Origin of the sequence: Priestia sp. FSL W8-0001 (assembly GCF_038050335.1) — a bacterium.
In the GTDB taxonomy this organism is placed as follows: domain Bacteria; phylum Bacillota; class Bacilli; order Bacillales; family Bacillaceae_H; genus Priestia; species Priestia flexa.
This window is the reverse complement of sequence record NZ_JBBPAL010000001.1, coordinates 42501-95000: the sequence shown is the minus strand read 5'-3', so window position 1 is coordinate 95000 and position 52500 is coordinate 42501. Positions and strand designations below refer to the sequence as shown.

The window sequence follows — 52500 nt, the reverse complement described above, 5'->3', positions numbered from 1 at the left end:
TTTGTAGCTATTATGGTCCCCACCTTTAGTTCTCATAAACTCTTGACCAGCATGTATGAAAGACACTCCTTGTGAAGTTAACACCATAGATGAAGCAAGCTTATGCATTTGCTTACGCTCAAGCTCAGTAGCATTTGGATTCGTTAATAGTAGTTTGTCCCATAAAGTATGATTATCATGGGCTTCTACATAAGTTACTACTTGTTCAGGATCTTGATAAGTAGATGTTGAAGAATCGTATTGAAGGCCACCTGCTATACTCTTTTTCATCGTGTCTTCCATACCTTGTTTGCCATTTACAAAGCCGCTATCTTCATCATAAAATACACTACCTTTTAAACCATCACGAATAACATCATTAAAATGCGCTACGCCTGGCATTTTGTTTGCATTCTTCTGGTTTGCTTTTTGGTCAGCAGGTAAAGGTGTATTTAAATCCCAACCCTCTCCTAAAACAATAATACTCGGATCAATTTTATTTAAAGCGTCTCGTACCTCTTTCATGGTTTCTACATCATGAATTCCCATTAAATCAAAGCGAAAACCGTCTAAATTATATTCTGTTGCCCAATATTTTACAGAGTCTACAATAAACTTCCTCATCATTTTACGCTCTGATGCTGTATCGTTTCCAACACCTGTTCCATTAGCTAACGTTCCATCTTCATTATATCGGAAATAGTAACCTGGTACTAACTCATTAAAGTTTGACTCACTTACAGCATACATATGGTTATACACAACATCCATAATTACGCGTAAATTATTTTTGTGCAGTGATTGAACCATCTGCTTCATTTCTTTAATTCTTACTTTAGGTTCATATGGATTTGTAGAATAAGAACCTTCCGGCACATTATAGTTCTTTGGATCATATCCCCAATTGTACTGCGGCTCGTTTAATTTTGTTTCATCCACTGTGCGGTAATCATAGATAGGAATAAACTGCACGTGCGTCACACCTAAATCTTTAATATGATCTAATCCTGTTTTAACTCCACCAGGTCCTCTTGTTCCTTCTTCAGTAACGCCTAAAAACTTACCTTTATTTTTAATTCCACTATTTGGATCAATCGATAAATCCCGTACGTGCAGCTCGTAGATAATAGCATCTTCGCGGTTTTTCAAGAATGGCTTTTTCGCTGGCCACTTCTCTGGGTTTGTGGTTTTTAAATCTACCACTACACCTTTATCTCCGTTTACAGTTACAGCACGTGCATACGGATCAACAGCCTCATTCCACTTATCTCCAATTTTAACTTTATACGTGTAGATTAATCCATCTTGATTTCCTTTTAATTGTGTAGTCCATGTACCTCGCTCTGCTTTTTTCAGTGGAATTTCTGTTCCGCTAGTTGAGTCCCACTTTTTATATGAGACTAGTTTAGCTTCAGTAGCAGTAGGAGCCCATAAGCGAAAAGACGTTTTATCTTTTTTATACGTATTTCCTAAGTCATTTCCGTCATAATAAAACATGTCATCAAATTCTTTAGAACGCACTGCTGCTCCAATTTCAACCGTCGCGCTTCCAAACAAGGATTTCGATATCTTATATGCCTTTGTTAAATCTAAGTTATTTTTCGTCACAACTCGAACCTTGTTCGTTGTTTTTTCTTCCTTATTTAATGGTATCACTTCCTTAATTTCTACTCCTTCTAATGTAATACCAGAGTTATCTGCCTCTTCTATAGCGAATGGAACGTTTGTTTGAAGCGTAATTTCATTCATTTTATCAATAGTAGCTCCAACAATCTTTGGATTTAAATCAATTTGGCTTGGATCGTAGAATACACGCTCGATTCCTTGAGCAATCCAAATTTCAGCTGATCCATCTTCTTTAAATTTCGTGATATAGCGATTATCTAATTCTTTATTCCCCCATTCGTTTCCATTTATGCTTTGTCGAGCAATAAACCCTACCTTTTGAATACCTTGGGGATCATTCAATTCAAAAGTAGCAACTTTTCCAAAATCATCTTCATCTTTAAACTGAACGGCTTGTCCACTCTTTCCATCTGGCCAGACCCACAAATCCCAGTCTTTATAGTTCTTATCATAACGTGCATAATGAATGGTTACTTTAACGTTCTCATAAGATGGTAAATCACGATACTCTCCATCTGGTGGCTCGTTATATACTGTGTTATCTCCACTTTTTATCCATACTTCCCCTTCACCATTTTGGATATCAACCCAGCGATCTTCCCCATCTTTTTCCCAAGTATCTGTCCGGACAATAAATCCTACCTTTTTAGTGTTTGTAGGAATTTCAATCTCAGCAACTTTTCCAAACGCATCTTCCCCTGTAAAGTCGTACGCTTTCCCTTCCCCGCCTTCAGGCCAAATCCATAGGTTCCAATCTTTTGTGTTATTCGGCGCTTCTTGATAATGAATAATTACTTTCCCTGTATTTGCAAACGTTTGCATAGGGAAGCTCGAAAAAGCGGAGGCAAACATTGCAAAAACGATTAGAACAACAAACCATCGATTAATTTTCATAAAGCCCATCCCCTTTGTTTATAGTCGATAACAAATCTATTATATAAAAACTGAAAACGTTTGCACAATATAAAATTTTGAATTTTTGAAAATTGAATCCAAAAGACCTATTAAAAAATAGATAATAATAAATAAAAAAGACAGCCAATTAGCTGTCTTTTTTATTAACGGTGGCGCATTTGCGGGAATAACAGTACATCACGAATAGAAGGAGCGTTTGTTAATAGCATAACTAATCGATCAATACCAATTCCTAAACCACCAGTTGGCGGCATACCATATTCTAACGCTTCAATGAAGTCATCATCCATCTCATGTGCTTCATCGTTACCTTGTTCTTTTTCTTTTAACTGCGCTTCAAAGCGTTCACGCTGATCAATTGGATCGTTTAACTCCGTGAAGGCATTTGCATGCTCTCTTGCTACAATAAATAACTCAAAGCGATCAGTAAAGCGAGGGTCATCCTCATTCTTTTTCGCTAATGGTGAGATTTCTACAGGATGTCCGTAAATGAATGTTGGTTGAATTAATTGCTCTTCTACTTTTTGTTCAAAGAATTCATTTACAATGTGCCCGTATAACATATGCTCTGTAATTTCAACATTGTGTTCTTTTGCAAGAGCACGTGCCTCTTCAACAGATGTTTCTTTCCAGAAATCAACGCCTGTATATTGCTTAATAGCATCTACCATATGAAGTCTTGTCCATTCTGGAGTTAAGTCTACTTCATACTCCCCATACTGGATTTTAGTCGTTCCTAATACTTCCTGAGCAATATGTGCAATTAAGTTTTCAGTTAATGCCATAATATCTTTGTAATCAGCGTATGCTTCATAAAGCTCAATCATTGTAAATTCTGGGTTGTGACGAGTTGATACCCCTTCATTACGGAAGACGCGACCAATTTCGTACACTTTTTCTAAGCCACCAACAATTAATCGTTTTAGGTGTAGCTCAATTGCAATACGCATATAAAGCTCCATATCTAGAGCATTATGATGAGTAACGAATGGACGAGCCGATGCACCACCAGCAATTGAATGCATCATTGGTGTTTCAACTTCTAAGTAGCCATTATTATCTAAGTAGCGGCGCATTGATTGAATAATACGGCTTCGCAAGATAAATGTTTGTTTACTTTCTGGATTAGTAATTAAATCTAAATAGCGCTGACGATAGCGTTGTTCAATATCTTTTAAGCCGTGATATTTATCCGGTAAAGGACGTAAAGCTTTTGATAATAGCGTGAAGTCTTTTACTTTAATTGATAATTCACCAACTTTTGTTTTAAACAATACGCCTTGTACACCAACATGGTCACCAATATCAACTGTTTTAAAGATTTCGTATTGTTCGTCCCCTACTGAATCTTTACGAACATAAAGTTGAATTTGACCCGTTAAATCTTGAACGTGAGCAAAGCCTGCTTTTCCTTTTCCGCGCTTTGTCATAATACGTCCTGCTAATGAAACTGAAACTTCATTTTCCTCTAAAGCTTCTTTTGTTAGTTCTTCATATGCATCAATTATCTCTTGTGATGTATGTGTACGTTCGAAGCGTTTTCCAAATGGATCCATACCTTGTTCTCGAAGGTTGTTCATTTTTTCACGACGAACGAGAAGTTGATCATTTAATTCTTCATGATTCATTATGTGCTCATCTCCATCGTATTAATAAATTTTCTAAAACAGAAAAAAGGCCAGCTTTTCCACTGGCAATTCCTACGTTTCTTTAAAATTATTATAAATTCAGTCGTTTCTCTATGTCAAATCGCTTTAGACTTACAGTGTGTTCTTGTCTCAAGCTAAAACAACTTGATATAGTAATCCAACTGCCTTAATGCGTAATTATATCGCTTCTTTTCTTTACGCACTTTCGACCTTATCGAATTCTAAATAATGTTTGGTTATCAATTTCTTATTGTAACGAACTAAGAAAAGCAAGTAAACCTCCTGGCTCTTAAAAACAAAAAACGTTTTTATGGAGCCGTTACATCATATAAGTTACCAATTAATTTAATCCCTTGTTCTGCAGCTAGTCTTTCCGCTAAGTATACTGTCGATGTATCCTCAATAGGTATAATGAGGTCACTAGCAATTTCTGCTAGAGGGACCATTACAAATGCTCTTTCTGTCATCCGAGGGTGAGGAACAATAAGTCTAGAACTATGTATAACCTCTTCATTATACAGAAGAATGTCCAAATCTAACGTACGGGGTCCCCATACAACCTCTCTTTTTCGGTTCTGCTGTAGCTCAATCGCCTGCAAAACATCGAGCAACTCTAGAGAAGAAAGTTCTGTTTTAATTTCGGCTACCATATTTAAGAAAGCGCTTTGGTTAGTATAGCCAACCGGATCCGTCTCATATACGGAAGAAAGATTTTCTAATAAAATGCCTTCATGACTGTCTAGTGATTGAACAGCTTGCTTTAAGTAGTTACTGCGGCTTTTAATATTAGACCCCAGGGCTATAAAAGCTCTATTGTTCATTAGCGGCTCCTTGTAATTTCGACGGCAACCGAATCATAATGACCTTGAATCGGAGGGTCGGGTTTATATACTTTTACGGTACAAGCTTGAATTAGATGATAAGAGGATAAAACCGTTGACGCAATGGTCTCAGCAATAGTTTCAACCAGCTTAAACGTTTCTTTCTCCACAATGTTTTTACAGACTTCGTAGAGCTCTGCATAACTTACAGTTGCTTCTAAATCATCCTCTTGTCCAGCTTTTTTTAAATCTAATTCTACTGTTAAATCTACATTAAAACGTTGACCTAACTTATTTTCCTCAGTAAAAACGCCGTGATAACCATAAAAGCGCATATTATTCACATAAATTTTATCCATTCTCGATTACTCCTTTACCTACTAAAACATCCATCATCTTCGTAAAGCGAGCAATCTCTTTCACATCGTGTACTCTTGTCATATGAATACCTTTAGAAATACCCATTCCAATAGTAGCAGCAGTTCCTTCTATTCGTTCCTTTGGAGGCAAATTAAGGACGTGTCCAATTGTTGACTTTCGAGATGTAGCCAACAACACAGGATAGCCTAGTGCTGTAAACTTATCTACATTTTGAATAGCTTCAATATTTTGCTCTACTGTCTTAGCAAATCCAATCCCTGGGTCTAAAATAATATTCTTATCTTTTACACCAGCACTTTTAACGATTTTTATGCTTTCATATAAATCAGCAATCATATCTGGAATGAGGTTTTGATAATTTTTATTGTCTCTATTATGCATGAGGATGATAGGTACATTATAATCAGCAGCTACTTTTGCCATCTCCGGGTCAGCCTTTGCTCCCCACACGTCATTAATAATGTGTGCACCTGCTTCAATTGCTTGCTTTGCTACCTCAGATTTATACGTATCAATAGAGATAGGTACGTCTAGAGTTCGAGATAATTCTTTGATAACAGGAATTGTACGCTCTAATTCTTCTTCCACACTTACTTTATCGCTTCCTGGACGTGTTGATTCACCACCGATGTCAATGAGGTCTGCACCATCTATGACCATTTGTTTAGCATGCTCAATTGCTTTATCGATATGGTTAAATGAACCACCATCTGAAAACGAATCTGGGGTTACGTTCAGGATCCCCATAATCAATGTCTTTGTAGAATAATCTAACTTATGGGAACCACAATCGATAAATTGACTATTTACTACCGTTTTTGTCATCTAAGACTTCCTTTCGTACGCCTTCTTTACTCCATAAATGCGAAGTATATTTCTCATATTGTCGCTGTAATGTATAGGTTAGCGTTTGTTCACCCGTTTTAAACTCTTTCTCTCCAATTTTATGGATAGCAAAAATTTCTTGAATTGAATTTGTCATAAAGATTTCTTCGCTCTCAAGAAGCTCTGATAGTGTAAAGAATCCTTCTTTAATAGAAATCCCCTTCACACTTAAAAGCTTACATATAAATTGGCGAGTAATACCGTTTAATATTCCCGTTTCAACAGCAGGAGTAAAGACGGTGTTATCTTTAACAAAGAAAAGGTTTGAAACAATTCCTTCCGCTAAGAACCTTTCCTTTGTTAAAAAAATCCCTTCCTTACTTATATCGTTTCCAACTTCTCTTTTAGCTAAGATATTATTTAAATAATGATGAGATTTCAACCGTTCATTACTTTCGGGAGTATTTCTTTTTGTTTCAAGAATAACCCCCTCTTTTATAAGAGGGGTTTTCTTATCAGGCATAGACTTCATATAAACAATAAGTGATGGACGAGTATATGCTTCTACCTGTAGTCCAATTTCACCTACACCTGCTGATACGTTTAGTCGAACATACGCATTTTGGAGATTATTCTTTTGCAGCAACTCATTAAGAATTGTAAGTATATCTTCCTTTGAATATGTCCATTCAATATTTAAAAGCGATAAACCACTTTGTAATCGACTCAGATGATCATCTAATAAAAATGGATGACCATTATAGATTCTCATTGTTTCAAATAAACCCAGGCCATACATATAACCATGATCAAAAGGAGAAATAGTTGCTTTGCTTCTTTCTAAAATCTCTCCGTTTACATAAATGTACAAAGGTTACACGCCCTTTTTCTGATACGTATTAATAAAATTTTGCAGCATTTCTCGACCATATGAAGTCATAATGGATTCAGGGTGAAATTGGACGCCCTCAATTGGCATAGTTTTATGGCGAATAGCCATAATCTCATTTTCATCTGTCCATGCTGACACCTCAAAACAATCAGGCAGAGATCCAGCTTCTACAATTAAAGAATGGTAGCGAGTAGCTGTAAACGGATTGTCCAACCCTTCAAAGATTGTTTTTCCATCATGGTGCATTTCTGACGTCTTACCATGCATAAGCTTATCAGCTCTGATAACATTTCCACCAAATGCTTGACCAATGGACTGATGTCCAAGACAAACGCCAAAAATCGGAATTTGACCAGCAAAATATTTAATTGCTTCTAAGCTAATACCAGCTTCATTTGGGCTACATGGCCCTGGAGAAATCATTAAAAAGTCAGGGTTAAGGTTTTCAATCTCTTCAATTGTAATTTCATCATTACGCTTGACGACTAACTCATGGCCTAGCTCACCTAAATACTGTACTAAATTAAATGTAAATGAATCGTAGTTATCAATCATTAAAATCATCTGTTCTCATCCTCCACTCAACTCTTTTTCACTCTGCTCTTTTGCTTTCCATAAAGCCATAGCCTTTTTCAATGACTCTTTGTACTCATACTTAGGGTTGGAGTCAATAACAACACCAGCTCCCGCCTGTACATGTACTTGACCATCTTGAACGACCATTGTACGAATTGCGATGTTAAGTTCCATCTCGCCGTTATAGCCTATCCAACCAATTGATCCTGTATAGACACCTCTTCGAACGGGCTCTAGTTCTTCAATAATTTCCATTGTCCGAACCTTAGGTGCACCTGTGATGGTTCCTCCTGGGAATACTGCATCTACTACATCTACAATGTCTTTATTGTCAGCAATTTCACCTTTGACATTTGATACGATGTGCATAACATGGGAGTATTTTTCAATCACCATAAACTCATCTACACAAACAGTCCCATACTTACTTACTCTACCTAAGTCATTTCGCTCTAAATCAACAAGCATTACGTGCTCCGCACGCTCTTTCTCATTTTCAATTAACTCTTTAGCCAGTGCACTGTCTTCTTCGTTTGTCTTCCCTCTAGACCGTGTTCCTGCAATTGGTCTTGTACTAAGCTCAACTCCTGATTTTTTAACTAATAACTCTGGTGAGCAACTCACTAAATGAAACTCATCGGTTTGCATATACGACATGTATGGAGAAGGATTAATCTTTCGGACTTGTTCGTAAATATGCATTGGATGTGTATTAAGAGGCTGTGACTGTCTTACAGATAAGTTAACTTGAAACACATCACCTTGTCCAATATATTCCTTTATCCTTTCAACAGCCACACCAAACTCTTCTTCTGACATTGACAAAGTTGTGTGTGTATTAACACTCTTCACTTTCTCATAAACAGGAGTATACTTCGTTTCAGACAACCATTGATTTTTATATGAAGTTAAACGAGCTTTAGCATTCTCTTCATCTGTATGGTTAACCATTATCCATAGCTCTTCTTTATGGTGGTCATATACAAAAACATCATCAAAAATTAAGAAATAAATATCAGGCATCTTTAACGGATCATCTGCTATTGTTGGTACATGTTCTACATACCTTACGTAATCATAGCTAATATAACCAATGGCCCCGCCTTGAAACGGAGGTAGCTCTTTACGCTGAGGTGTTTGGTACTTCTTCATCCATTTACGCATTAAATGCATTGGATTACCTTTTTCAACACTTCTTCTTCCTTGCTCTATAATATGAAGCTCGTTAGACTCTCCTCGTAAAATAGCGATAGGATTAAGGCCCATAATATGAAAGTTACCGCCTCGCCCACTTTCCAACAATATATGATGCGGCTCATCTACAGATAATTCTTGATACTTACTAAACCATTTATCCTTAGGAATCGAAATCGATTCACCCCATGTCATTCGTTGCTGCATTTGCTCACTCTCCTAAAATGAATCACCTATCCTTATTTTACATGATTTTAGAAAGTTATTCACTAGATGAAAAAAACTACCCCTTTAAGCCACAAAGTTACTATGACTTAAGGGGGTAGCTAAATAAAAATTATTTATCGTAGCTTATCAAGACTGACCTTGTGTTTGCTCTTCGAATTGGAATAATGGTGTACTTAAATAGCGCTCACCGTTACTTGGAATAATGGCTAACACTTTTTTACCTTTTCCTAATTCTTTTGCTACCTTTAATGCTGCAAAAATTGCTGCACCTGAAGAAATTCCGACTAATACACCTTCAGTTTTAGCTACTTTTCGAGCATAGTCAAATGCTTCTTCATTTTTCACAGGAATAACATGGTCATATAGGTCTGTATTTAACACACCTGGTATGAAGTTAGCACCAATTCCTTGAATTTTATGAGGTCCTGGCTGACCACCACTTAAAATTGGTGAGTCAGCTGGTTCTACAGCATAAAGCTTAATCTCTGGGTAAGCTTCTTTCAATACTTCTCCAGCACCCGTAATTGTTCCACCTGTTCCAATCCCAGCTACAAAAGCATCCAGTTGGTCACCGAATTGTTCAACAATTTCTTTACCTGTTGTTTTACGATGCACTTCAGGGTTTGCCTCATTTTGGAACTGTTGAGGAATGAAGTAACCATGTTCTTTTGCTAATTCAGAAGCTTTATTAACAGCTCCTTTCATTCCTTCAGGTCCTGGTGTTAAGACTAACTCTGCGCCGTATGCACGAAGTAGGTTACGACGTTCAATACTCATTGTTTCAGGCATTGTTAAGATTGCGCGATATCCCTTTGCTGCTGCAACCATAGCTAGACCGATACCTGTATTACCACTTGTAGGTTCAATGATTGTGTCGCCAGGCTTTAAAACGCCTTTGGCTTCCGCATCTTCAATCATTGCCAATGCAATGCGATCTTTCACGCTGCTTCCTGGGTTCATAAACTCCAACTTTAAATATACATCTGCCATATCTTCTTCAACTAAACGATTTAATTTAACAATTGGTGTTTGACCAATTAATTCCGTAATTGAATTTGCTACGCGTGCCATATCTCCACTCCTAATCCCGAGTAATTTTATTGAATTTGTATACAATTTATCAGTTATTTTCTAAATTGTCAATCATTTTGTTTTGTGACAATGACTTTTTTTTCTATTTTTCTAGACCATTATATCCTTACTGTACCATTTTCAGACCAAACTTCAAAAGAAAAAGACACCGGCTGCATGCGATGTCTTTTCAGAGACTTATTTATATAGCTTCTTCTTTCATTTCTTTTAGCTCTTCTGCAGGAAAGTGATACATTTCATTACAGAAGTGACATTGCGCTTCAGCTTTGCCATCTTCATCAATCATTGATTGAATTTCATCTTTTCCTAAGCTAATAATTGCATTACCAATGCGCTCTTTAGAACATTGACATTTAAATTCCACAGGCATGGTTTCAAGAATTTTAAGGTTATCTTTTCCTAGAACTTCTTCAAGAATTTCTTCTGGTGTTAATCCACGTTGAATAAGCTTAGAGATAGGTTCAATGGTTTGCAAGCGCTGTTCAATTGCTGAGATTGTCGCTTCATCTGTTCCTGGTAACAGCTGAATAATGAAGCCTCCTGCAGCCAAGATGGTGTTATCAGGGTTTACTAACACACCAACGCCAACTGATGAAGGAACTTGTTCAGATGTTACAAAATAATACGTGAAATCTTCTCCTAATTCACCTGATACAATCGGTACCTGACCATTAAATTGATCTCTCATTCCAACGTCTTTTACGACACTAAGCGTGCCTCCCGTACCTACTGCACGAGCGACATCTAATTTACCGTATTTGTTTAATTCAAAATGTGTTTGTGGATTTGTAACATAACCACGAACTTCCCCTTTGGCATTGCTATCCACAAGGATTGCGCCAATCGGTCCGCCACCTTCGACTTTTATTGTTAACTTCTGCTCTCCCTTTAACATCGCACCCATCATTACACCGGCACTCATCGCACGTCCTAATGCAGCTGAAGCTGTTGGCCATGTATAATGGCGACGCTGCGCTTCACCTACTGCCTCCGTTGTTTTCACAGCGTAGGCACGAACTTGATTATTATATGCTAAAGCCTTGACTAAGTAGTCACTCATAATAATACTAACTCCTCTTATTCCATATTTTTCGTATAAATAATCTGTAGACCTTTTAGTGTTAAAAACGGATCTACGATGTCAATAATGTCTGACTCTTTTGCGATTAATGTTGCTAAACCACCTGTTGCAATTACTTTAGGATTTACGTTTGATTGCTCTTTCATTCGTGTAACAATACCTTCAACTTGTCCAACATATCCATATAAAATTCCCGCTTGCATCGCAGAAACTGTATTTTTACCTACAATGCTATTCGGCCTAGCAATTTCAATCCTCGGAAGTTTAGATGCCCTAGAATATAGCGCTTCAGTGGAAATATTAATACCAGGTGCGATAGCTCCTCCCATATACTGTTTGTCTTCATCAATGTAACAGTAAGTTGTTGCTGTTCCAAAATCCACAATAATTAATGGGCTGCCATAAAGCTTAATACCTGCTACTGCATTTACGATTCGGTCTGCCCCAACTTCTCTTGGATTTTCATATTTAATATTTAAACCTGTTTTAATACCAGGACCTACTATAAGCGGCTTTAAATGAAAATATTTTTGGCACATACGTTCCAATGCAAACATAATTGGTGGCACTACAGAGGAGATAATAATACCATGAATATCTTTAAAAGATAAACCAACGTGCTCAAGGAGTGCCTTAATTGTCATTCCGTATTCATCTTCTGTTTTATTACGACTCGTTTCAATGCGCCAATGATATTTTAGTTCATCACCATCATATACTCCTAATACAGTATTCGTATTTCCAACGTCTAATACAAAAATCATGTTAATCACCACTTCGCCTTTAATCAATATTTACACTGAAACCATCATACCATAACTAAGAAAAAGGGGTGTACAGTAAAAGAAGCTTTTCCTTTTCCTTACTAATGTTCGTATAAAAAACAAAAAAAGTAAGATGCTCCTAGGAGCATCTTACTTTTTATTCTTTAGGCTCTTCCTCTTGATCTGGCTTCGATTGAATGTTTACTTTTACATCTTCATCGCTGCTTTTTGGAGAACGATCTGGAAGCGTCCCATGATCAACTAAATGCTTGATTTGCTCAGCATCTAACGTTTCAACTTTTAATAACGTTTGAGCAATAAGTTCTAACTTATCACGATTTTCAGTTAGAATTTGTCTTGCACGCTCGTAGCTATCTTTAATAAAGCGTTGAATTTCTAAGTCAATTTGATGAGCAATTGCGTCACTGTAGTTTTGTTCATTTTGGATGTCACGTCCTAAGAACACTTGGCCACCTTGCGATTGACCAAACTGCATTGGACCTAACTTATCGCTCATACCGTATTCAGTAACCATACGTCTTGCGATACTTGTTGCACGTTGGAAGTCATTATGTGCACCCGTACTTACTTCGCCAAAGATTAATTCCTCAGCAACACGTCCACCTAATAAACCAACAATCTTATCTAAAAGCTCTGGTTTTGTCATGAAATAGCGATCTTCTTTCGGAAGCATTACAGCATAACCACCTGCTTGCCCACGTGGAACAATCGTTACTTTATGTACCATGTCCGCTTCATCTAATACAACACCAATAATTGTGTGACCAGCTTCATGGTACGCGACAATATTGCGTTCTTTTTTAGAGATAACGCGACTCTTTTTAGCTGGTCCCGCAATTACACGGTCCGTTGCTTCATCAATATCGCTCATATCAATCTTTTTCTTATCTTGTCGCGCAGCTACTAAGGCAGCTTCGTTTAATAAGTTTTCTAAGTCGGCTCCTGAGAAGCCTGGTGTACGCATCGCAATGGCATTTAGATTTACATTTTCATCTAAAGGTTTGTTGCGAGCATGTACTTTCAACACTGCTTCACGACCATTTACATCTGGACGATCTACAGTAATCTGACGGTCAAAACGTCCTGGACGTAATAAAGCTGGATCTAAAATATCAGGGCGGTTTGTTGCTGCAATGATAATGATTCCTTCATTAGCACCAAAGCCATCCATTTCAACAAGCAATTGGTTTAGAGTTTGTTCACGCTCATCGTGACCTCCACCTAGACCAGCACCACGTTGACGACCTACAGCATCAATTTCATCGATAAAGATAATACAAGGCGCGTTTTTCTTTGCATTTTCAAACAAGTCACGCACACGTGATGCACCGACACCAACAAACATTTCAACAAAGTCTGAACCACTGATTGAGAAGAAAGGCACGCCTGCTTCACCAGCTACAGCTCTCGCTAATAATGTTTTACCCGTTCCTGGAGGACCTACAAGAAGTACACCTTTTGGAATTCGAGCGCCTAAGTCGGCAAATTTACGAGGGTCTTTCAAGAACTCTACAACCTCAACAAGTTCTTGTTTCTCTTCGTCTGCACCTGCAACATCTTTGAACTTAACTTTCTTCTTTTCTTCACTGTAAAGTTTCGCTTTACTTTTACCAAAGTTCATTACACGGCTACCGCCACCTTGAGCTTGGTTTAGTAAGAAGAAGAAGAGGATGAAGATAATGACAAAAGGTATAATTGATGTAAAGAATGTTACCCAACCACTTGTTTCATCTGCTGGGTCAACCTTCACCTGAATGTCCTTACTATTTGCAGCGGCATTAATACGCTCTAACGCTTGATCACCATCTACAATGTAAGTTTGGAATTTCTGATCTTCATTATAAGATTCTAATTTCCCTTGTACGACATAAACCCCACGTTCAGGCTTCAATGTTAATGATTCAATATCTCCACTTTCCAAGTGTCCTACAAATGTGTCATATCGCATTGCTTCAGTCTTCTGGTTGGAACCACTGAAGAAACTGACCACGCCAATAATGACTAAAAATATAAGTAAATAAAAGATGGTATTACGGAAGATCCGATTCATTTCTTACCTCCTCCCACGATAAACAAATACTGTATTCAATAGTACCATAGAACCTATATCCTATCCAACAAATTGCATTTGCAAATATGCTGATTAATTACTATACACTTCTGGTTTTAAAACGCCAATGTAAGGTAGGTTACGATATTTTTCCTGATAATCTAACCCATACCCTACTACGAAAGCATCTGGAACCTCAAATCCAACGTAATCTGCTTTAATATCCGCTTTACGACCCGTTGGTTTGTCTAATAGTGTTACGATTCTAATTGATTTTGCTTTGCGATACTTAAATAACTCTACTAGATAGCTTAGAGTTAATCCGCTATCAATAATATCTTCTAAAATTAAGATGTCTCGACCTTCTACAGAAGTATCTAAATCCTTTAAGATTTTGACTTCACCAGAAGAAACCATTTCTTTACCATAGCTTGATACATCCATAAAATCCATTTCTAAATATGTATCGATGCGTTTAATTAGGTCAGACATAAAAGGCATTGCACCTTTTAATACACCAATTACTAAAGGAAAACGACCTTCATACTCTTCAGTGAGTAGTTGTCCTAAATCCTTTACCTTTGCCTGTATTTGTTCCTCTGAAATTAGAATTTCTTTAATATCATGCTTCATTCCTTGCTTGCCTCCTAGAAGTTTTCCCTACTTATAGTATAAAATAACATATCTTAACTTATGAGTGTGTAATTCATAAGCAGATTTTTTTAATTTTGGCAGCCATAAAATTGTACCATTACTATCTTCTACAACCGGCCACGCATCTCTTTTCTCTAAAGGCACTTTTTCATCAATAAAGATATCCTTTACCTTTTTATGCCCCTTCATGCCTTTTAATTGAATTTTATCTCCTGGCCTTCGCGTCCGAACTCGAATTGGAAACCTAACCTTACTTTCATCTACTAAAAAGATGTCAGTTTCTTTCTTATCATATTTTCCATTATGTATTCTAGCAGTAAGGGAATGACCATTCGGCAGCTGAATGACCCCTGGAATGGGGATATCATATTCATATGCTGGAATAGACTGCGTTAACTCAAAAGTGAACACACAATCGTCATACGAACGAGAAATGGTCAGCTTGTTTGGAAAGTGAAGCACACCAGAAGGTTTATCAGCTTCTAAAAACCTCAATAAATTATTAATATGAACTGAGGAAAGATCTGAAGGGATTTTTTTATAGAGATAGTTTAATATTAGTTGAATCCCACGCCTTTGTAAAGGTTTGCTTATATTAAGGAAAGACCCTCGACTCATTAAAAGATATCCTTGTCTTTGCTGTTTAATTACCTTATTCATCTCTCGAGTTGTTAATTCCTCTAAATAGGCTTGATCTTCATATAAGTTTTCACTAAAAGCTTGAAATTTTTCATGTATATCGTGATACTCATCCTTTAAAAAAGGTAATATATATTGTCTAATGCGATTACGAGTATACGTATCCTTCTCGTTAGTAGGGTCTATTCTAGGATTTAAGTTAAATCTCCTGCAATATAACAAAATTTGTTCTTTTGTAACGGATAAAAAAGGGCGAACGAGAGACCCTGTGGCATAAGGACGCTTTGCCTCCATCCCTCCATACCCTCTCATCGTACTACCACGTGCCAACCTCATGAGTATTGTTTCTACTTGATCATCTCCATGATGAGCTAAAGCTAGTACTTCTGCACGGTACTTATTCATCATCTCTTCAAAGAACGCATACCGACATTCTCTAGCTGCTACCTGAGCAGATACTTTGTGCTTTTTCTGATAAGTTGTTACATCGATACTAACGCCTTCAAATGCAATACCTGCATCTCTACAATAAGCTTGCACATATTCTAAGTCATTTTTAGACTCTGCTCCCCGAAACATATGATCAACGTGTAACGCCACTAAATTTAAACTTCTGTGCACTTGCTCCCTATGTAGAAAATGAAGCAACGCTAAGGAATCTGGACCTCCAGAAACACCGACTAAGACTGTTGCATTAATTGGTAAAAGGTTATGTTTATCAATAAATTCTGTTGTTTCCCTTTCCATTATTCTGTTCATCCTTACGTGATTAAGACTAGTTACCACTATCCCTTTCTCATTTTACGGATATTCCATTAAAAAGTTTCACATTTATAATACTTGAATGAAAAGATATAACAAGTACATAAACATGACGGATGCTCCTAATAAAACGGTTTCTAGGAAATGTGTACGCTTCTTCTTTACTTTAACACGCTTTGGACTATGCTGACGAACCTTTTGATTTCCTGAAGATTTAACAGATTCACCACTCTTGATCCCTTCAATCAAATCTTGCTTCATCTCATGAGCTGTAAGATAGTTGCCATGAATCGATTTATACAAAATCGAACGATGTGCTGACAGAGCATTATGCGTTTTTAATAATCTTTTTAGCTGTTCATTAGGTTTATCAGCTTTGTTTAAACGCTCGCCGATTAATAGCTCGATTATAATCATAGCTACAGCAAACAAATCATATGCTGGTTCTGCTTTTCGAGAGCCAAACCCCCAATATGCTCGGTCATAGTAGTCGGTAAACTCTTTGATAGCTCTCCCTTGCATTGTTGTTCCACCTACATCGATTAAACGAATCTTGACAGGGTGATTGGTAACAACCAAGTTCTCTGGCTTCAAGTCTCCAAAAACCCAACCCGCTTTGTGTAATTCATGTAAATCCCCCAATAGCTGCATGACCAGTACATTTACCCATTCCTTTCCTCTTTTCGCAACGAAAGCTTTTAACGATGTTCCTTTTACATATTCCATTACATAAAAAGAGAGTGCTTGATTACGATAAACCCAGTCATCTACATCGAATAAGAAAGGCCCAAGAGACTTGCCATGGACCTTTGAGAAGTTACGTAATACATTTACTTCAGCCGTTACTGAGTTGTTGTCAAAGCTTAACTTTAGCGCTGCAGTTTCTCCATTTGGTGATTGAACCAAATACACAACTCCAGTTGCACCTGTGCCTAGTTGTTTCATAATGGTGTACTGATTATGATGCCACTTCCCTGTTAATGTTGTACCGGCTGATAAATTACATACCAGATTCTTCATTGTAGTGTTCATCACTTCTTAACATCCCCCTTAAGGAACGTTTCTTCTGAACAAAGTGGTTTGTTGCCGCTTTAATTGCTGGACCAGTAGGTGTAATACCACCAGCTGTTAACTTCGGAAATATAGTAGATAACGATTCTAGCTTTGGATTCCAGTCCATAAGCTTTTCAACATCTTTCTTTTTCCCTGGAAATAAAAATACTGAAAATTGGTTGTACCCAATTCTAGCGTTGAGGCTGAGGGATAAATCTAATAATGCTTCCTTAACAGTTGGAAGCTTCGACTTCATGCTTCCACTCATATCAACTAAAATGAGAATCTCTAAATCAACTGTTTCACCTAACTCGTCAACAACTTCCATAATTTCTCCACGTTTTCCCGGAGGTAAATCTTCCATTTTTGAAGCTGATGCACCCAATATTTGTTGAAGTTCTTTATTTACTACGCCTTGTAACGTTTGAGTCATCGCTTGTCTTGTAACCATTTGAACGGTTTGAGAAAGTTGCTTTACATAAACGATTTGGCTAACTCCTCCACCAGACATAGCAATACCTTCAATTTCGTTTTGACTTTGTTCATCAATCACGTCTTCTTCCATAACTCCTATAACATTCACACTGATGCCTTGTTCCTTTGCTAGTGCTGCCATTGCAATTGGATCTTCTCCTGTATTAGAACCTCCATCTGTAATGACTAACATTTGCTTTAACGTTCCTTTTTTCATAAATAAAATCCCCTCCTCATTATCAGTATTAACATGATAGACGAGGAAGGGATAATTTATACTCTATAATCTACTGTGCTTTTTTACGATACGCATATGTTGGAATGGAAGACCATTTTGGCGTATTATGCTTCAGTTTAGCAACCACCACGGTCATATCATCTTCAATTAAACCGGACCTTGTTCGAATGACTTCTTCCATAATTAAATCTGCAATTTCTTGTGGATCATCGGTTTGTAGCTCTCCAATTTTACGCTTCATCCACATCTCGTAATTCTCAACATGTCTTGGGCCTTCAAACACCCCATCACTCATCATAATGAGCAAGTCCTGTGCTTTCATTTGTTCACTCACAACGTCTACTTCAAACTCTTCAATAATCCCCATTGGTAAATTACTTGCTTGTACCTTGATTACTTTATCACCACGCTTAATAAAGCTGGGTGTCGAGCCAATTTTCAAGAAGTTTACGTTTGCATCTTGTAAATCAATCATTGCCAAGTCAAGCGTCGAAAAGATTTCATCACTCGTTCGCAACGACAGAATAGAATTAATAGATTTTATTGCAATTGTCTCTTCAATCCCGGTTTGTAGGATTTGTTTCAGTAATTGTAGTGTTTCACTACTCTCATAGTGAGCTCTTTCACCGTTCCCCATACCATCACTGATCGCTAATGCATATTTGCCAGCATTTAATTCAATCATTGAATAGCTATCCCCTGACACAAATCCTCCTCCTTTTGCAGCGTGAGCAACCCCTGTATCTACTACATACGCTTTGGTGGAACCAAAGGAAACGTGACAATAACCTTGTGGATATTTTGCACACTCTTCATTTTTTACCACGATACTTTCACCAAGTATATCCGTAAGCATTGGGGCAATAATTTTTTCACACTCACCTCTGCCGTGACAGTAAGGAACCCACATTTCTACATCTACATTACCAGGCTCTAAACTATAAATTTCAATTTGGTTAATTTCCATGCCAAAGCTTCTCAATGCTTCGACAATCTGTTCTTCTTGAACATTTAAGTTTTCTCTTTCTCTTTTTATTTCTTGAGCGAAATTATTCATGACTTGCGAAACTCCATGCAACTGCTCAGCTACAATCCGACGACTTTCATGAATCTGAGATTTCAACTGCTGATTGGCTTTAAAATACGTCAGCTCATGCTCAATAACATCGATTACTTTTTTGGACTTCACACAATGCTTGTCCATCTCTCTGACTAGCTTGGGATTTTGTTCTAATGAATTATTATCAATTTCTAGCATAATTTCTTTCAGATATTCATAGGTTGTATCAAACTGTTGAGCCCAACACTGCTCTTTCTTGAAACAGAATTGACACGTTCTCTCCGTTACGCTACTTAGAAAATAATCTATTTCTTTTTCTTCATTTCGCTTTTCTTCATAAAATCCATTTTGAGTAAAACTATCAGATAAGGCCTGAAATACGTTGGAGAATTGTTCTACTCGATTTGCCGTTACATCTCTTACTTTTCGAATATACTGCTGTTGCTCCATCATATTTTCAGATGTACCTGGAACGAGCTTACTTAAGTTTTTCAAAAGAAATGTTGGTGTTAATAGAAATAAAGCGACAGCGATAAGCGACTCATATAAATTGGTTGAAAGTGCCTGTTCAGCTTGTGAATAGAGCCCAATTAAAAGAGATCCCACAATCAATCCTAGAGATGCACCCATTTTTTTGCCGTCTTTTAGTAATCCTCCTAACAAACCTGAAAAAGCTAGTAAGCTCATTTCATATAAACTCGTTACGTTAGCAAAGCTTAAGATTAATCCCGTGACTACACCAACAGTAGCTCCAATTGTCGGACCTGATACAAAAGCAAAGATTAATACTAAATAACGTGATAGTACGTGTTCTGCCGATAAACCGTACATGACCCAACCAATGGTTCCTGTCATGACCGATGCTAAAAGAATAATAAGAGAAATAACTTCTTCTGTTTTAAGAGATTGCTTTCGCTTTCGATATGAAATAAGAGGTACACTCTGTAGAAAAATCATTGTTAGAATAAAGCTCAAGCCCGCTTCTACAGCTATAAATGCAAAGTCATACATTGTGACTCCTTGTGAAAACAAGTAGAAAATTCCTAATTTCGTTAGAAACATAGAAATAAACACAGTAAACGGTAACTTTTTAAGAGGATCTATGGTTATAAAACCACCAAAGCGATGAAGAAGTAAAAATACGAATAGGGAACAGAAGACAACCCCACCGTTTTGTAAGGATAGACTAAATGCTCCAGCCAAGATGGCCAGGCCTGCAAGAGCTGCCTTATCTTTCTTAATAGCAAGTACAGCCGCAAAAAATGGTAATGCAAACGGCATAATTTCCATTAAAATTAAAGCTCGTCCTAATAAAAATCCTACTGCTAATAAAATTAATCCCCATTGGAACAATACCTTTTCTGTTTTCAGACTCGTTTTCGTAAAAATGCGTGCCATTTCTAATCTAGTACGATTAAAAACAGCTTCAGTTGCTGGACCGGCAAAGTTCCGCTCAGTTTTTTGCATTTTTCCACCACCCGCTAATTATACTTATAAGCTATTATAGCGAGAAAGGGATTAATATTTTGTCAAATCGACTCTCTCTCGTACAAGAATCGTTCGACGACTTTCTAGTTAGAGACCGAAAACCATACAAAAATATGTATAATATTACATTGCAACTTAAAATATTTTAGAAGTTATGCTCTAAACTAGTATTTTCTTGCACTAATTTATTTAAATTTATGAAGTTTATTATTTATATTTTTTGGTTTGCCATTATTTTAAAAAATGTTATTGACAACCAATGAGGATTTTTATATTATTATACATGTCTTTTATAAAGAATTTATGGCGGTGTAGCTCAGCTGGCTAGAGCGTACGGTTCATACCCGTGAGGTCGGGGGTTCGATCCCCTCCGCCGCTACTTATTATAAAGGCCCGTTGGTCAAGTGGTTAAGACACCGCCCTTTCACGGCGGTAACACGGGTTCGAATCCCGTACGGGTCATCCAAAAACATGTACATCATTGTACATGTTTTTTTATATGCAAAAAAAGCACCTTCACTGAAGGTGCTTTTTAGAACTCGCTATCTATAACGTGATAAGCAGCAAGTTAGCCGCGTTTCGCGCCGCGTCCGCCACGTTTTGATTCTGTATGGCGTTTTAGGGAAGATAAACGTTCTTCACTATCTTTTAAGAAACGATTCATTTTTTGCTCAAACGTTTCTTTTGAACGGAAGTCATTACCACCACCGCGATTATTACGCTGTGGGCGATGTGAGTCACGAGGTCTGTCAGAACGTGGTGCACGCGCTGGTCGCTCTGGACGTTCTGGGCGTTCTGCACGCTCTACAGCTTTCTTAATTGAAAGACCAATCTTGCCATCTTTCTCTACGTTAATAACTTTTACTTCAACTTCATCGCCGACTTTTAAATGGTCGTTAATGTCTTTTACATAGTTATCAGCCACTTCACTAATATGAACTAAGCCTGTTGTTCCCCCTGGAAGCTCCACAAAAGCTCCAAAGTTTGTAATACCTGTTACCTTTCCCTGTAACTTGCTGCCTACTTCAATTGACATAAAAAAAATGCTCCTCCTTAAAATGATAAAAGAAATCAATTTACTCTATTATACAAAAAGCGAAAATATGCTGTCAACGCACCGTGGATTTAGTCTTTTTTGATGTTAAAGATAATCTCACCGTCTTCTGATAAGAAGTAATCTCTTCTCGCAATTTTTTTAATATACTCATCATCATTTAATTTAACAATTTCAGATTCAAGTTGCTTTTCCTTGCTTTCAAGCTTTGTTAACTGTTGTTCTAACTTTTCTTTTTCAGCTTTTTTATTTTCGATAGCTGATGCTTGAGTAATCAACGTTGTAACAATACCTATACCAATAAGTAGAGCCAAAACACCAAAGAAAGTTAGACGTCTAATTAAGCCAACGCGCTTTCGATCTGTTTGTTTTTTAAGATTTTGTTGCTGTTGACTATATTCTGTATTTAACTTTGTTACATTTTTCTTGCGTTCAGCACTCATTAACCTAGTCGTCCTCCTTATTTTTAAAAGTGTTTAACCATGATACAGCTCTCATTATGGTATTCTTTACACGTTGAAAAATTCCTTCTAAATACGTAAAACACCTCTGTAGAAATCGTCTTACAGATTTAGGCATGATTCTCCAAGAAATTAAGAATACCCATCTTATTGGTACAAAAATTACCTTTAGTATAAATGAAACAAGGCCGTATCCAAAGCGATAACATAATAAGCCCAAGGCATTTATACACCTTAACAGCATTCGAGCAGGCTTGACCAATATAATAGTAAGAATCGTTAGTAAAGCTCGATAAACGGCTAACACACTTGAAACAATAAATTTTAAAACTTTTAAATAAATGGATTGAATTAAGCTCTGATAAGCTGCGAATCCGCATAATAAAGCAAGAAATGCATAAAATCTTAGCTCACCTTCATTAACTAAAAACAACACATAAAAGATGAGTAGTGCTTGAACTACCCAAAACAGTAAGTCGCTAATAAAGACGAACCACCTTACTGTTTGAGCCCGATTTACAAAGTAGCGATATGTATCCAATGATGCTCCAACACATCCACCCATCGAAATCATCGCAAGCATAGTATAGAATTGTATATTAAGGCTCATCGAAACAACTTACTAAAGAATCCTTTAGCTTTCTCCGACTGGTTCTCATCTAAGTAAACTATATCAAAGATTTTTCCTTTTATCGATACAATTCCTTTTTCAACATCTAAATTTTTCATTTGAAGGTTTTGACCACGTACAGATAAAAACCCCATCACAGTTTCAAGCAAAAATTCCTCATTGTCAAAACTCTCTACTTGCTTGACTCCGGTAATATCTAAGAGGCGTCTCCCCTTCATTACTAAATCATGATTTGGAGTTTGATCTTTATTTGCACTGCCCATTTCGTAAAATTGACTCATCTTCATCCCCACCTCATTATTAAGCTCTTCATTACGTTTGGTTTAAACATATGAAGTGAGAATGAAGTTTAGAACAAGCTCACAGATGTCCTAACTGTTTTATGAGTTTGATACTTTTTCTTCTCTTACTAAAGAGTATAAGTTAGCAGCTTCTTCTTTCTTAGCGTTTTCTTGAAGGGCTTCTATCTTTACTGTCACAATCTTTGTCCCAAATTGAATAGCTAACTCATCACCTACTTTTACGTTTGAGCTTGCCTTTGCAACAATTCCGTTAATGGAAATTCTTCCTTTGTCTGAAATCTCTTTTGCTAACGTACGACGTTTAATTAGACGAGATACCTTTAAAAACTTATCTAATCTCATAGTTCCCTCACCTTTCTTTATTACAAACCTATTTTTTTTGCTTCATTCCAAAATTGGTCTAACTCTTCTAATGTAAAGTTTGCAAATGATTGACCAGATTTCTTTACCTGCTCTTCAATATAGCGAAAACGCGCACCAAATTTCTCATTCGTTTTAGCTAATGCGGTTTCCGGATCAATTTTGTAGTAGCGAGATACGTTTACTAACGCAAATAAAAGATCGCCAAACTCATTGCTCATCTCTTCCAGATTCTCCGCCTGCACTTCTTCTTCAAATTCCTGAAGCTCTTCTTTTACTTTATCCCACATCGGCTCAATCGTTTCCCAATCAAACCCGACTTTGGCAGCTGCCTTTTGATATTTATATGCTCTCATCAAGCTAGGCATGGTAGACGGTACATCATCTAATAATGAAGAAGGTTCTTCCCCTTTTTCTTGCTTTTTAATTTCATCCCAGTTTTGAAGAACCTCTTCCTCATTATCGGCTTTTACGTTGCTAAACACGTGTGGATGACGCCTAACCATTTTTTCTGCTACGGTAGAAATGACGTCCTCAATGGTAAACATTCCTTCATCTTCACCAATTTGAGCATGTAGCATTACTTGTAGCAGAACATCTCCTAGCTCTTCAACAATATGGTCGTCATCTTGTTGATCGATAGCATCTAGTAGCTCATAAGCTTCTTCAATTAAATAACGCTTTAACGATTCATGCGTTTGCTTTTTATCCCATGGGCACCCATTTGGCCCTCTCAGTATCGCAATAATACGGCGAAATTCTTCAAATTGGTGATATAACAATGCAGAGTCTTTTACAGGTGGAACATAAACCGTTGTTAGATTATTGAGCTCCATTCCATGATCAAGCTCATACAGTTTGACTTTTTTAATATGCTCATCTGAGCTACCTGCCGCTGTTACAATGTATACTTCATATTCATCTGGCAGCTGCTCCATTAGTGTAAGCTTTACATCAGAAGCTACAAACTGGTCATACACCTGCCCTATTAAAATATGCTGTTGCAACCTTAGCTCATCACGATGTAGTGCAGTGCCATCTAAAAGCTGAAAGCCTTCAATTGGGTCAATTTTCAATGACGTAAAAATAGGATCTAGAAAGCTTTGTCCACCTTTCACATCAATTTCAATACCTTCTTCGTTTTGCAGTAACAGCTGAACTGTTCTTTCAGCAACTAGAGGATGACCTGGAACAGCGTAAAGAACATTGCCATTCTTAGCTTGTTCTAACAGTTGCTTTGTAATACTTTCGTATACATCATCGAATGAATCAAATGATTCATAGACACCATCAAAAGATTGATAAGAAAAACCTTCTTCTTCTAATGCTCTCACAGCTGGGTGCTCTTTCGTTCTTAAAAACACGCTCTGATTTTGTTTTAATAAACGATAAATTCCTACTGGAAGCTGGTCAAGATCTCCTGCACCTAAACCAACAATGGTTATTTTATTAGTCATGGAATCCTCCTTCATGTTCTAGTTAAACTATAAGATGTATTTTATGAGCCACTTTCCTAGGGGAACGTCTCTTAATTCGTTTTTGGTAAAAATGCTGCTTTTGATAATTAAAGCTAAATAAAAAAGGCCACCAAACATAACACCTGATAGTGCAATACCCACATTTAATCCTCTACTGACTGAATGTGCATCTAGTATACCATTCATTGTCCACAAATACCCTCTTAATACCATTACCATTAAGAGACCGACTGCTATAATTTTTACCGCATGACGAATGAGCTTGTTTTTTGGGCCAAGTACTTTATACAAAAATATGCTGTTCATAACGGTAATAACTAAGAAGCTAATAGCAGACGAAATCGCGGCCCCTTCTGTGTACATAATAGGAACAAGCCACAAATTAAGCAGGATTTTGATAACCACACCGATACAAATGGCGTATGCAGGTGCTTTCATTCGACCAATCCCTTGCAGTACAGCGGCTATAGTAGCAGATATCGTTGTAAAAATAACGAGCATACTTAACATTTTAAGCACTTGCGAACCTTCAATGTTCCCGTATAACATGTGGTTAATTGGTTCCATTAAGCCCGCTAGTCCACAAGATGCACCGACACCAACAACCAACGAAAGCTTGATTGAAACGTTAACCTTACTTTTTACAAATGCCCAATCATTTTGAACGATAGCTGAAGATATAACCGGAACAAGTGAAAGTGAGAATGCTGTTCCAACAACCGTTCCAAGCTGAATTAAAGGCACGCCTCGGTCATAAATACCTTTCATTCCCTTAGCTTTTTCAGCGTCAATTCCGCTTGTCAGAAGAGAAGGATATAAGGTAAAGGAATCAATCAGTTGAATTAATAGTAACCCCATCCCACTAATACAGATGATTATGCCTTGAATGGCTACCTTTTTTAAAATAGGAACTGCCCCTGTAAACGTTTGTTTCGAGAAACTCCATGTAGTAACTACACGACTTCGAAATAAAAAGAAAATGAGTACCATTAATGAAAAAGTAATACCTACAACTGAACCAAATATTGCGCCTGCGCCTACTATATAAGGACTGTAGTTATTTTTAACGAGCAGAAAAGATAACAGTAAAATTGTTGCTACGCGAAGCGTTTGTTCTGATACTTGAGACACAGCTGTTGGGAGCATTTCATTTAACCCCTGATAGTATCCTCGAATGCTTGCGACAAATGGAACAAATAAAAATGAAAATGAAATAATTTGAATTAATAGCGTTAACTCTTTATCTCCCATTAAGGTCGCAATATTCTCTGCAAACCCATACTGAATACCGAACAGCATGAGGCTTAACATGCTCAAAAACACAAAACTGACTTGAATAACCTGGATAGCTTGTTTTTTTTCATTATTCGCCACATGTTCTGAGACCAGTTTTGAAATAATGACGGGAAATCCATACGTGCTAATTTGTAAGATAATCCCGTATAAAGGATATACTTGTTGATAAATATAAAACCCAACATCACCTGCAATATGATGATATGGAATTCGGTAACTAGCGCTTAATATCTTTGTAAAAAGACCAGCTAAGGTTAAGATAACAGCGCCATTTAGTAACATTAAAACATTTGATTTCTTCTGCATTATGACACCTTTCGTATTATACCAATTCTTTATGATGACCTTGCAATATCAACCTCTAAAGGCATATGCAGTTAACCTGGTATTGTAAGACTTTTATATTATAGCACGTTCTCATTGCGTGCTCTTTATGTGTTTTACAGAAAAAACCACATAGAAAAAAGACAGCAGTTCTGCTGTCTTTTCATAGATAAATTAAAATAACATTGATTAGATCTGTCGCTTATTGCTCCATTTGACGAGATAAGAAACCTGCAGCAGTTTCAGCCGCTTTATGCTCTACTTCACCAAGGGATTTCTCTTTTGAGAAGAGAATTACCGCTCCAATCGGGTCTCCATTCGCAATAATTGGACCAATTGTATAAGATGAAATTTCTTCTTCATGCCCATCAACAAACTCTAAGCTTTTGCCTTCTTTCACTAAAGTTGAGCTTCTACTTTCCATTGTAGATTCAACTAGAGAACTAATGTTTTTATTTAAATACTCTTTTTTTGAAATACCTGCAATAGCAATAAATGTATCGCGATCACAAATTAATACAGGATGACCTAGGCTATCGTAAAGAGCCTCACCATATTCTTTAGCAAAATCACTTAACTCGCTGATTGGTGAATACTTTTTCAAAATGACTTCTCCATCACGATCAACAAAAATCTCTAATGGATCGCCTTCACGAATACGGAGCGTTCTTCGAATTTCTTTTGGAATTACGACACGCCCTAAATCATCAATACGACGAACAATACCTGTTGCTTTCATTGATTAAAGCCTCTCTTTCATCTGATGATTAAAAATAGTAGGTGAATGAGTGAAATAATTCATTAATCATTCACCGGTGTTGAGGTTAGTATTCGTTACTATGCAACTTCTATTCACCAACCATCTCTTTTTTGTTAAAAAGTTCCCTTTTTCTCAAAAAAACAAAACCATTTGTCAGCGACAAATGGTTTTGTTTTTTAATTTGGAACTTGTTCCTTCTTAACTTTTGCTAAATCACGCGTTAAATGGTGAACAATTTTCAGCCATTCTTTTTGTGCAAGTTCTTTTGTATTAATAACAACCTTCACTTTTTTACCTTCCATACCTAGGCTGACCATTCTGCCAAACTCATTACCTAACATAAATAATTTTTGACCGTCTACAGTAGAGCTAGCTTCTTCAGATAATAAAATCGTAACGTCTTGCTTTGATTGAGTAATGGATTCCACTAGGTTCGTATTGGCATATACTTTTATTTCAGCTACCGTAAATAAATGCATCACTTCAACTGGATATTCACCAAAACGATCAATCATCTCATCTTGTAAGTCTTGAATATCATCAAATGTTTCAATAGCACGGAAACGCTTGTACATTTCAATTTTTAAACGCCCGTCTGTAATGTATTGATCCGGTATATATGCGTCTAGGTCTAGATTAATTTCAACCTGTATTTTCTTTTTCTGCTCATCTGTGCCGCGTCGTTCTTCAATGGCGTCTTTAAGCATTTGAGAATATAAATCAAAACCAACTGAGTCAATAAATCCATGTTGTTGTGCACCTAGAAGGTTTCCAGCCCCACGAATAGATAAGTCGCGCATCGCAATCTTAAACCCTGAACCAAGCTCGGTAAACTCTTTAATTGCTTGTAGCCTTTTCTCAGCGACTTCTGTCAATACTTTATCTTTGTGGTATGTGAAATATGCATACGCAACGCGGTTAGAACGACCTACACGCCCTCTGAGCTGATACAGCTGCGATAATCCCATTTTATCTGCATAATTAACAATAAGCGTATTAACATTTGGAATGTCAACACCTGTTTCAATAATTGTCGTACTAACTAACACATCATATTCGCCTTCTAAGAAGCTTAAAATAACAGCTTCTAATTCCGTTTCATTCATCTTACCATGAGCATACGTTACGCGAGCATCGGGTACTAACATCGAAATCTCTTCAGCTTTCCTCTCAATATCTTCAACCCTATTATATAAAAAGTATACCTGGCCATCTCGCGCTAGTTCACGCTCAATTGCTTCACGTACTAATACAGGATTGTACTCTACTACATACGTTTGAACTGGAAAACGATTTTCAGGCGGCGTTTCGATGACTGATAAATCCCTTACACCTAGCATTGACATGTGCAGTGTACGTGGAATTGGCGTAGCAGTCAGCGTTAGCACGTCTACATTTGCTTTCATTTGCTTAATTTTCTCTTTATGAGTTACACCAAAACGTTGCTCTTCATCAATAATTAGTAGTCCTAAGTCTTTATATATCACATCTTTTGATAATAAACGATGGGTTCCAATTACGACGTCAACCGTACCGTCCTTTAAACCTTTAATTGTTTCTTGCTGTTGCTTTCGAGTTCTAAAGCGACTTAAGAGCCCAATATTAATCGGATAGTCTTGAAACCTTTCTCGAATCGTTTCAAAGTGCTGTTGAGCTAAAATCGTTGTTGGCACGAGTATTGCGACTTGCTTACCATCTGTGACCGCTTTAAAAGCAGAACGAATAGCGACTTCCGTCTTCCCATACCCAACGTCACCGCATAGTAAGCGATCCATTGGACGCTCTTTTTCCATATCCTTTTTGATTTCTTGGATAGAGCGCAGTTGATCTTCAGTTTCTTGGTACGGGAATGAAAGTTCAAATTCACGCTGTAGGTCTCCATCTGGAGAAAAAGCGTATCCTTTGCTGGCTTCACGCTCTGCATACAGTTTAATTAAATCGTCAGCAATATCTTGGACAGAAGATTCTACTTTACGCTTCACTTTCTTCCAATCATTACCGCCTAGTTTGTATACTTTTGGCTCTTTGCCTTCGGAGCCAACGTATTTTTGCACTTGGTCGATTTGTTCAACAGGAACATATAATTTATCAGAGCCTTCATATTTAATATGGATATAGTCTTTATGATTTCCATTTATCTCAAGAGTTTCCATACCTAAATAGCGACCAATTCCGTGATTCACGTGTACGACATAGTCGCCAACATTTAATTCAGAGTAACTCTTAATACGCTCTGCATTAGATAGTTTTTGGCGTCTCTTTGTCTTTTTTACACGCTTTTTAAATAGTTCCTCTTCTGTTAATACCGCTAGCTTTTGCATTGGAAGTTCAAACCCAGCCTGAAGATCCCCTTCAATGACTTGAACAATCCCTGGCATTAACTGGCCATCGCCGTCTAAAATAGCTGCTTCAATATCATAATCAGCTAATACACTCTCTAGTTTGGTAACTCTCTCACGATCTGCTCCAAGCATAACAATTGTGTAGTTTGCTTTTTTCCATCGTTCAATTTCGCCTTTTAATAAATTCATCTGCCCATAGAACTGCTGCATTTGCTTATATGAAATAGTCACGATATTTTGTGGATTTGTATATGAAACATGTTTTAGAAATAACGATGTGTAAATTAGCTGATGTGGCGTTGATTGAATTAATCCTGCAAGCGGATGCGAAAGCTGTACATCTCGTACAACCTGACCTTGTCCCAGTAGCTCCGTTACCCATTCGCCTTCTTCACTATCAAGTTGTTCAGACGTCTCTTGGATACGAGTTGTCTCATCAAAAAAAACAACTCCACCTTCTGGAAGATAATCTAGCAAACTAGCGGGCTGTTTATAGAACAGAGACAAATACTTAAACATATTGTCTAATGTTTGTCCTTGTTTTAGCTGTTCAATTTCCCCTTGAATGTTTTCAATCAGCTTTTCCTTTATTGCTTTATCTTTTACTTTGGCTAAACTATCACTTAAACGCTTTTCAAGTTCCACTGTTCCATCTTTTAACTCATCCTCTGAGAAAATAAACTCTGTAGCAGGTCCAATACTAATTTTATCTAACTGCTTTTGAGAACGTTGATCTTCAAGCGTAAAAGTACGAATAGAATCAATTTCCGTATCAAAAAGCTCAATTCGAACAGGAAGTTCCTCTGTCAGTGGGTAAACATCAATAATTCCCCCACGTACGCTAAAATCTCCTGGAGCTGAAACCATTGACACTCGTTCATATCCCAACTGAATTAACTTTTGCAAATAGTGGTCAACATCAATATCATGACCATTTTGAAATATTAACTGAGTTTGTTCCCACCTAGCTTTAGGTGGAAGAATTTTTCTTACTCCTGATACAGTGGTTACAACAATACCAGATTGTTTATGGCTCCAATGGTTTAATGCTTCAATCCTTTGTGCTTTTAACTCTGGGCTAGCAATTCCTACTTCTGTTGCTACAAGATCATTAACTGGATAGAGAAACACATCTTTGTTCGGTAAAAGATGTACTAAATCTTCATACACCTTTTGAGCCTGAAATAAGTTATGAGTAACCACTAACAACGGATAACCTTCATTTTCATTCAGTAGCCCCATTAAAACTGAACGTGCTGAACCAGAAATTCCCGTTATTAATTGTTCTTTTAGACCTTCTTTTAAGCTATTAACAATTGTATTTATTTCACCATTTTCAACGAAACGTTGTATAATCCCTCTCAAGGAATTCCCTCCTCCCATGTTGCTATGTAAGTAAATAGAAAAACGCTTTGGTATATAACCAAAGCTTTTTATTGTATAAATGTTTCATACTGATGATAGTCTGGGTTTCGATCTAAAGCCTCCTGGCAATCTTCACAAATTGTTTTGACAATTAAATCGCCATTCTCTTGGTATTGAACTAGCTCTTGCCTTTCATCAGCTGTCAAATGATGAAAGCCTAGTTTTTCTGTGCTATATTCTTTCCCTTCTATCATACCGACTTTTGCATGACAATGTCTACAGAAATAATGAATAGACAGAATAAAGCCCTCCTAAATGTTTTATTGTTAGTATTAGCATTTAGAGAGAGCTTTATTCCTGTTAATTATATCGATTCATTACTTCTAAGAACGGTTTAGATAGCCACTCTTCACTAGCTTTAACCGATTTCTCCATGGCTCCATTCATTTCAATCATCTCTTCAGATGTAAACCTTCCAAGTACATAGTCTACAACTTTCATGCCATTTTTAGGACGATCAATGCCAATGCGAACACGGTTGAATTCTTGTGTTTTTAAGTGCTGAATAATTGATTTAATTCCATTATGACCACCTGCACTGCCTTTTGTTCGCAAGCGTATTTTTCCACAAGGCAAATCCAAGTCATCATAAATAACAAGCAAATCTTCCACACCGATGTCATAATATTCCATCAGCGGACGAATGCTTTCTCCCGAGAGGTTCATATATGTTAATGGCTTTAATAAAAGAACTTTTTCTCCTCGCACCATTCCCATGCCATAAAGTCCATTAAATTTTGTGCGATCCAACTTAATATCAAAGTAATCTGCAAGTTCGTCAATTGTCATAAAACCGATGTTATGACGTGTTTGATCATATTCTTTTCCAGGGTTACCCAATCCAACAATTAATTTCAACGAAATGCTCCTTTCTCTTTAAACACTCTACCCTTCTTATTATAATCAATTCATCATAAAAGGCGTAACCTTTTGGTTACGCCTTTGTATTATTCTTTGTCTTTTTGTTCTGTTGCTTCTACTTCTTGATTTTCTTCATCACCTTGTTGTTCTCCACTATCAGGTAATTCTTCTTGTTGTGGAGGTAGTACTGAAGCAACTGGCTCTTCAAGACTTTGTGTAATTTCAATTTTACCATCTACTTTTACATCTTGTAGGGTTAATACATCGTTAACCCCCAACTCAGTTACGTCTACATCAATTGATGATGGAATATCCTGCGGTAAACCTTGCACTGTTACTTCGTATAGGGACTGCTGTAACACGCCGCCTTCTTTTGTACCTTTAGCTTCCCCAACTAACGATAAAGTAACCGTAGACTCAATTTCTACAGACATATCAACAACTTGGAAATCCGCGTGTACAATTTCGTTTTTTAATGGATCAGTTTGAATTTCATGCAAGATAACTGAATGTTTGTTCTTGCCTACATGTAACGTTAATACGCCATTTCGACCTGCTTCGCGAATTGTTTTAATAAACTCAGCGCTATTTAAGTAAATTGACGTAGGTTCTACTTTATTACCATAAACAACTGCTGGAAAATTACCCTCTTCACGAATTTTTCTATTTACAGAGTTTTGAAAGCTCGTTCTTTCTTTTGCCTGAATTGAAATACTCATATTCTTCACCTTCCAGTATGTTTTCTATATTAAAATGTACCCTAATTAGAAAATGATTAAACCTCAAAATCAAATTAATTTGTATTAGTGCTATGATTACAATAAAAAAGAAGCTTCTCTCACAAGGAGAGAAGCTTCTTTTCAACAAATTAATCGAATAGTGTGCTCACTGATTCCTCTTCATGAACACGAATGATTGCTTCAGCCATTAAAGGAGCAACTGAAAGCTCTGTTACTTTGTCAATTTTCTTTTCTTCTGTTAGTGCAATCGAGTTTGTAACTGCTAATTCTTTAATTTTAGAATTTTGGATGCGCTCAATTGCAGGTCCTGATAGGACTGGATGTGTACAACATGCATATACTTCTTTTGCACCTGACTCAATAAGTGCATTTGCTGCCAATGTAATGGTACCAGCTGTATCGATCATATCGTCAATTAAAATTGCCGTTTTGCCTTCTACTTGACCAACAATGTTCATTACTTCCGCAACGTTTGGACGTGGACGACGCTTATCAATAATAGCAATTGGTGCTTTTAAACGTTCTGCTAAACGACGTGCGCGTGTTACACCACCGTGGTCTGGAGACACGATGACAACGTCATCAAGGTTTTTACTCTTAAAGTATTCACCTAAGATTGGAACACCTACTAAATGATCAATTGGAATGTCAAAGAAACCTTGAATTTGTGGAGCATGCAGATCTAATGTGATGATACGAGTCGCACCAGCTTTTTCAATAAGGTTTGCTGTTAATTTAGCTGTGATTGGCTCACGAGCACGTGCTTTACGGTCTTGGCGAGCGTAACCGTAGTAAGGAATTACGATGTTAATTGTTTTAGCAGATGCACGTTTTAAAGCATCAATCATAATAAGTAACTCCATTAAATGTTCGTTAACAGGGGCACTTGTTGATTGAATAATAAATACATCGCAACCACGAATACTTTCTTCAATATTAATTTGAACTTCTCCGTCGCTAAAGCGATCTACAGAACACTTTCCTAATTCAACACCAATCACCTTAGCAATTTGTTCAGCTAAAGCCTTATTAGAATTTAACGTAAACAATTTCAAATTTTCATCAGCATATACATTTGGCATTTTGTTGTAAAACCTCCGTTAGGATTTTTTATTAATATCAAGCTTTTCAGCGTAGTTCTCTTTATTAACTTGTTTTGCACGAGCAATTGATAAAGCTTTACCCGGCACATCGTCTGTAACGGTAGATCCAGCGGCTACATAAGCGCCTTCTCCAATCGTTACTGGTGCAATTAAATTTGAATTGCAACCAACAAATGCACCATCTTGAATCTTAGTTAAGAATTTGTTTTTCCCATCGTAATTAACGGTAATTGATCCGCACCCCAAGTTTACATTCTGACCTACTTCTGCATCCCCAATATAACTTAAATGTGAAGCTTTACTTCCTTTACCAAATGATGCTTTCTTAATCTCGACAAAATTTCCTATTCTTACTTCATCATCAATCATAGATTGTGGACGAATATGCGCGAATGGTCCAATCGTTACGGATTGACCAATTTCACTATTATGAGCGACTGAATGGCGAATAGATGTATTATGTCCGATTTGGCAATCTTTGATTTCGCTGTTAGGTCCGATTTCACAGTTTTCACCGATGGATACAGCACCTTGAATTACTGTTCCTGGATAAATAACCGTATCGCGTCCAATGACTGTATCTGCTGAAATATATGTGTTAGATGGGTCAATGATTGTTACCCCATTTAACATATGTTTCTTATTAATACGTTTCTTCATTGTTTCTTCTGCTTGTGAAAGCGCAAAGCGATCATTTACACCTAATGTTTCAGCAAAGTCACTTGTTTGATAAGCTGAAATGATTTCCCCTTCATTTTTCAAAATCTCAATCACATCCGGCAAGTAATACTCACCTTGAACATTGTTATTTGATACTTTTGAAAGCGTCTCAAATAGCTTTTCATTATCAAAGCAATACGTACCTGTATTAATTTCTTTTACTGCTCTCTCTTGTTCAGTTGCATCCTTGTGCTCAACTATCTTTTCAACTGAGGCAGAGCTATTGCGAATAATTCGCCCATATCCAGTTGGATCTTGAGCATGAGCTGTTAAAATTGTTGCTTTTGCATTTGTCTCTTCGTGATGCTTGAGCAACGCTTCGATTGTTTCCGTTGTAATAAGTGGCGTATCACCACAAACAACAATTGTCGTACCCTTTTCATGTGCAAGTAAAGATTCTGCTTGCATGACTGCATGAGCTGTTCCTAATTGCTCTTCTTGCAAAGCAAATAAGCTTTTATCTCCAACATGTGATTTCACTTTTTCGGCACCATGGCCTACAACAGTAATTAATTTACTTAATGAAACATTTGACACTTGGTCGATTACATGTTGTACCATTGGTTTTCCACACACAGGGTGTAACACTTTATATAAAGATGACTTCATACGTGTACCCTGACCAGCTGCCAATATGACTGCATATCTTTTTGACATAACAGGCCTCCAATTTTACCTTTTTATCCATTAAGAATATTATATCAAAAATGACCTCATTTCAAGAAATCATTCGAAAGTCATTCATTTTATTTTAAAATTTTGTTAAATTTTTATAATGAAGAAAGTTTATGGATAGAAGAGACGGACAAAATAAAAAGCCTACCGTCAAGTAGGCTTTTAATCTATCATATGTTATGAAGCACCCGCTTCTTCAAATTCAATTTCTAGTTCACCTAATCGATGATACTCTGCTAAAACAGCATCTTGAATTTTTCCGCGAGTATTAGAATTAATTGGATGTGCAATATCGCGGAACTCACCATCAGGTGTACGTTTACTTGGCATTGCTACAAACAAGCCGTTATTACCATCAATCACTCGAATATCATGAACAACAAATTCACCATCTAATGTGATTGAAGCAATCGCTCTCATACGTCCTTCAGTGTTTACGCGGCGTAATCTAACGTCAGTTACTTCCATTTTGTTCACCACCTTTTCCTATGCGAAGCTTTACTACATAGATTCCACGGAATTTTTGTTTTTCCTGCTTCTACAGAAAAGTTTTTAGAAAATTTTCGCAAAAAAAGTGAACAATTGGAAATAATTTGGTTTTAGTTAGTTAATTTATCCTTTTACTAGCGCAACTACTTCAATTTCAACCAAAACATCTTTTGGTAACCTTGCTACTTCTACACATGAACGCGCAGGTTTATGATCACCAAAGTATTGTGCATATACTTCATTAAGGTCAGCAAAATTATCCATATCCTTAATAAATACAGTTGCTTTTACTACCGTATTCAGTGAAGCACCAGCTTCTTCTAAAACTGCTTTAAGGTTTTGAAATACTTGTTCAGTTTGTGTTTTAATATCCCCTTCAACTAGCGTTCCATCTGGACGTAAAGGAATTTGCCCTGAACTGTAAAATAAATTATTAACAACAATTCCCTGAGAATAAGGTCCAATAGCCTGTGGCGCTTGCTTTGTTTGAACTTGTAACATGATTACTTCCTCCCCCAACCTTAAATATATTTTAAATAGTTCCCTTCCTGTACGCTGATATGTTTCTCTTTTATGTTAACATCTTTCAGTTGTACAAGAGAGATGTATTCATCTACTAGACGCTCTTCAATGTCTTCTGATTCAACTAAAACTCCAATTCCCGCAACTGTTGCATCAAACTCTTCAAGCAAGCTAATCATCCCATTAACTGTTCCGCCTGCTTTCATAAAATCATCAATAATTAAAACGTTCGACCCTACAGCTAGGCTTCTCTTGGCTAACAGCATGGTTTGAATACGCTTTGAAGAACCGGATACGTAATTAATACTTACCGTTGAACCTTCAGTTACTTTACTATCTCTTCTTACTACCACAACCGGTACATCTAAGTATTGTGCTACTGCATAAGCAACTGGAATTCCTTTTGTTGCCACAGTCATAACTACATCGATTTTGCGATTAGCAAATAAAGATGCGTATAGGCGACCAATCTTATTTACAACACGAGGGTCTCCTAAAATATCTGTGAGATATAAATATCCACCGGGTAATAGTCGCTCTGGTTTTTCAATCATCCCACATAACTCTTCAACAAGTTGACTTGCTTCTTCATTTGACATCTTTGGCATAAATTTCACGCCACCAGCTGCCCCTGGTAAAGTAACAAGCGTACCAATACCTTGTTGTTCAAAAGTTTGCTTTATAATCGCCATATCTTCACTTATAGATGATTTTGCAGAGTTATATTTATCTGCAAAATATGTCAGAGGAATAAGGCGCTGAGGGTTTTGAATGAAATAATTCGTCATATCAATTAAACGTCCACTACGTCGAAACTTCATAACTTCCTCCCTAAAATCCGAATATTTTATTATAAATATAACACTAATATACGTATTTATTCAAGCGTTATTCGTTCTCCAATAAGCCGGACAGCGTATACCTTATCACAGAAACCTCGTAAGCCGTTATAAATACGGTGCATACGAGAATCATGCTGTACAAGTCCAAAAACCGTTGGTCCGCTACCGCTCATGAGAACTGCATCTGCTCCAAATCGCTTCATTTGTTCTTTAATTAATAAAACTTCCGGATGCATCTTTAACGTTACTTCTTCTAATACATTCCCTACACATTTACACATTTCCCTATAATTTCCTGATTCAATTGCTTCAATCATCCCTTCTACATTAGGATGACTCACATTTTGCACCTTTAAATTGCGATATACATCTGCTGTTGATACACCTATTTCTGGCTTTGCTAAAATCACCCAGCAGTTTGGAGGTGCTTCAATATGTTCAATTACTTCTCCTCTTCCTGTTGCAAGGGCTGTGCCACCATACACACAAAACGATACGTCAGACCCAATTTCTGCTCCAAGCTCTGCAAGCATATCTAGAGACAAACCTAAGTCCCACAATTGGTTCAGCCCTCTAAGGGTAGCTGCTGCATCACTGCTTCCTCCTGCTAAACCAGCCGCTACAGGGATTTGCTTATCAATTAAGATATTGACACCCTTGTCCACTTTGCAACGCTTTTTAAGCAGCTGTGCAGCTTGATATGCTAAATTCCGCTGATCATCAGGAACAAAACGATTATGTGAATAAATAACGATTCGACCATCTTCACGCTCCGAAAGCTCAATACGGTCTGCTAAATCAATTGTTGTCATGACCATCTTAACTTCATGATAACCATCCGTACGCTTATGTAACACATCAAGGGACAAGTTTATTTTAGCTGGTGCCTTAACCATTAACTTCATAAATCTTTCACCTACTTCATCTAATCAATTGTAAAGTTATTTTATCACAAAATGGGAAGGTTTATATATCTTTACATAAACAGTGTATAAAAGTATAAAAACCACTAAAAAGCCGAAGTGATTTCCACTTCGGATCCTCATTCCTTTATTCTAAAAAAGCAAGTAGAACATGTTTACTACCTAAGACTTAGCCAGCTGTTCTTTCGCTATCTCTACGGCACGCTTTACCATGTTACCTGCATCCTTGGAATGAATAGCACCCCATCCATGGCTTTTTACAACATCATAAAAATCAAGTTCTTTAGCCAATTCCTCTTTACATTTCATTGACATAACGCCTCGACGTCTGCTCATTTAGTAAAGCCTCCTTTAAAACACCTCAAACCGTACTTATAGTATAAATCACCAAAGAGAGAGTATGTTTTGAAAAAAAGCCCAATAAAAAAAGCAGTAAACCAAAAACGTCCACTGCTCACCGCTACGTACTATATTACTTTTGGTTTAAAAAAACTTTAGCTCAACCGTTTCAGTTAACACGTCGGCATAGCTATAAGAAACTCGCTCTAAAGAGTTTTCTTCTTGATCTAGCTCCACAATAAAAACAGAAGGATACGTTTCAGTTAAGACTCCTGAACGCTCTACCGTTTTTCTTCGTCCACCGTTTGCTTTTAAAGTCAATCGTTGACCTAGGTGCAAATCCAGCGCTTGCTTAATATCAGATAAAGTTTTCGCCATATTGGTCCACCTCACTATACGTAGTGTAACACAAAAAGATAAAAAAGTCAAAAACATAAAATTATAACAATGTATGTCTAATGATGTCAACAAATAATTTTCTACATAAATCTACATTTCCTTTATATTTTGTGCAAACAAACTTACAATATGTATAAGTTTTACATTTATTTAAAATAATTCTTATAAAAGAAATGTATAGCACATAAATTCACCTATGATATAGATATAGATAAAAAAACTGCTATACAAAAGGTTAAAATCCTCTTTTGCATAACAGACTTATACTCATTATTCCGCTTCATAAGGCATACCTGTTCGTAAAAGTCCTCTGGTTTCTATTCCACCTAACCCCTTTGCACCTGTTAATGTATTACGCAATACATCCCACACGTTAATACGATCATTAAAAGGCGTAAAACTTAACTTTGCTACAACATACACAGGATCTAGAGCATGAATGTTCACTCTGGATGGTGAACTTGCAAAATTTGCACCTGCTTGTATTAGCTGTTCGAAGTGAGATTGACAAGCGCCAGCAAAAATCACAAGCTGATCTAGATTTGCAATTTTACGTCTTGCCTCGTATACCGTTTTTACATAATATTTAGAGTGGCGATAGGCTAATAAATCATTTTTATTACCTTTTGACTTTGAATAGGCATCATGTCCAGTTAATACTAAAATATCAGGCCTCACTTCTTCTAATAAGGCGCTTATTTTATTTGGCATTTCTGATTCTGTACAATGTACACCATATACAGGAACGCCTATCTTTTCATACACTGCTAAACATTTCTGTAAATAGTTAGGGTCTCCATCTACATGTAGCACCTTGCCTGGCATCTGAAAAAGGCGGTGTGAATGATTATACCCATTTGTCATACCATATTCGGCTTTTTCTCGAATGAGGTCGTAATCTTGACGTAACAGCTTTAGAGACCTCTCTAACAGTTGCTCTTCTTGTTCTTTCCGTCGCTGTTGCTCTTGAACATCTACAACTTCTAAATCGGATAAAGGAGCATCAGCAATAAGGCGGATATCTTCTCCAATTAATGTTGCATATTGTTCCTCTCCTTCATTAACCGCGATTACGCGAAATAACAAATCGCGATCATAAGAAGGACGTGTTACAATATCACCAATTTTGATATTCATAAACTTCACTCCGTCTTTACTACTTAAAAGCTAAATATTCAACTCTCTTCATAGCCTATGAACACGAAGCAAAAAGGTGATTATTCTATGCGAACGATTTTCCTAGCTCATCGCTTAACTTACCAAACTCTTCAATTGATAATGTTTCTCCTCTTCTTTTTGGATCAACTGAAGCTTCTGAAAGAGCTTGTTCAATCGCAGCTTTATTTGCTTTTCCATTAGGTAAATTATTCACTAGATTATTTAAGATGGTTTTACGTCTTTGACCAAAACTTGCTCTGACAACTTTGAAGAAGAATGCTTCATTTTCAACCTTTACGGCTGGTTCATTACGTCGAATTAAGCGAATAACAGCTGAATCAACATTTGGTTGAGGGTTAAATACCGTTTTGGGGACGACCATAACTGTTTCAGCTTCCGTATAGTATTGAATAGCAATAGAAAGAGAACCATAATCTTTTGTCCCTGGCTTTGCTGCGATACGGTCAGCTACTTCTTTTTGTAGCATAACAACAATTCCTCGAACAGGAATCTGCTCCTCTAGCAACTTCATTAGAATTGGAGTTGTAACATAATAAGGTAAGTTTGCTACTACCATTAAGTCTTCAATACCTTCAAACTCTTGTGCTAAAGTCTCTTTCAAGTTGGCTTTAAGTACGTCTTGGTGAATGACTTTAGCGTGCGGATAAGGTGAAAGCGTGTCAGCTAAAATGGGTAACAGGCGTTGGTCGATTTCAAAAGCCAATACTTTTTTTGCGCGCTTTGCCAATTGCTCAGTTAGAGCCCCAATCCCAGGACCAATCTCAATAGCTCCTGTCTCATCTGTCAACTCAGCATGGTCAACAATACGATTTAAAATATTAGTATCAATTAAAAAGTTTTGTCCTAAGCTCTTTTTAAACGTAAATCCGTATTTCTTTAAAATTTCTTTCGTACGAGTTGGGGTTGCAATATCTTTTGTCACGATTTTTGTTCCTCCTGATTAATTTTCTGAACGGCTTTGATAAACTCATCTTTTGAAATTTGAAACATTTTTAGTCTTTTGTGTAGCTGTTTTCCGTTTGCATAACCAATTTTCAAAGATTTACCTATTCTCTCACGCCTACTTTTTGCTTCACTATCACCTATTAAGCGAGCAACAATTAAATCCTCTTGTGTAATTTGTTCATCGATTCCTTGCCATTCTTGTTTCACGTCTTGTAAAGCTTGTCTAATATCTTCAATAGACGCATGCTCAACGCCTATACCTTTTCCATTTTTACCTTTTGCTTGTTCTTTTGACAAAAATGCATGCTTACATCCCGGAACTTTTTCTGAAACAATATTACGAATACGCTGACCCGGATAATCAGGATCTGTAAAGATAATAACGCCTCTCGTTTGTTGTGCTAGCTTTATCTTTTCAATGGTTTCATCGTTTACGGCTGAACCGTTCGTCTCAATTGTATCAGCTTGTACTGCTCGACGAATTGTAACAGTGTCATCCCTACCTTCAACCACAATTATTTCTTTAATCTTCATTATGAACCTCCTCAAAAATGAAGTCTTTCTCTCTTCATTTTGCTTCTAACCTATCAGTATGAAATCAACTGAAAAAAGGCAGAGGATTGCAAGGCCCTCTGCAAGTGTTATTCCATTTAATACTTTTTATTTTAACATTGTTTTAAACCAATAGATATGTTAAACATTTAGTCATTAATTCGGAATAATTTTAGCGCATTTTCAGTAGTATGCTTTGCTAATTCATCGTAGCTAATACCTTTTAATTCCGCAATCTGTTCTGCTACGTATGAGACATATGCTGGTTCATTTCTCTTTCCTCGATAAGGGTGAGGTGTCAAATATGGACAATCTGTTTCTATTAATAATTTATCAAGTGGAATTTCAGCTGCTACCTCTTTTGGCTTCTTCGCATTCTTAAACGTGACAGGTCCACCAAATGAGATGTACATATTCATATCCATACACTGTTTAGCAACTTCAATGCTCCCAGTAAAGCAGTGCATGATACCACCAACTTCTTCCACTGACTCTTCCTTTAAAATGGTTATGACGTCTTCTGTTGCATCACGATTATGAATAATGATTGGAAGATTTACTTTTCTCGCTAAACGAATTTGTCTACGAAATACTTCTTTTTGTATATCTTTAGGTGACTTGTCCCAATGATAATCTAATCCCATCTCTCCAATAGCCACCACTTTAGGATGTGCTGCTAGTTCTTCAATCCAAGTTAAATGTTCATCTTTCATATCAATAGCATCTACGGGATGCCAACCAACGCTAGCATACATAAAATCATACTTTTCAATAAGTTCCATCGCTCGATTAATGGTTGGTTCATCAAACCCAACCACGACCATCTTTTCTACATTGCGCTCTTTTGCTCTTTCAATAACATCCTCTAAATCATCATTAAATTGGTCTGCATTTAAATGTACATGTGTATCAAATAACATATTAGTGCTCCTTTCATTTACGAAATAAAAGAGGGCTTTCCCGTGTTCCACGTGAAACGCCCCCTTATCTTATTATTTTACTTTAGTTCCGTTGCTTAAAGATTGGTCAACCTCTGCAAGTGATAAGCCATTAGCATCCTCACCCGCTAAAATCATTCCTTGTGAAAGTTCTCCACGTAATTTTACTGGCTTTAAATTCACAATACAGATGACTTTACGGCCAATGAGTTCCTCTGGCTTATAAAATTTAGCAATGCCTGATACAACTTGACGTTTTTCATAGCCTAAGTCTAGCTGGATTTTCAATAGCTTATCTGCTTTCTTTACAGGCTCAGCATGAATAATTTCTGCTACGCGTAAATCAACCTTTAAGAAGTCATCTAAACTAATTTCTTCACTTTGTTCTGGCTGAACCTCTTCTTTTTTCTCTTCCTGTGCTGGCAATGAACTTAACATTTTTTCTTTAATAAATGTAATTTCTTCATCACGATCTAGACGTGGGAACATTGGTTCACCTTTTTCTACTTTCGTACCTTCACGAAGCATGTTAAACGTTTCAATACTTTCCCAACTCTTTAACACATCTTCTTTCACACCAATCTGTGAAAAGATTTTTTCTGGTGTTCTCGTTAAGAATGGTTGTAGGAGAACAGCTGTATGACGGATAGCTTCTGCTAAGTGTACCATTACTGAAGCTAATTCATTACGCTTCTCTTCATCCTTAGCCAGGGTCCAAGGCTTTGTTTCATCAATGTATTTATTTGTACGACTTACATACTGCCAAACCGCTGATAATGCCACTGAGAACTCCATATTTTCCATGGATTCTTCGTATTTTTTCACCATATCTTTTTGAGCTTGCACAAGCTGAGCATCAAACTCTGTTACATTCCCCTCATACATAGGAATGACACCATCAAAGTACTTATTAATCATTGCTACTGTACGGTTAACTAAATTACCAAGATCGTTTGCTAAATCAAAATTAATACGCTCTACAAATGCTTCAGGTGTGAACACTCCGTCCGAACCGAAAGGGACTTCTCTTAATAAATAATAGCGTAAAGCATCTAAGCCGTAGCGATCAATTAATGTTACTGGATCAACGACGTTCCCTTTTGACTTAGACATTTTACCATCTTTCATTAATAACCATCCGTGTGCAAAGACTTTCTTTGGAAGAGGTAAATCTAATGCCATTAAAATAATTGGCCAATAAATTGTATGGAAACGAACAATTTCCTTTCCTACAAGATGAACGTTAGCAGGCCAGTACTTTTTGTATAATTCGTCATTTTCAGTGCCGTATCCTAATGCTGTAATATAGTTTGATAATGCATCAACCCATACATAAATAACGTGCTTGGGATTCCCTGGAACTTTAATACCCCAATCAAAGGTTGTGCGTGAAACAGCCAAGTCTTCTAATCCTGGCTTAATGAAATTATTAATCATCTCATTTTTACGAGATTCCGGTTGAATAAAGGTTGGATTTTCTTCATAAAAAGCTAATAAACGATCTGCATATTTACCCATTTTAAAGAAATAAGATTCTTCTCTTACTAATTCCACTGGATGCCCACTGTCTGGACTTTTTCCTCCCACTACTTTTCCATCTTCAATAATTGGATCTACTAATTGAAGTTCCGTATAGTAAGTTTCGTCAGGAACTGAATACCAGCCTTCGTATTCATCTAGATAAATATCACCTTGCTCCAGTAAACGATTGAAGATTTTATCAACAACCTCTTTATGTCTAGATTCTGTGGTGCGAATAAAGTCATCATAGGAGATGTCCATTTTCCCCCATAAGTCTTTAATCCCTGCTACAATATTATCTACATACTGCTGAGGAGTCACATTTTCTTCTTCTGCTTTGCGCTGAATTTTTTGCCCATGCTCATCCGTACCCGTTAAATAACGAACATCGAATCCTCTTAATCGCTTATAACGAGCCATTGCATCCCCTGCAACTGTTGTATACGCATGTCCTATATGTAATTTACCACTTGGATAATAAATTGGCGTGGTAATGTAAAACGTATTATTTCCCATCTGTATAACCTCCAAAATCCGTTTAAACACTTCCCAAATACAGTATTTTGTATTTCGAACAAAAATAAAATCAACTATTTATTCTATCTTCTATAATACTATTTTCTAGGACGTTTTGAAAACCATCTAGCTAAAGACATTAGAAATTTAAATAAATGCTGTTTACTTCTACCATTTTTGCCTCTTTTATAGATAAAATACCTTATTACTTTTTGGATGAACTCTAAAGAAAGTAGTTTTTGTCTTATTTTGTCGAAAAATGAATTTTTGATTAAAAAAGCTTGAATTCAATCATCTTTATATCAAATTTATTATGTTATTTTTTTCAATATACTACCTAAAGATATTATTGGTATTCTTCACAAACCCTTTTTATATAAGTGTTTTTATATTTTTTTATTTCCATCTACATTTTTTTACATACAAAATGATTGACTAGTTTTGGAAACGTTGGTATTATAAAAGTACGTTGAATTTGTCGAATAATGACGAAAGTAATAACATAGAAAACTAAAAGGTGAGAGGGGAAAATAAGATGAAATCTACAGGTATTGTTCGTAAAGTTGATGAGTTAGGACGTGTAGTAATTCCAATTGAATTACGTCGTACATTAGGGATCGCTGAAAAAGATGCGTTAGAAATTTATGTTGATGAAGAGCGTATCATTTTAAAGAAATATAAACCAAACATGACTTGCCAAGTAACTGGTGAAGTTTCAGATGAAAATATTCAATTAGCTGGTGGTAAGCTAATTTTAAGCCGTGAAGGTGCAGAACAAATTATGAAAGAACTTGAAAATAATCTACAATCTTCAAACTAAAAAAGCTGTCTAACGACAGCTTTTTTAGTTCACATGATATTCACTATATATCTCTCTTTTTGATTGATTACGATCTTTTGCTACTTGTTTGATAGCATCCTTATTACTAAATTGCTGATCATTTATATAATAGTTCACGTGTTCAATAATTGTTAACTCTGTCCACCAAGCTTCTTTATCTTCTATAATGTCTTCAGTTGTTCCTGAAACAATGAAACAAAATTCTCCTCTAAGTTCTGTTTCGTTAGCCCAAATTATTGCTTCTTCAATAGTTCCTCTTAAAAACTCTTCATAACGCTTTGTTAACTCTCTACATAGTACAATCTCTCGGTTTCCAAAGGCTTCAAACATCAATTTTAACGTCTCTTTTAAACGATGAGGTGCTTCATAGAAAACCATCGTTTCTTTTTTTATAGATAAAAGTTGAAGTTCCTCCTTTTTACTTTTTTTATTTCGATTTAAAAAACCGTAAAAATAGAATTCATAAGTAGGTAGTCCAGAAGCAATCAAAGCTGTCAACGCAGCATTCGCACCTGGTAAAGGAATAACAGTATAACCTTTGTTGGTCGCTTCTCTTACTAATTCATATCCTGGATCAGAGATACATGGCATACCAGCATCACTCACAAGACCAATTTTAAGACCTTTTTCTAAATCTTGAATAAGCCTCTCGGTTTTCGTTTCTTTATTATGATCATGATAGCTAACGATTGGTGTCCCAATCTCAAAATGGTTACACAGCTTCTTTGTATGCCTTGTATCTTCTGCAGCAATATAATCTACTTCTTTTAATAATCGAATTGCGCGAAATGTCATATCTTCTAGATTACCAATAGGTGTTGGGATTAGATATAATACTCCTTTGTCTTCAATTCCTTCATAACTTTTTTGTGAGTTCATTACTTTTCTTCTGCTCCTTTAGGATATATTGTTCTTTCTGTCTACGGCTTAACTGTTTAAACCAGTATTCTTTTTTCATGGCTTCAATTTTAGTTTCGTACTCTTCATGCCATAAAAGTACAACTGGTAAACGACTTTTAGTATATTTAGCACCTTTGCCACTATTATGAACGGCTAAACGCTTATTCAAATTATTTGTGTATCCTGCATAATAGCTTTGGTCTTTACATTCTAATACGTAAAAATAATGCTTAGTTTGTTCCATACAAAATTTCCTTTAGCTCGTTTGTATATTCATTGTCTTCCTTATAAACAACGAGTGGTGGAAGGATTTTTAAGTCTGCATTACCATCTTTAATTCCTTCAATTAAAATGGTGTTAGCTTCTTTATTTTTCTTCGGATAGATAAACTGTAAGCGTTTTGGCTCTAAACGGTATGCCCTCATTAACGTAATGATATCAACAAGTCGACCTGGTCGATGTACAATTGAGACCTTTCCCCCTTGCTTTACTAGTTGACTACTTACACGAATCACATCTTCTAGATTACAATGAATTTCATGCCTAGCAATTGCATAATGCTCATTTTTATTTTGCTCATCAACTTTAGGAGTAGGAAAATAAGGAGGGTTACATGTTACTACATCATACTTTCCATGCCCTAATTTCTGTGGCATGTCCTTCAAATCGCCTAGAACAATGTTAATTTGATCATTTAAGTTATTGTAATCAACACTTCTAGTGGCCATGCTAGCTAAACGCTCTTGAATTTCTACACCCGTAATCTTAGCATTTGTTCGCTTTGATAAAAATAAAGGTATAACTCCGTTCCCTGTACATAAATCAATGATATTCCCTTTTTTTATAGGTACATACGCAAAGTTTGATAGCAAAACAGCATCTAATGAAAATGAAAAGACAGAATGACTTTGAATAATGCGCATACTTTCGTCCGCTAATAGATAATCAAGTCGTTCATCTTCATATAATTGAACCATGTTCCATTTCTCCTTATACAAAAGCAGCCTCTCCTTGTGGAGAGGCTTTGTTATTTTTTATTTAAAAATGATAAGCAAAACAAACAATCTCCATCTTGACGGACGCTACCATAATGAATGTTACAAATATGGAAGCCTTCTTGATACAGTCTAGCTAGATTATCGTATCCTTCTCCGATATCTATCTGCTTTTGTACTTTTGTTTGACTACTTACCTTTTGATTATGACTTTTGGGCTTTGTTTCCAAATTGGTTTGGTCAAGGCGGCGGCGCAAATGGTCATTTTCAATCTGTAAGTGATGATTTTCTTCAATTAGTTCAGCTAAATACTCTTTTAAGTCTCCTAATTGTTTGTATAAGTGACCAATTTGTTCCTCCATATTTGTAACCGAATCAAAAATCTCTTTTTTATCCACCTTTACCCACCTCGTTAATCTGTGGCTTGAAACGAAACAGCACCTTCATTAATAATTTCATCTAATGTATACTCTAAGATTTGCTCATGATTTGATAATTCTACCTGTATAATACGCTCTAAAATATTTAGACCTATTACACGACCTGAACCTTCAGGTGTTTTAATGGTAGATCCAATATCAGGAAGCTGCTCTTTCGCTGTTTCGTATTCATCATTTTCGTATTTAAGACAGCACATGAGACGACCACATAACCCTGAAATTTTTGTAGGATTTAACGATAAGTTTTGGTCTTTTGCCATTTTAATTGACACTGGCTCAAAATCTCCTAAGAAAGTTGAGCAACAAAGCATTCTTCCACAAGGACCAATACCACCAAGAAGTTTCGCTTCATCTCTAACACCAATTTGACGTAATTCAATACGTGTACGGAAGATGGCTGCTAAATCCTTTACTAATTCTCTGAAGTCGATACGTCCATCTGCTGTGAAATAAAAGATTACCTTATTACGGTCAAATGTATATTCTACATCTACTAGCTTCATATCTAGGTTATGTGCCTGAATCTTTTGAACACATACACCATATGCTTCGCTAGCAGCTTGTTTGTTTTCCTCAACAATGAGCTTGTCTTTAGGCTCTGCAATACGAATGACTTTTTTTAGTGGGAGAACAACATCATGTTCACTGACTTGCTTTTTATTAATAACAACCCTACCAAATTCAACACCACGGATTGTTTCAACAATAACAAACTCCCCATCTGGTATTGTTAAATCACCAGGATCAAAATAATATATTTTACCCGCTTTTTTAAAGCGAACACCTACTACATCATACAAGCTTTTATCCCTCCTGCAAATCCAACACCAGCTGTTCCATCAATAACTGTATATTCATATTTGAATTTAATTTATTTTTAGCTCTTAAAATGACTTCAATCTTTGCAATAATTTTTTGTTGAGTAGCTTGAAGTGCATGAGATTTTAAATGATCTTCTTTATAAAAATAAATAAGCATTGGCTCTTCTTCTACTTGCAACGTTAAAACATCGCGATACAGAAGCATTAGTAAATTTAACCCAATATGAGCTTGTTCTTTTTCTTTAAAATGAGGTACCCATTTTTCGTGAATAAAGAGAAGCGCTTGTTGAGGTCTAGTTGTTAACACTTCATATAATTGTATCACTAACTTTCTTGCAAGTCCAAACCATTCATCTTCACTTAATTCAATTGCTTCTGTAATACTATTTGTTAAGTATGGCATCAGCGTTGCATCTGCTCTGGAAAGGTTATGGTTCATTAGTTGTTCGGCTAATTGTTTTTCTGTTAAAGAACGAAGAGAAATAACCTGACATCTAGATATAATTGTATCCAACAGCTTCTGAATAGTCTCTGTTAACAAGATTGCATATGTACCATCCGTTGGCTCTTCTAAAAACTTTAATAAACTATTAGAGGCACTTACTGTCATCTTATCAACATGATTAATAATATATAACTTCTTATTGGATTCAACACCAGTTTTTGTGAATTCAGCTTGTAAATATTGTACTTGTTCTTTTTTAATTGATAAGCCATCTGGCTCAATAAAATGTACATCCGGATGATTACCAGAATCAATTCTTTTACAGTTAATACATTCATAGCATGGTTCATGTTTATGAGGATTTAAGCAAAATAATCGTTTTGCAAATAAAAAGCTAATCTCCTTTTTTCCAGTTCCTTTACTTCCTTCAAGCAGGTAAGCATGAGCTACTCTATCTTTCACAATACTGTTTTTTAACATTCTAAGAGCAGTTGGTTGGACACCTTCTAGCTCTCCCCACTTTTTATTCATTTCATCACACTTTCTACTTCAATTGTAAGGCAATTTTTTAAAATTGATGAAATTGGTCAATTGGCAACACAAATACCGTTGCTCCTCCAACTTCTACTTCCACTGGATAAGGAATATATGAATCTGCATTACCACCCATTGGAGAAACTGGAGAAATAAATTGATTACGATTTTGACATTCACCTTTGATAATATCTAACACCGTTTGAACTTTTTCGTCTTCTGTTCCAATCATAATGGTTGTATTTCCAGATTTTAAAAAACCGCCAGAACTAGATAATTTTGTTGAGCGGAAACCTTTTTCAACTAATGCGTTTAACAACTTTGTACTATCTGAATCTTGTATAACTGCAATTACTAATTTCATGAATATGCACCTCATTATGAACTTATTTACTTTATTATATCAAGAATTATTTGCTTACAAAAATCCTCTTAACACATCACATATATCGTTGTATACATCATCAACGCTTTGCTCAGCATTAACTTCTTTGATACGATTTGGAAATTGATTTAATAAAAGTTTATACCCTTCTCTTACTTTATAATGAAAGTCGATTTTCTCTAAATCTAAACGATTAATTTCATGACTACGACCTTTTTCTATTCGCTGTAATCCTATTTCAGGTCTAATATCTAAATAAAAAGTTAAATCTGGCATAAGGTGATCAATAGCAAATTGATTAATCCCCAATACTTCTTCAATGCCTAAACCTCTCGCGTACCCTTGATATGCAAGAGAACTATCAATGAATCGATCACATATAACAACTTTACCCTGTTCTAGCATGGGAATAACTTTTTCAACTAAGTGTTGCCTTCTAGCTGCCGCATATAAAAGAGCTTCTGTTCTACCGTCCATTTCTTTGTTTTTAGGACTTAAAATAACTTCACGAATTTGCTCTGCGATTGAAATACCACCTGGTTCCCTTGTCAGAACAACATCTATTCCTTTTTCTTTTAACATATTTTCAACCATTTGAATAACTGTCGTCTTTCCAGCACCCTCAGGCCCTTCAAATGTAATAAAAATTCCCTTTTGCATTGCAATTCCCCTTTTACTTAAACACACGAATGAACCCATGTCTTATATTTGTACTTCCTTGTATTTTACCTTTAAAAGATAAGGTTTGCTTTAAATACTTTAAATGATGTAATGAAATCTCTTCACCTTCTAACAGCAGTGGAATGCCTGGTGGGTAAGGTATAATGGTTTCCGCACATATCTTTCCTACAGCGGTATCTAGTGAAACTATCTCGGTTTCATTTTTATGAGTATATATTTTATGTGTAATTTTTTCAGGGTAGTAAAGAGTATGAATCATATCTTTTACAAACCCACCTTGTGTACTTAATCCAACTGCTTTTTTGATTCGCAATAACGTATCACTAAAATCAAATGATGATGATAAAGGTAGCACTAATAAAACATACAAAGGATCTGCTAGCTCTGTATATATTCCTTCCGCTTCTAAAGCTGCCTGAAGCTCATAACCAGTGAGTCGCGTAGATGATAAGATGAGTTTTAATAAATCAACCTTAAGATTCCCCTCCTGATTTAACTCTACAATAGAAAGGGTATCAATCTGATTTAATTCGTTATAAAATCCTTTTAAATTAGCTTTAATTTTTGCTGTACCTTCATTTTTTAAACACTCTACATAATAACGTGCAATATCTAAAGAAACCATAATAGGATAAGATGGACTACTAGATTGTAAAGCACCCAAAAGATAAGATAATCTATTTTTATTAATAAAGTTTCCTTTCACATGTAAATATGAGCCCATTGTCATTGCTGGCAGTGACTTATGAGCGGATTGGATAACAATATCTGCACCAAACTCTGTAGCTGACTTTGGAAAAGGAGCTCCTAAAATAAAATGAGCGCCGTGAGCTTCATCCACAACAACCGGAATAGAATGTTTGTGTGCCAATGAAACAATCGGAGCTAAGTCAGTTGAAACACCGTAATAAGTAGGATTTGTTAAGACAATTGCTTTTACCGAACTAGGAGCGACTTTAAGGGCTTGTTTGATATCTTCAACATTTATACCTACCGTTAATTTTGAAATCAAATCAACTTCAGGAGAAACAAAGATAGCATTGGCTTTTGCTAAATTAATTGCATTAAAGATTGACTTATGCGAATCCCTTTGCACAATAATACTATCTCCTTCTTCACAAAGAGATAATATTGCAGCTAAGTTGCCCACAGTAGAGCCATTCACTAAAAAATATGTTTGATCTACCCCGTATAAGTTGGCAGCTAATATCTGAGAGTCTTGAATAGCTTCTTCTGCTTCATGCAAATCATCTAAGCCTGTTATTTCTGTTAAATCATATTTTAAGAACTGTAGAAAATCTTTTTCAACACCTTTAGGAAAGACATAACCACTCTTATGTCCCGGTACATGATAAGATAGAGGCCTTTTATTGATATGATTTAAAACGCAATCATATAAAGGCAGTTTGCTTCGTAGATGTTCCAAACTTATAATCTCCTTTTATCTCTTACACATTTATAAATCAAGACTGTGTCTATTATAACAAATTCGCAATAGCTTTTTCATCATGCAAAAAAGCCCTTAAAAAGGACTTCAGGTTTATTTATAAATTTCTATTTTCTTTAATTGATTTAAAATATCATCATATTGCTGATTGGATAAATTTATTTCTGTAATATCTTTTTCACAGTGTTGACATATCAATGAAGAAAAAATTGTAATACCTTTAACTGTTCTTTGATTGCAAACTAAGCAAACTGTATCATGATTTTTTCCGTTCATTATTCTACACCTCCACTATGTCATTGTGAACCATTTGTTTATTTCCTATACCTATGAGAATTTTAAGTCTACAATACATTATACGCAGATAGCTTATACCTTGTTAAAACAAAATAAAAAGACTAGCTAATTTAGCTAGTCTTTTAAATGTGCCTGGCAACGTCCTACTCTCACAGGGACAAAGTCCCAACTACCATCGGCGCTAGAGAACTTAACTTCCGTGTTCGGCATGGGAACGGGTGTGACCTCTCTGCTATCGCCACCAGACATGTTTTGAGATTATTCTCTCAAAACTAGATAACATTTTGCTGAGTACTAAGTTTACTATCTAGCTATGGCTCCTAATTAGTCGCCTTCGCTTTTCTAATTTGGTTAAGTCCTCGATCGATTAGTATCAGTCAGCTACACACGTCGCCGTGCTTCCACCTCTGACCTATCAACCTGATCATCTTTCAGGGATCTTACTAGCTTGCGCTATGGGAAATCTCATCTTGAGGGGGGCTTCATGCTTAGATGCTTTCAGCACTTATCCCGTCCACACATAGCTACCCAGCGATGCCTTTGGCAAGACAACTG

The 52500-nt window shown here is 36.4% G+C and carries 53 protein-coding genes, 2 tRNA genes and 2 rRNA genes (2 of these 57 running past the window's edge); 3 read left to right on the top strand and 54 right to left on the bottom strand.

Translation table 11 applies throughout. The features are described from left to right. The 17 genes from pulA to spoIIE all read right to left on the bottom strand — a co-directional run. On the bottom strand, positions 1-2499 hold the 5' portion of the coding sequence (gene pulA / locus MKZ18_RS00510) for a type I pullulanase (protein WP_341344482.1). 393 nt of this gene lie to the left of the window's left edge; 2499 of the gene's 2892 nt are visible here — the first part of the coding sequence; it begins with the start codon at positions 2497-2499; its stop codon lies off the left edge, out of view. 164 nt (positions 2500-2663) lie between these two features. Then, positions 2664-4148, bottom strand: a complete 1485-nt coding sequence (gene lysS, locus MKZ18_RS00505; RefSeq protein WP_025909854.1) for a lysine--tRNA ligase — start codon at positions 4146-4148, stop codon at positions 2664-2666. Positions 4149-4477: 329 nt separating this feature from the next. Then, a complete protein-coding gene (folK, locus tag MKZ18_RS00500; protein WP_025909853.1) occupies positions 4478-4990 on the bottom strand; it encodes a 2-amino-4-hydroxy-6-hydroxymethyldihydropteridine diphosphokinase in 513 nt (170 codons plus the stop codon). Continuing rightward, positions 4990-5349, bottom strand: coding sequence for a dihydroneopterin aldolase (gene folB, locus MKZ18_RS00495; RefSeq protein WP_025909852.1), 360 nt, complete (start codon positions 5347-5349; stop codon positions 4990-4992). Before folB ends, folK begins: the two co-directional genes overlap by 1 nt. Beyond that, positions 5342-6196, bottom strand: coding sequence for a dihydropteroate synthase (gene folP, locus MKZ18_RS00490; RefSeq protein ID WP_025909851.1), 855 nt, complete (start codon positions 6194-6196; stop codon positions 5342-5344). Before folP ends, folB begins: the two co-directional genes overlap by 8 nt. Further along, positions 6174-7067: an aminodeoxychorismate lyase gene (pabC, locus tag MKZ18_RS00485; protein ID WP_061785373.1), complete on the bottom strand. Its 894-nt coding sequence runs from the start codon at positions 7065-7067 to the stop codon at positions 6174-6176. Before pabC ends, folP begins: the two co-directional genes overlap by 23 nt. Before the next feature lie 3 nt (positions 7068-7070). Continuing rightward, positions 7071-7652, bottom strand: coding sequence for an aminodeoxychorismate/anthranilate synthase component II (gene pabA, locus MKZ18_RS00480; RefSeq protein WP_025909849.1), 582 nt, complete (start codon positions 7650-7652; stop codon positions 7071-7073). Between the two features lie 6 nt (positions 7653-7658). Further along, a complete protein-coding gene (locus MKZ18_RS00475; protein WP_061785374.1) occupies positions 7659-9065 on the bottom strand; it encodes an anthranilate synthase component I family protein in 1407 nt (468 codons plus the stop codon). 147 nt (positions 9066-9212) lie between these two features. Next, complete coding sequence (cysK, locus tag MKZ18_RS00470) at positions 9213-10157, bottom strand: cysteine synthase A (RefSeq protein WP_025909847.1); 945 nt, start codon at positions 10155-10157, stop codon at positions 9213-9215. 202 nt (positions 10158-10359) lie between these two features. Beyond that, a complete protein-coding gene (gene hslO / locus MKZ18_RS00465; protein ID WP_025909846.1) occupies positions 10360-11238 on the bottom strand; it encodes an Hsp33 family molecular chaperone HslO in 879 nt (292 codons plus the stop codon). Between the two features lie 17 nt (positions 11239-11255). Next, a complete protein-coding gene (locus tag MKZ18_RS00460; RefSeq protein WP_025909845.1) occupies positions 11256-12023 on the bottom strand; it encodes a type III pantothenate kinase in 768 nt (255 codons plus the stop codon). 157 nt (positions 12024-12180) lie between these two features. Then, positions 12181-14094, bottom strand: a complete 1914-nt coding sequence (gene ftsH, locus MKZ18_RS00455; protein ID WP_025909844.1) for an ATP-dependent zinc metalloprotease FtsH — start codon at positions 14092-14094, stop codon at positions 12181-12183. A 93-nt stretch (positions 14095-14187) separates the two neighbouring features. Then, entirely contained in the window at positions 14188-14727 is a 540-nt protein-coding gene (hpt, locus tag MKZ18_RS00450; protein WP_025909843.1) for a hypoxanthine phosphoribosyltransferase, read from the bottom strand. A gap of 27 nt (positions 14728-14754) precedes the next feature. Further along, positions 14755-16134: a tRNA lysidine(34) synthetase TilS gene (gene tilS, locus MKZ18_RS00445; RefSeq protein WP_061785375.1), complete on the bottom strand. Its 1380-nt coding sequence runs from the start codon at positions 16132-16134 to the stop codon at positions 14755-14757. Between the two features lie 84 nt (positions 16135-16218). After that, positions 16219-17181 (bottom strand): serine/threonine protein kinase, encoded by a 963-nt coding sequence (locus MKZ18_RS00440; protein ID WP_035320698.1) that lies wholly within the window; start codon positions 17179-17181, stop codon positions 16219-16221. Then, entirely contained in the window at positions 17150-17893 is a 744-nt protein-coding gene (locus tag MKZ18_RS00435) for a vWA domain-containing protein (protein WP_061785376.1), read from the bottom strand. The genes MKZ18_RS00440 and MKZ18_RS00435 overlap by 32 nt, the downstream gene beginning before the upstream one ends. A gap of 70 nt (positions 17894-17963) precedes the next feature. After that, a complete protein-coding gene (gene spoIIE, locus MKZ18_RS00430; protein ID WP_144593883.1) occupies positions 17964-20441 on the bottom strand; it encodes a stage II sporulation protein E in 2478 nt (825 codons plus the stop codon). A 326-nt stretch (positions 20442-20767) separates the two neighbouring features. On the opposite strand from spoIIE, the gene MKZ18_RS00425 reads away from it, so the two are divergent. Together MKZ18_RS00425 and MKZ18_RS00420 are read left to right on the top strand one after the other, a co-directional pair. Beyond that, positions 20768-20841, top strand: a tRNA-Met gene (locus tag MKZ18_RS00425). A gap of 11 nt (positions 20842-20852) precedes the next feature. Next, positions 20853-20924: transfer RNA gene (locus tag MKZ18_RS00420), tRNA-Glu, on the top strand. Positions 20925-21030: 106 nt separating this feature from the next. On the opposite strand, the gene MKZ18_RS00415 is transcribed toward MKZ18_RS00420, so the two are convergent. The 25 genes from MKZ18_RS00415 to metG all read right to left on the bottom strand — a co-directional run bounded on the left by MKZ18_RS00415 (position 21031) and on the right by metG (position 44189). Continuing rightward, positions 21031-21498 carry a S1 domain-containing RNA-binding protein gene (locus MKZ18_RS00415; protein WP_025909838.1) on the bottom strand — a complete coding sequence of 156 codons (468 nt, stop codon included), beginning with the start codon at positions 21496-21498 and terminating at the stop codon, positions 21031-21033. 89 nt (positions 21499-21587) lie between these two features. Then, positions 21588-21959 carry an FtsB family cell division protein gene (locus MKZ18_RS00410; protein WP_340842978.1) on the bottom strand — a complete coding sequence of 124 codons (372 nt, stop codon included), beginning with the start codon at positions 21957-21959 and terminating at the stop codon, positions 21588-21590. 4 nt (positions 21960-21963) lie between these two features. Further along, entirely contained in the window at positions 21964-22587 is a 624-nt protein-coding gene (gene yabQ / locus MKZ18_RS00405) for a spore cortex biosynthesis protein YabQ (protein WP_025909836.1), read from the bottom strand. Continuing rightward, positions 22584-22889, bottom strand: a complete 306-nt coding sequence (gene yabP, locus MKZ18_RS00400; protein ID WP_025909835.1) for a sporulation protein YabP — start codon at positions 22887-22889, stop codon at positions 22584-22586. The genes yabQ and yabP overlap by 4 nt, the downstream gene beginning before the upstream one ends. Before the next feature lie 99 nt (positions 22890-22988). Beyond that, positions 22989-23252 (bottom strand): RNA-binding S4 domain-containing protein, encoded by a 264-nt coding sequence (locus MKZ18_RS00395; RefSeq protein WP_025909834.1) that lies wholly within the window; start codon positions 23250-23252, stop codon positions 22989-22991. A gap of 20 nt (positions 23253-23272) precedes the next feature. Beyond that, on the bottom strand, positions 23273-24727 hold the full coding sequence (gene mazG / locus MKZ18_RS00390) for a nucleoside triphosphate pyrophosphohydrolase (protein ID WP_025909833.1): 1455 nt from the start codon (positions 24725-24727) through the stop codon (positions 23273-23275). A gap of 27 nt (positions 24728-24754) precedes the next feature. Further along, positions 24755-26350, bottom strand: coding sequence for a putative polysaccharide biosynthesis protein (locus MKZ18_RS00385; RefSeq protein ID WP_340842979.1), 1596 nt, complete (start codon positions 26348-26350; stop codon positions 24755-24757). 220 nt (positions 26351-26570) lie between these two features. Further along, entirely contained in the window at positions 26571-27107 is a 537-nt protein-coding gene (gene spoVT, locus MKZ18_RS00380) for a stage V sporulation protein T (protein WP_025909831.1), read from the bottom strand. Between the two features lie 197 nt (positions 27108-27304). Continuing rightward, positions 27305-30853 (bottom strand): transcription-repair coupling factor, encoded by a 3549-nt coding sequence (gene mfd, locus MKZ18_RS00375; RefSeq protein WP_373688667.1) that lies wholly within the window; start codon positions 30851-30853, stop codon positions 27305-27307. A 50-nt stretch (positions 30854-30903) separates the two neighbouring features. Beyond that, entirely contained in the window at positions 30904-31134 is a 231-nt protein-coding gene (locus MKZ18_RS00370) for an anti-sigma-F factor Fin family protein (protein WP_144593881.1), read from the bottom strand. Between the two features lie 61 nt (positions 31135-31195). Continuing rightward, positions 31196-31753, bottom strand: a complete 558-nt coding sequence (gene pth / locus MKZ18_RS00365) for an aminoacyl-tRNA hydrolase (protein ID WP_144593880.1) — start codon at positions 31751-31753, stop codon at positions 31196-31198. 89 nt (positions 31754-31842) lie between these two features. Continuing rightward, positions 31843-32475: a 50S ribosomal protein L25/general stress protein Ctc gene (locus MKZ18_RS00360; RefSeq protein WP_025909827.1), complete on the bottom strand. Its 633-nt coding sequence runs from the start codon at positions 32473-32475 to the stop codon at positions 31843-31845. Positions 32476-32624: 149 nt separating this feature from the next. Continuing rightward, on the bottom strand, positions 32625-33578 hold the full coding sequence (locus MKZ18_RS00355; RefSeq protein ID WP_025909826.1) for a ribose-phosphate diphosphokinase: 954 nt from the start codon (positions 33576-33578) through the stop codon (positions 32625-32627). An 18-nt stretch (positions 33579-33596) separates the two neighbouring features. After that, positions 33597-34976: a bifunctional UDP-N-acetylglucosamine diphosphorylase/glucosamine-1-phosphate N-acetyltransferase GlmU gene (gene glmU / locus MKZ18_RS00350; protein WP_025909825.1), complete on the bottom strand. Its 1380-nt coding sequence runs from the start codon at positions 34974-34976 to the stop codon at positions 33597-33599. Positions 34977-35171: 195 nt separating this feature from the next. Continuing rightward, positions 35172-35462: a septation regulator SpoVG gene (spoVG, locus tag MKZ18_RS00345; RefSeq protein WP_025909824.1), complete on the bottom strand. Its 291-nt coding sequence runs from the start codon at positions 35460-35462 to the stop codon at positions 35172-35174. A 144-nt stretch (positions 35463-35606) separates the two neighbouring features. After that, on the bottom strand, positions 35607-35984 hold the full coding sequence (locus MKZ18_RS00340) for a RidA family protein (RefSeq protein ID WP_025909823.1): 378 nt from the start codon (positions 35982-35984) through the stop codon (positions 35607-35609). Between the two features lie 20 nt (positions 35985-36004). Further along, positions 36005-36826 carry a pur operon repressor gene (gene purR, locus MKZ18_RS00335; protein ID WP_025909822.1) on the bottom strand — a complete coding sequence of 274 codons (822 nt, stop codon included), beginning with the start codon at positions 36824-36826 and terminating at the stop codon, positions 36005-36007. 56 nt (positions 36827-36882) lie between these two features. Then, a complete protein-coding gene (ispE, locus tag MKZ18_RS00330; protein ID WP_144593879.1) occupies positions 36883-37752 on the bottom strand; it encodes a 4-(cytidine 5'-diphospho)-2-C-methyl-D-erythritol kinase in 870 nt (289 codons plus the stop codon). A gap of 180 nt (positions 37753-37932) precedes the next feature. Further along, positions 37933-38106, bottom strand: coding sequence for a small, acid-soluble spore protein, alpha/beta type (locus tag MKZ18_RS00325; protein ID WP_025909820.1), 174 nt, complete (start codon positions 38104-38106; stop codon positions 37933-37935). Positions 38107-38253: 147 nt separating this feature from the next. Beyond that, positions 38254-38487, bottom strand: coding sequence for a biofilm formation stimulator Veg (gene veg, locus MKZ18_RS00320; RefSeq protein WP_025909819.1), 234 nt, complete (start codon positions 38485-38487; stop codon positions 38254-38256). A 291-nt stretch (positions 38488-38778) separates the two neighbouring features. After that, positions 38779-39645 carry a sporulation peptidase YabG gene (gene yabG, locus MKZ18_RS00315; RefSeq protein WP_076513780.1) on the bottom strand — a complete coding sequence of 289 codons (867 nt, stop codon included), beginning with the start codon at positions 39643-39645 and terminating at the stop codon, positions 38779-38781. An 85-nt stretch (positions 39646-39730) separates the two neighbouring features. Continuing rightward, positions 39731-40609 carry a 16S rRNA (adenine(1518)-N(6)/adenine(1519)-N(6))-dimethyltransferase RsmA gene (rsmA, locus tag MKZ18_RS00310; protein WP_025909817.1) on the bottom strand — a complete coding sequence of 293 codons (879 nt, stop codon included), beginning with the start codon at positions 40607-40609 and terminating at the stop codon, positions 39731-39733. Then, positions 40606-41166, bottom strand: a complete 561-nt coding sequence (gene rnmV / locus MKZ18_RS00305; RefSeq protein WP_025909816.1) for a ribonuclease M5 — start codon at positions 41164-41166, stop codon at positions 40606-40608. The genes rsmA and rnmV overlap by 4 nt, the downstream gene beginning before the upstream one ends. 167 nt (positions 41167-41333) lie before the next feature. Then, positions 41334-42104: a TatD family hydrolase gene (locus tag MKZ18_RS00300; RefSeq protein WP_138117513.1), complete on the bottom strand. Its 771-nt coding sequence runs from the start codon at positions 42102-42104 to the stop codon at positions 41334-41336. Between the two features lie 72 nt (positions 42105-42176). Beyond that, positions 42177-44189: a methionine--tRNA ligase gene (metG, locus tag MKZ18_RS00295; RefSeq protein ID WP_225002335.1), complete on the bottom strand. Its 2013-nt coding sequence runs from the start codon at positions 44187-44189 to the stop codon at positions 42177-42179. Between the two features lie 505 nt (positions 44190-44694). Here metG and MKZ18_RS00290 point away from each other — a divergent pair. After that, positions 44695-44979 carry an AbrB/MazE/SpoVT family DNA-binding domain-containing protein gene (locus MKZ18_RS00290; protein ID WP_025909813.1) on the top strand — a complete coding sequence of 95 codons (285 nt, stop codon included), beginning with the start codon at positions 44695-44697 and terminating at the stop codon, positions 44977-44979. A gap of 24 nt (positions 44980-45003) precedes the next feature. Here MKZ18_RS00290 and rsmI read toward each other — a convergent pair whose 3' ends face one another. From rsmI to MKZ18_RS00230, 12 genes are all read right to left on the bottom strand, one after another. Then, entirely contained in the window at positions 45004-45879 is an 876-nt protein-coding gene (gene rsmI, locus MKZ18_RS00285) for a 16S rRNA (cytidine(1402)-2'-O)-methyltransferase (protein WP_025909812.1), read from the bottom strand. Beyond that, positions 45857-46144, bottom strand: a complete 288-nt coding sequence (locus tag MKZ18_RS00280; protein ID WP_025909811.1) for a GIY-YIG nuclease family protein — start codon at positions 46142-46144, stop codon at positions 45857-45859. The genes rsmI and MKZ18_RS00280 overlap by 23 nt, the downstream gene beginning before the upstream one ends. Further along, positions 46131-46877, bottom strand: a complete 747-nt coding sequence (locus MKZ18_RS00275) for a tRNA1(Val) (adenine(37)-N6)-methyltransferase (RefSeq protein ID WP_025909810.1) — start codon at positions 46875-46877, stop codon at positions 46131-46133. Before MKZ18_RS00275 ends, MKZ18_RS00280 begins: the two co-directional genes overlap by 14 nt. Positions 46878-46927: 50 nt before the next feature. Next, positions 46928-47293: a DNA replication initiation control protein YabA gene (gene yabA, locus MKZ18_RS00270; protein ID WP_025909809.1), complete on the bottom strand. Its 366-nt coding sequence runs from the start codon at positions 47291-47293 to the stop codon at positions 46928-46930. Positions 47294-47307: 14 nt separating this feature from the next. Beyond that, on the bottom strand, positions 47308-48135 hold the full coding sequence (locus MKZ18_RS00265; protein WP_318757614.1) for a PSP1 domain-containing protein: 828 nt from the start codon (positions 48133-48135) through the stop codon (positions 47308-47310). A 4-nt stretch (positions 48136-48139) separates the two neighbouring features. Beyond that, the gene (gene holB / locus MKZ18_RS00260; protein ID WP_318757615.1) at positions 48140-49132 is read right to left on the bottom strand and encodes a DNA polymerase III subunit delta'; all 993 of its coding nucleotides are present in this window, start codon (positions 49130-49132) and stop codon (positions 48140-48142) included. A 37-nt stretch (positions 49133-49169) separates the two neighbouring features. Next, a complete protein-coding gene (locus MKZ18_RS00255) occupies positions 49170-49499 on the bottom strand; it encodes a cyclic-di-AMP receptor (protein WP_025909806.1) in 330 nt (109 codons plus the stop codon). A gap of 54 nt (positions 49500-49553) precedes the next feature. Beyond that, positions 49554-50180: a dTMP kinase gene (gene tmk, locus MKZ18_RS00250; RefSeq protein ID WP_025909805.1), complete on the bottom strand. Its 627-nt coding sequence runs from the start codon at positions 50178-50180 to the stop codon at positions 49554-49556. Positions 50181-50193: 13 nt separating this feature from the next. Beyond that, on the bottom strand, positions 50194-51627 hold the full coding sequence (locus tag MKZ18_RS00245) for an aminotransferase class I/II-fold pyridoxal phosphate-dependent enzyme (protein ID WP_225002334.1): 1434 nt from the start codon (positions 51625-51627) through the stop codon (positions 50194-50196). 114 nt (positions 51628-51741) lie between these two features. After that, positions 51742-51924, bottom strand: coding sequence for a sigma factor G inhibitor Gin (locus MKZ18_RS00240; protein ID WP_025909803.1), 183 nt, complete (start codon positions 51922-51924; stop codon positions 51742-51744). 151 nt (positions 51925-52075) lie between these two features. Next, positions 52076-52191, bottom strand: a 5S ribosomal RNA gene (gene rrf / locus MKZ18_RS00235). A 101-nt stretch (positions 52192-52292) separates the two neighbouring features. Beyond that, positions 52293-52500: ribosomal RNA gene (locus MKZ18_RS00230) — 23S ribosomal RNA — on the bottom strand; it runs 2727 nt beyond the window's last position.

What these genes read in the sequence shown, in the direction of transcription:
- lysS (WP_025909854.1), bottom strand. Translation starts at nt 4,148, where the DNA reads ATGAATCATGAAGAATTAAATGATCAACTTCTCGTTCGTCGTGAAAAA.
- folK (WP_025909853.1), bottom strand. Translation starts at nt 4,990, where the DNA reads ATGAACAATAGAGCTTTTATAGCCCTGGGGTCTAATATTAAAAGCCGC.
- folB (WP_025909852.1), bottom strand. Translation starts at nt 5,349, where the DNA reads ATGGATAAAATTTATGTGAATAATATGCGCTTTTATGGTTATCACGGC.
- folP (WP_025909851.1), bottom strand. Translation starts at nt 6,196, where the DNA reads ATGACAAAAACGGTAGTAAATAGTCAATTTATCGATTGTGGTTCCCAT.
- pabA (WP_025909849.1), bottom strand. Translation starts at nt 7,652, where the DNA reads ATGATTTTAATGATTGATAACTACGATTCATTTACATTTAATTTAGTA.
- MKZ18_RS00475 (WP_061785374.1), bottom strand. Translation starts at nt 9,065, where the DNA reads ATGCAGCAACGAATGACATGGGGTGAATCGATTTCGATTCCTAAGGAT.
- cysK (WP_025909847.1), bottom strand. Translation starts at nt 10,157, where the DNA reads ATGGCACGCGTAGCAAATTCAATTACGGAATTAATTGGTCAAACACCA.
- hslO (WP_025909846.1), bottom strand. Translation starts at nt 11,238, where the DNA reads ATGAGTGACTACTTAGTCAAGGCTTTAGCATATAATAATCAAGTTCGT.
- MKZ18_RS00460 (WP_025909845.1), bottom strand. Translation starts at nt 12,023, where the DNA reads ATGATTTTTGTATTAGACGTTGGAAATACGAATACTGTATTAGGAGTA.
- ftsH (WP_025909844.1), bottom strand. Translation starts at nt 14,094, where the DNA reads ATGAATCGGATCTTCCGTAATACCATCTTTTATTTACTTATATTTTTA.
- hpt (WP_025909843.1), bottom strand. Translation starts at nt 14,727, where the DNA reads ATGAAGCATGATATTAAAGAAATTCTAATTTCAGAGGAACAAATACAG.
- tilS (WP_061785375.1), bottom strand. Translation starts at nt 16,134, where the DNA reads ATGGAAAGGGAAACAACAGAATTTATTGATAAACATAACCTTTTACCA.
- MKZ18_RS00440 (WP_035320698.1), bottom strand. Translation starts at nt 17,181, where the DNA reads ATGAACACTACAATGAAGAATCTGGTATGTAATTTATCAGCCGGTACA.
- MKZ18_RS00435 (WP_061785376.1), bottom strand. Translation starts at nt 17,893, where the DNA reads ATGAAAAAAGGAACGTTAAAGCAAATGTTAGTCATTACAGATGGAGGT.
- spoIIE (WP_144593883.1), bottom strand. Translation starts at nt 20,441, where the DNA reads ATGCAAAAAACTGAGCGGAACTTTGCCGGTCCAGCAACTGAAGCTGTT.
- MKZ18_RS00415 (WP_025909838.1), bottom strand. Translation starts at nt 21,498, where the DNA reads ATGTCAATTGAAGTAGGCAGCAAGTTACAGGGAAAGGTAACAGGTATT.
- MKZ18_RS00410 (WP_340842978.1), bottom strand. Translation starts at nt 21,959, where the DNA reads ATGAGTGCTGAACGCAAGAAAAATGTAACAAAGTTAAATACAGAATAT.
- yabQ (WP_025909836.1), bottom strand. Translation starts at nt 22,587, where the DNA reads ATGAGCCTTAATATACAATTCTATACTATGCTTGCGATGATTTCGATG.
- yabP (WP_025909835.1), bottom strand. Translation starts at nt 22,889, where the DNA reads ATGAGTCAATTTTACGAAATGGGCAGTGCAAATAAAGATCAAACTCCA.
- MKZ18_RS00395 (WP_025909834.1), bottom strand. Translation starts at nt 23,252, where the DNA reads ATGAGATTAGATAAGTTTTTAAAGGTATCTCGTCTAATTAAACGTCGT.
- mazG (WP_025909833.1), bottom strand. Translation starts at nt 24,727, where the DNA reads ATGACTAATAAAATAACCATTGTTGGTTTAGGTGCAGGAGATCTTGAC.
- MKZ18_RS00385 (WP_340842979.1), bottom strand. Translation starts at nt 26,350, where the DNA reads ATGCAGAAGAAATCAAATGTTTTAATGTTACTAAATGGCGCTGTTATC.
- spoVT (WP_025909831.1), bottom strand. Translation starts at nt 27,107, where the DNA reads ATGAAAGCAACAGGTATTGTTCGTCGTATTGATGATTTAGGGCGTGTC.
- mfd (WP_373688667.1), bottom strand. Translation starts at nt 30,853, where the DNA reads ATGGGAGGAGGGAATTCCTTGAGAGGGATTATACAACGTTTCGTTGAA.
- MKZ18_RS00360 (WP_025909827.1), bottom strand. Translation starts at nt 32,475, where the DNA reads ATGAGTATTTCAATTCAGGCAAAAGAAAGAACGAGCTTTCAAAACTCT.
- MKZ18_RS00355 (WP_025909826.1), bottom strand. Translation starts at nt 33,578, where the DNA reads ATGCCAAATGTATATGCTGATGAAAATTTGAAATTGTTTACGTTAAAT.
- glmU (WP_025909825.1), bottom strand. Translation starts at nt 34,976, where the DNA reads ATGTCAAAAAGATATGCAGTCATATTGGCAGCTGGTCAGGGTACACGT.
- spoVG (WP_025909824.1), bottom strand. Translation starts at nt 35,462, where the DNA reads ATGGAAGTAACTGACGTTAGATTACGCCGCGTAAACACTGAAGGACGT.
- MKZ18_RS00340 (WP_025909823.1), bottom strand. Translation starts at nt 35,984, where the DNA reads ATGTTACAAGTTCAAACAAAGCAAGCGCCACAGGCTATTGGACCTTAT.
- purR (WP_025909822.1), bottom strand. Translation starts at nt 36,826, where the DNA reads ATGAAGTTTCGACGTAGTGGACGTTTAATTGATATGACGAATTATTTC.
- ispE (WP_144593879.1), bottom strand. Translation starts at nt 37,752, where the DNA reads ATGAAGTTAATGGTTAAGGCACCAGCTAAAATAAACTTGTCCCTTGAT.
- MKZ18_RS00325 (WP_025909820.1), bottom strand. Translation starts at nt 38,106, where the DNA reads ATGAGCAGACGTCGAGGCGTTATGTCAATGAAATGTAAAGAGGAATTG.
- veg (WP_025909819.1), bottom strand. Translation starts at nt 38,487, where the DNA reads ATGGCGAAAACTTTATCTGATATTAAGCAAGCGCTGGATTTGCACCTA.
- yabG (WP_076513780.1), bottom strand. Translation starts at nt 39,645, where the DNA reads ATGAATATCAAAATTGGTGATATTGTAACACGTCCTTCTTATGATCGC.
- rnmV (WP_025909816.1), bottom strand. Translation starts at nt 41,166, where the DNA reads ATGAAGATTAAAGAAATAATTGTGGTTGAAGGTAGGGATGACACTGTT.
- MKZ18_RS00300 (WP_138117513.1), bottom strand. Translation starts at nt 42,104, where the DNA reads ATGTTATTTGATACACATGTACATTTAAATGCAGACCAATTTAATGAT.
- MKZ18_RS00290 (WP_025909813.1), top strand. Translation starts at nt 44,695, where the DNA reads ATGAAATCTACAGGTATTGTTCGTAAAGTTGATGAGTTAGGACGTGTA.
- rsmI (WP_025909812.1), bottom strand. Translation starts at nt 45,879, where the DNA reads ATGAACTCACAAAAAAGTTATGAAGGAATTGAAGACAAAGGAGTATTA.
- MKZ18_RS00280 (WP_025909811.1), bottom strand. Translation starts at nt 46,144, where the DNA reads ATGGAACAAACTAAGCATTATTTTTACGTATTAGAATGTAAAGACCAA.
- MKZ18_RS00275 (WP_025909810.1), bottom strand. Translation starts at nt 46,877, where the DNA reads ATGGTTCAATTATATGAAGATGAACGACTTGATTATCTATTAGCGGAC.
- holB (WP_318757615.1), bottom strand. Translation starts at nt 49,132, where the DNA reads ATGAATAAAAAGTGGGGAGAGCTAGAAGGTGTCCAACCAACTGCTCTT.
- MKZ18_RS00255 (WP_025909806.1), bottom strand. Translation starts at nt 49,499, where the DNA reads ATGAAATTAGTAATTGCAGTTATACAAGATTCAGATAGTACAAAGTTG.
- tmk (WP_025909805.1), bottom strand. Translation starts at nt 50,180, where the DNA reads ATGCAAAAGGGAATTTTTATTACATTTGAAGGGCCTGAGGGTGCTGGA.
- MKZ18_RS00240 (WP_025909803.1), bottom strand. Translation starts at nt 51,924, where the DNA reads ATGAACGGAAAAAATCATGATACAGTTTGCTTAGTTTGCAATCAAAGA.